Genomic DNA, 57,671 nt, shown 5'->3' with positions numbered 1-57,671 from the left:
GCGCCGCTCGACTTCTGGGTGGCGAAGTCGTAGTCCTGGTAGGGGATGTCCTGGGTCACGCAGAAGGGCCAGCCGTAGTTGGCGGGGCGGTCGATGACCATCCAGCGTCCCTGGCCGGCGGGGCCGCGGTCGGGGTTGGCGCTCTGGGCGTCGGGCGAGTAGTCGCCGACGTAGACCTCGCCGGTCTTGTCGTCGACGCCGAAGCGGAAGGGGTTGCGCAGACCCATGGCGTAGATCTCGGGGCGGGTCTTGGCGGTGCCCGGCGCGAAGAGGTTGCCGCGCGGTATCTGGTATCCGCCGCCGGGCTTGGCCTGGATGCGCAGGACCTTGCCGCGCAGGTCGTTGGTGTTGCCCGCGGTGCGCCGCGCGTCGTAGGCAGGGTTGCGGTCGGGGCGGTCGTCGAGCGGGGCGTAGCCGTCGGAGGAGAACGGGTTGGAGTCGTCGCCGGTCGACAGGAACAGGTTGCCCTTGCCGTCGAAGTCGATCTTGCCGCCGACATGGCAGCAGATGCCGCGGTCGGCCGGTACCTCGATGACCTTCTGTTCGGTGGCGAAGTCGAGCTTGTTGCCCACGAGTTTGAACCGCGACAGGCGGGTGACGCCCTTGTACTTGGCGAAGTCCGCGTCCGTGCCGAACTGCGGGGCGTCCCCTTCGTTGACTCCCGGGGTGGCCGGGTCGTCCATGGGGGTGGCGAGGCGGGGCGAGTAGTAGAGGTAGACCCAGTGGTTCTTGGCGAAGCCGGGGTCGACCGCGATGCCCTGTACGCCTTCTTCGTCGTGCTGGTAGAGCCCCGCGGGGCTCTTCTTCATGTCGGCGGCAAGGAAGTTCACGCCGCTCTTGGGGTCATGGACGCGGACCTCTCCCGTGCGTGCCGTGTGCAGCACCCGCCGGTCGGGAAGGACGGCGAGGGCCATGGGCTCGCCCGGACGGTCGTTGAGGGTGACCTTCTGGAAGTCCGACGAAGTCGGCGGTGCAGGGTCCGGTTTGGCGGCCTGCGCTGTGGAGAGGGGCAGGAGCCCGACGGCTCCTGCCAGCGCAGCCGCCCCCATGAGGGTGACGATCCGTCTGTTGCGCACTCAGAACTCCTTTGGTCTGGCCGGCGGGTGAAGAGCCAGGCGGAATGCGTGAGTTGGACGCTAGGGCGCCCACTTTCAACTCGTCAAGGACAAAGTTTCAATAATCTCAAGGAAAGTTTGTCCCGTTGTTTCCGGTCTTTTCGGGCATCACGGGGAGACCCGCCCGGCGCCAGGACGCCGGGCAGGCACCACGGGTGACACTCCGTCAGTGGCGGGCGCGCAGGGCCGCGAGATTGTCGTAGCCGATGCGGGCGAAGTCCAGGGACTGGCCGGGCACGGTCGTGCTGGGTGCGGTGTCCTGCTCGACCATCGGGTTGCGGTAGTTCTTCGCTCCCACCCGGGTGAAGAACCGCCGGTAGTCGATGTCACCGGTGCCGAACGGCACCATGTCGTAGCCCATGCCGCTCTGGGTGTTGACCACGCCGTCCTTGGCGTGGAACAGCGGGAACCGGGTGCTGTTGCGCTCGACGAGTGCGGCCGGGTCGAAGACGCGCTCGCGCTGGGAGCCGTCATGGGCGGTGTACGTGTGGAACTTGTACTGGGCCACGTGCGCCCAGAAGACGTCCAGCTCCAGGTAGACGCTCTTGCGGTCCGTCACCTTCAGGAAGTACTCCAGCTTGCGGATTCCGGAGCTGCGGGTGGGCCGCCCCTGTGCGTCGAGCGGGCCGCCGTCGAGCAGGAAGTCGTAGGCCGCGTCGTGGTTGTGGGTGTAGAGCTTGATGCCCGCGCGGCAGGCGAGGGAGCCCAGGGTGTTCCACTTCTGCGCGGCGACGTCCCAGTCGGCCCGGTAGGGGGTGTTGGTGGGGTCGGCGCCGGTGCCCATGTGCTCCATGCCGAGGATGTTGGCGATCTCCAGCCAGCGCTTGAAGGTGTCCCGGTCGGACGACGTCAGCGGCCAGGACGGCGGGATGTAGCCGTGGCTGCCCTGCGCCCGCAGCCCGTACTCGTCGAGCCAGGAGCGCAGCAGCTTCGCGCCCTGGACCGTGCCCAGATCGGCGCCGCCGGGTGCGTTGGCGTGCTGGCCGTAACCGGCGAACTCCACCTGGCGATAGCCGAAGCGCGACAGCTGCTTGAACACCTCACGGAAGCCGGAGGGCAGGTCGGAGGCCAGCGGGTCGCGGCCGACCGCGTCCCGGACGGTGTAGAGGATGATGCCGCGCTTGTGCGGCGGGACCAGGGCGGAACCGCCCCGGTCATGGCCGCCGGCTGCCGTTCTGTTCTGCGCCAGGGCGGGCGCGGCGCCGAAGACCGGGGCTGCGATCGCCGCCCCGGTGACGGCCGTGCAGGTGCTGAGGAAGCGGCGGCGGTTGACGCCGAGTGCGCGACGCAGGGCGTCGCCGGTGACGGCTTCGTCGTTGAACGCGGTCACAGTGGTTCTCTCTTTCGTCGTCGCGGTGCTGCGGGTGCCTTGCGGCGTGCGCCGCCAGCGAGGCCGGCATGCCGCAGCAGAAGGGACTTCACTTCGGTGGCCGCTCCACGGCCGGATACTGCGCGGGGGGGTGGATTTCAGGACGAGCGGACGGTCGTCGACGCTCGTGGGGAGGCAGCCGCGGCTGCCTCGAACAGGTGACGGGTCGAGGGGCCCGAGCGCCCTACGGCAACGCAGGCGGTCTTTCTCGCGGGCGGGCGCGGAAACCGCCCGGACCTTGAGGTGGGGGTCTGGCGGGACTGACAGCGGGTCGCCGGATCTGGCGTGCCCAGGTCGAGGTGCGGGTGGTCGAGCGTGAGTCCGACGCCGTCGTGGCCGAGGTCCGCGAGGAGGCCGAGGGCGTCGCCGGGAGGGAGCACGGTCACGCCGCCGGTACCGAGGCCGAGTCGCAGGTGGCCGCTCATGTCGGGCTCACCTTCCGTGCGAGCGCGCGGGCCACGGGTGCGAGCCCCAGCACGGCCACAGGGGTCACACGCGCACCGGACCTGGCGGCGAGCGCGGCCTGGAGCGGGATCATGGCGCGGATCCCGCCGCCGACGGCCCGCTGCGTGAGCGGCGCGGACGGGTTGAGGGCGGCGTGCAGGCAGGGAAGGGCGGCGGTACGGACGTAGGCGGCGGCCGTCAGCGCTGCGAGGGGCCCTTCTGTTGGGCGTGTACGTGCCAGCAGCAGGCCGAGCACGGTCGTCGCGCCGAGGGCGGCGAGGGGCGTGAGCGCGGAACCGCCGTACGCCTCATGCCTGGAGACGGCGGTCACGGCGTAGGTGTGGGCGGCCAGGGCGAGGGCGGGGGCCCCGACGCGGAGAGCGGTTCCGGGTGTGCCGGAAGCCCTCGCACCCGGGTCCTGACGTGGCATCAGGGACTTCGGATCCGGCCTCCCGGCCACCGGGCGGCTCGGCAGCGGACGGCTCGGCAGCAGGCTGCCGGCGGGCGGTGCCGTGCCGGCTGCCTTCTGCCCGGAGGGCGCCGCGCCCGGTCCCGGCATGGTGGCCGTCGCTCCGAGGACCAGGTCCAGGGCCCGGGCCGTGGCCATCGCCGCCGGGGCCGCGGGGGTGTGCTTCAGGCGGAGGTCGTACGCCCAGACGGTGGCGGTCAGCGCCGCTGCCACCGCGAGTGCGGGGCGGCCGGCGCGGGCGGCGAACGTGAGTCCGGCCGCGGTCAGCAGCCCGGCCGCGGTCAGCGCCGCCGCAGGAGAGATGCGGCCGGAGGGGATGGGCCGATGAGGGCGCTCGACGGCGTCCTCGTCGCGGTCGGCCCAGTCGTTGAGCGCCATGCCCGCCTCGTACAGGCAGAGCGAGGCGCCCGCCGCGTACGCCGTGCCCCGGCCGGGCCGCAGACCGGTGGCGGCGGCACCGGCGAGCGCGTCGCCGGGCACAGTGAACAGCGCGGAGACGCGCAGCAGTTCGGCCCAGTCTCGCAGCCGTGCCCGTCTCCCCCGCCCCGCGCGGGCACCCGCCGGGTTCTGGTCGCTGTCGGCGCGGGCGGACTTTCGGGTGCGCGCCGCTGCGGGTGGGGCGAAGGCGGCCAGGAGGGAGCGGATCATCGCGCCTCCCGCAGCCGGTCGGCGAACGACAACAGGGCGGTGTACTGCTCCGAGAGACCCGCCGGACCCGCGTCGGGGTCCTTGAAGTAGAAGCCCAGTTCCGTGAGCGGGCCGGACATGCCCGCCTCGTGGGCGCGGGCGACCAGGCGGGCCAGGTCCAGGACGAGCGGTGCGGCCAGGGCCGAGTCGCACCCCTGCCAGATGGTCTGCAGGATCATGCGCGAGCCGAGGAAGCCCTCGAAGGCGATGTGGTCCCAGGCGGTCTTCCAGTCGCCGAGCACGGGTACGTCGTCGATGTGCACCTCGCCCTGCGGTGTGTGCCCGAGGGTGTCGGCCAGGACGCGTTCCTTGCCGGCGTTCTTCGCCGCTGCCGCGCCCGGATCGGCGAGGGCCGCCCCGTCGCCGCCGCCCAGCAGATTGGTGCCGGACCAGGCGCGGACCTCGATGGCGCGCTGGACGAACATCGGGGCGAGCGCGGCGCGCAGCAGGGTCTGGCCGGTCTTGCCGTCCCGTCCCGCGTGGGGCAGTGCGCCAGCCGCGGCGGCGTCCGTGAGGGCCGGGATGCGCAGCCCGGTGGACGGCGTGAAGTTGACGTAGGGGCAGCCGGCTCGCACGGCGGCGGCCGCGTAGAGGGAGCTGGGTGGCAGTCGTACGGCGTCGGGCGCGGGCAGCGGCTCGGTGGAGGAGACGTTGACGACGACCACCCGCGCCAGTGCGTTGCGCACGCGGAACGAGGTGAGGTCGGCCGCGAAGTCCGCGATGAGTTCCTCGTCGCTTCGCGTGTCGTCCGGGAGCGGGCCGCCGAGTCGTATCTCCTCGTCCGCGGCCTGGAGTTCGGCGCGTACGGCGGGGGCGAGCCCGTGCGGCAGGACGCCCGCCTCGGTGAGGTGTTCGGCCCGCTTGGGCAGCGGGCAGTGGGCGGTGTCGTGGCCGCCGAAGACGAGTGCGGGCAAAGGCGGCAGGCCGGTGCCGTCGAAGGGTGCGGTCTCGGTCACCATGCCGGTCGGCGGCCGCAGCCCGGCGGTGACCGCCGCGCATCCGGCGACGGCTGTGGTGGCAACCGATCCGCGGGCTCCGACGAACCAGACACCGGTGCGTGCGGTCCGCCCGCCGGTCTGGGGCTCCGATGCGTTCCCGTCGTGGTTCACGGGCTGCCTCCCTGCCATGTCGATGTTCCGATGTGGTTGGAGGACGGTGGGCAGGGGCTCGAGGGCCTCCCGCCGACCGTCGGCATTGGGACGGCTTTGGCCGCGGGCCTGGAGGTCTGCTCCGTGATGCGCGCGGTTGCGGCGTGCGAGGGGGCGGCAATGGGCCGCCGCTGAGAGGTTCGCGGTGCCTGAGGATCCCTCGGCCCTGCGCTGTGCAGGGCCGTCCTCGGTTGGCCGGTCGGACGAGGGATACGCCCTACGGCCCTAACGCGTCGTCAGTTCCGAACCACTGTGTGGTTCCTGTGCACGAGGGGACCGTAGCCCCGTTCGTCCTTGGCCGGAACCCCTCGCGCAGGGAAACGGCGAACTTCTTCCAGGATCAGGACAAAGACGTAGACGGGCAGCCCGGACCAGCCAGGCTGCTTCCCCGTTACGGTTTGTCAGCCCCCGGCCGGTTTGCGCCTCCTGCTGCGGAGCGTCTAGTGGTCGCTGCCTCCAAAGGCAGCGTCGAAGGACGCCGACGGCGGGTCGAAATCGAATCGCTTCAGATGGGCGAGCGCTTCCGGCGCGCCCTGGAGGCGGTCCATGCCGGCGTCCTCCCACTCGACGGAGACGGGGCCCTGGTAGTCGATGGAGCGCAGCATGCGGAAGACGTCCTCCCAGGGCACGTCGCCGTGTCCGGCGGAGACGAAGTCCCAGCCGCGGCGCGGGTCGCCCCAGGGCAGATGGGAGCCGAGGCGGCCGTTGCGGCCGTCCAGGCGCATGCGGGCCTCCTTGCAGTCCACGTGGTAGATCCGCTCACGGAAGTCGTAGAGGAAGCCGACGGGGTCGAGGTCCTGCCACACGAAGTGGGAGGGGTCGAAGTTCAGGCCGAAGGCCGGGCGGTTGCCGACGGCCTCCAGAGCACGCCGGGTCGTCCAGTAGTCGTAGGCGATCTCGCTGGGGTGGACCTCGTGCGCGAACCGCACACCCTGCGCGTCGAAGATGTCCAGGATCGGGTTCCAGCGCTCGGCGAAGTCCTCGTAACCGCGGTCGATCATGGACTGGGGTGCCGGCGGGAACATGGCGAGCAGATGCCAGATGGCCGAGCCGGTGAAGCCGATGACGGTGTCGACGCCGAAGGCGCGTGCGGCCCGCGCGGTGTCCTTCATACGGTCCGCCGCACGACGCCGGACACCCTCCGGCTCTCCGTCGCCCCACACCTCGGCGGGCAGGATCGCCTGGTGGCGCTCGTCGATGATGGCGTCGCAGACGGCCTGGCCGACCAGATGGTTGGAGATCGCCCAGCACTTGAGTCCGTACTTGTCGAGCATCGCGTGCCGGGAGTCCAGGTAGGACGGGTCGGCGAGCGCCTTGTCGACCTCGAAGTGGTCGCCCCAACAGGCGAGTTCGAGTCCGTCGTAGCCGAAGTCACGCGCGAGACGACAGACTTCCTCAAGTGGGAGGTCGGCCCACTGACCGGTGAACAGGGTGAACGGGCGTGGCATGGTGCCTCCGAGCGGGTTCCTTGCCGGCTCTCTACCGGACTTCGGCCGCGACGGCCTGGACGGGGGTGTAGACGGAGTTCTTCTGCGCACTCTCCTCCACCGCGGCGAGTACACGCTGGACCTGCAGACCGTCGGCGAACGACGGCCTCGGGTCGGTGCCGGACGCGATGGCCTCGACGAGGTCGCGGGCCTGGTGGACGAAGGTGTGCTCGTAGCCGAGCACGTGGCCGGGCGGCCACCAGCCCTCAAGGTAGGGGTGCTCGGCCTCGGTGACGACGATCCTGCGGAACCCCGCCGTGGCGGCGGGCTCCCGATGGTCGTGGAAGGACAGCTCGTTGAGCCGCTCCAGGTCGAAGGCGAGCGAACCGGACTCACCGTTGATCTCCAGACGCAGGGCGTTCTTGCGCCCTGTCGCCATCCGGGTCGCCTCGAACGCGGCGAGCGCTCCCGAGGCGAGCCGGCCCGTGAAGACGGCCGCGTCGTCGACCGTCACCGGCCCGCGCCGGGGGCCGCCGGACGCGGTCAGTCCGTTGGAGGCGCCGTCGAGGAGGGGGCGTTCCTCGACGAAGGTCTCCATCTGGGCGGAGACGCCGACCAGGACCTCACCGGTCAGGTACTGGGCCAGGTCGACGATGTGCGCGCCGAGGTCGCCGAGCGCCCCCGATCCCGCGTGCTCCCGCTGCAGCCGCCAGGTCAGCGGGAAGTCGGGGTCGACCAGCCAGTCCTGGAGGTAGCTGACCCGTACGTGGCGCAGCGTGCCGAGCCTGCCGTCCGCGATGAGCCCGCGCGCGAAGGTGAGGGCGGGCACCCGCCGGTAGTTGAAGCCCACCATGGACAACTGGCCGCGTGAGCGGGCCGCTTCGGCGGCTGCGACCATGGCCTCGGCCTCGGCCACCGAGTTCGCCAGCGGTTTCTCGCACAGCACGTGCTTGCCCGCCTCCAGCGCTGCGATCGCGATCTCCGCATGGCTGTCGCCCGGTGTGCAGATGTCGACGAGCTGCACGTCGTCGCGGGCTATGAGGGCACGCCAGTCGGTCTCCGCCGCGGCCCAGCCGTGCTTGTCGGCCGCTGCCCGCACACCGTGCGCGTCGCGGCCGGCGATCGCGGCCAGGACCGGCCGCAGGGGCAGGTCGAACGCGTGCCCTACGGTGCGCCACCCTTGTGAGTGCGCGGCGCCCATGAACGCGTAGCCGACCATGCCCACGCCGAGTGTCGGCGGTGCGGTCCGACTGTCCCTCTGTTCCATACGGATTCCTCCTGGTCGGAGTGTCACTGACTCATCGTGGTGTGCGCGGGGCCTGCGGCCCGGTCCGGTCAGATGAAGCCGGTCGGCAGGTACTGGTCGACGTTGTCCTTGGTGACCACGGCCGAGTAGAGGGTCAGCGAGGACGGGATCTCGAACTCGGCGAGACCTCCGATGCCCTTGGCCTGCCCGAGCGCCCGGGCGAGGTCGATGGCGGAGGCGGCCATGGTCGGCGGGTACAGGACGGTCGCCTTCAGCACGCTGTCGCCGGCCTTGATGGCGTCCATCGCGGACTTGGCGCCGGCGCCGCCGACCATGAGGAAGTCGTCGCGTCCGGCCTGGTCGATGGCGCGCAGCGCGCCCACGCCCTGGTCGTCGTCGTGGTTCCACAGCGCGTCGAAGCCCGATTGGGCCTGCAGGAGTTGGGCCATCTTGGCCTGTCCGGACTCGACCGTGAAGTCGGCCGCCTGGCGGGCCACCTTGCGGATGTTGGGGTAGTTCTTCAGGGCGTCGTCGAAGCCCTTGGTGCGCTGCTGGGTCAGTTCGAGGTTGTCGAGGCCGGCGAGTTCGACGACCTTGGCGTTCTTCTTGCCCTTGAGCTGTTCGCCGATGTAGTGGCCGGCGTTGAGGCCCATGCCGTAGTTGTCGCCGCCGATCCAGCAGCGGTACGCCTGCGGGGAGGCGAACACGCGGTCCAGGTTGACGACGGGGATACCCGCCCTCATGGCCTGCAGGCCGACCTGGGTGAGTGCCTTGCCGTCGGCGGGCAGGATCACCAGGACGTCGACCTTCTTGTTGATCAGCGTCTGGACCTGGCCGATCTGCTGGGCGGTGTCGTTGGAGCCTTCGGTGATCTCCAGGGTGACGTCCGAGTACTTCTTCGCTCGCGACTTGGCGTTGGAGTTGATGGCGTTGAGCCAGCCGTGGTCGGCCTGGGGACCGGCGAACCCGATGGTGACGGCCTTGCCCGGCTTGTCGTCCGCGACCGGGGCGGCGTTGTCCGCGGCCTGCGCCCGGTCCTTGGACTCATTGCTGGTGCAGGCCGTCATCAGCGCACCGGCGGAGACGGCGGCGGTGCCGAACAGCAGTGCTCTGCGGCTGGTGGCGGGGGTTTTGGGCATGGCGGATCGACCCTTCGACTGGGCGGTGTGCGAGCGATGGAGTCCGGCCGGGTGGTGGGCGTCCGACGGAGTCCGACTGGCCGGTGCTGTGGGGTTCGACGGAGTCCAACTGGCGGGTGGTGGGCGTCCGATGGAGGAGGTGGGGTGCCGGACGGCGGTGTCAGGGGCCGCCGTCCGGCCTGTGCCGCACGGTGTCAGGTGTCGCCGTGCAGCGAGCGGCGCTGGACCAGGACGGCGGCGACGATGATGGCGCCCTTCGCGATCTGCTGGACAGCGGTCTCGAGGTTGTTCAGGGCGAAGATGTTGGTGATCGTGGTGAAGACCAGAACGCCGAGGACGGAGCCGATGATGGTGCCGCGGCCGCCGCTGAGCAGGGTGCCGCCGATGATCGCCGCAGCGATGGCGTCCAGCTCGTAGAGGTTGCCGTTGGTGTTCTGCCCCGAGCCGGCGAGCACGATCAGCATGAACGCGGCGATCCCGCAGCACAGCCCGGACAGCAGGTACAGGTACAGGCGCTGGCGGCGTACGTCGATACCGGCGAGGCGGGCCGCTTCCGCGTTGCCGCCGACCGCGACGGTGCGGCGGCCGAAGGTGGTGCGGTTGAGGACCAGCCAGCCGATGACGGTGACCGCGGCGAAGATCAGGACAAGGGGCGGGATGCCGAGGATGTAGGAGTCCCTGGCGCCCAGGTCGAGCACCGACGCGATGCTCACGATCTGCGTGCTGCCGTCCGTGATCTGCAGTGCGAGCCCCCGGGCGGAGGCGAGCATGGCCAGCGTCGCGATGAACGGCACCATCCTGCCGTAGGCGATCAGCAGACCGTTGACGAGACCACAGCCCACACCGACGATCACCGCGGTGAACAGAATGCCCGCGAAGCCGAACTCCTGGGTGGCCACGGTCGTCGCCCACACCGAGGCGAGCGCCACGATCGCGCCGACCGACAGGTCGATGCCGCCAGAGGTGATGACGAACGTCATGCCGACGGTGACGACACCGATCACGGAGGCCTGGGTGAGGACGAGCTGCAGATTGCTCGTCGCGAGGAACTCGTCCGGTGCGGTGATCCCACCGACCGCGACGAGGACGGCGAGGACTCCGAGCAAGGACAGGGTGCGCACGTCCCAGCGCGGACCCGATCGACGCGAACTCCCTTGCTCCCCCGCGGACTTGGCCGCGGGTGTCGGCGCATCCTCGTGCGCCGCGGTGGCCGGCTGCGTCATGGCGTCGGGCTCCCTTCCATCACAAGATCGAGTACTCGGTGCTCGTCGAGCTCCCGGGCGTCCGCCGTGTGCACGACGCTGCCTTCACGGAGCACCAGCACCCGGTCGGCGAGCCCCAGGACCTCGGGCACCTCACTGGACACGAGAAGTACGGCCAGGCCCTCGTCGGCCAGCCTGCGAATCACTGCGTAGAGCTCCGCCCGGGCGCCGATGTCGACACCCCTGGTGGGCTCGTCCAGCAACAGCACCTTGCAGCCGCGCAACAGCCAGCGTGCGAGCACGGCCTTCTGCTGGTTGCCGCCGGACAGGGTCCTGATCGCGGCGTCGGGATTGTCCGGCCGCAGGGACAGTTCCCGCACCGCCTGGTGCGTCGCGGCCCGTTCGGTACGGCGGTCGAGCCAGCCCGCGCGGGCGAACCGCGACAGCGTGGAGATCGAGACGTTGCTGCTGACGGACTCCAGCATCAGCAGGCCCTGCGCCTTGCGTTCCTCGGGCGCCAGACCGATACCGGCGCTGACGGCGGCGCGGACACTTCCGGGGCGCAGGGGCGTGCCGTCGACGAGGACACGGCCTTCGTCGGGCTTGCGAGCCCCGTAGATCGTCTCCAGGATCTCGCTGCGCCCTGAGCCGACGAGCCCGGCCAGGCCGACGATCTCCCCGGGCCGCAGCTCCAAATCGACAGGGGCGAACTCCCCTCGCCTGCTCAGCCCTTCGACCTTCAGCACCGGCTCCCGCTTCGCGGCGAACCCGGCCTCGGGCCGCTCGGGGAAGACGTACTCCACGTTCCGCCCGGTCATCAGGGTCACGACCTCATGGGTCGGTGTGGACTTGGCGGGCAGGCCGCCCGCGACCGAACGGCCCTCCTTCAGGACCGTGACCCGGTCGCCGATGCGGCGGATCTCCTCAAGGCGGTGGGAGATGTAGATGACGGCGACGCCGTCGGCCGTCAGATCGCCGACGATCCTGAACAGGTTGTCCACCTCTTCGGGGTCGAGCGCCGCCGACGGCTCGTCCATCACGATCAACCGCACCTCGTGGGACAGCGCGCGGGCCATCGAGACGATCTGCTGCTGCGCCGCGGACAGGTCACCGACCAGCCGCGTCGGATCGACCTCCGAGTGCCCCAGACGTTTCAGCAGCTCCGCGGTCGCCGTACGGGCTGCGGAACCGCGCACCACGAACCCGGCCGAGGTGGGTTCATGCCCGAGGAAGACGTTCTCCGCGACGGACAGCCCTTCGATCAGATCGAGTTCCTGGTAGATGGTGGCGATGCCCAGCCGCATGGCGGCGATCGGCGACCCCAGGGTCACGGGCTCACTTCGCCAGGTGATCTCACCACTGTCCGGCTGGTGAGCCCCGGCGAGCACTTTGATCAGAGTGGACTTGCCGGCCCCGTTCTGGCCGAGCAGGCAGTGGACCTCACCGGCGTGGACCTCGAGATCCACGCCGTCCAGGGCGCGAACGCCCGGGAACGACTTGGTGATGCCGGACATGGTGAGCAGGGGCGGTTGCGGTGCCATGAGGAATCCCCTCGGCGGATACGGGCCGTGAGTGGGCAGGGCTGGGCTGGATGTCTCGATTGCGTGGGCGGCGTGGGCGGCATGGAGCCCTGGCGTCGAGTGCGGTGTGCGCCGGGCCGGCGCGGCGGCCGGGAAGGGCAGGGCAGGCTTGATCGCCCGGCGACCTTCCAGAGGGTGGCGGCCGCCGACGCTTCATGGGCGGATACGGCGGTGCTGGGGCTGTTGCGGTGGCCCTACGGGTGCGCCGGTGGGCCTGCGGCTGTCGTGGTGGCGCTACGGGTGCGCTGCTGAGCCTGTTGATGCCGCCTGGGCGTCACGGGGTTGCCGCAGCGCGCCGGGTGGTGTGCAGGATCGCGCAGGAAGTGGCGCTGACGCTTGGTGGCAGCGCCTGGTTCGGTGGCGCCTGGTTCGGTGGGCGTCTCGTTGGGCGGTGATTGACTGGTTGGCGTTTGATTGGTTGGCGCCGCCGGGTTGCACCGGCGCGTGTGGTGATCCGCTGCCGACAGGGGTGGCCAGCGGTCAGGCCGGCGAGAAGACGTGGTCGCTGATGAGCCTGGCCGCGCCGATGGCTCCGGCAGCCGGCCCCAACTCCCCCAGCACGATCGGCAGGTTGCCCGTGGCCAGCGGCAACGACTGCCGGTACACCTGGGTCCGGACACTGGCCAGCAACGTGTGTCCGAGCCCGGTCACACCGCCACCGATCACCACCAGTCCCGGATTGAAGAAACTGACGAGCCCCGCGATGACCTGCCCCAGGCGTTTCCCACCCTCGCGGATCAGTTCCAGAGCGACCGGGTCCCCGGCAGCCGCGGCGGCCGACACATCCTCGGCCGTCAGACGTCCGGCTGTCTCCAGCCGGGCGGCGAGGTGTGCCGAGCGGCCCTCACGCGCGGCCTGCTCCGCGTCACCGGCCAGCGCGGCACCGCTGAAGTGGGCTTCCAGGCAACCCCGGTTGCCACACACGCACGCGCGGCCCTCCGGTTCCACCTGGATGTGCCCGATGTCGCCAGCGCTGCCGGTCACCCCGCGATGGACCTCCCCGCCTGCGACGATGCCGCAACCGATGCCGGTACCGATCTTGACGCAGAGGAAGTCGTCCACGGAGCGTGCGACACCGGCGTGCTGCTCCCCCATCGCCATCAGGTTCACGTCGTTGTCGACCATGACCGGGCAGCCGAGTTCCTGACTGAGCGCCTCCCGCACGGGGAAGCCGTCCCAGCCGGGCATGATCGGCGGAGCCACCGGGACACCCTCGGGAAAGCGGACCGGTCCCGGGACGCCGATGCCGGCGCCGTCGAACCCCTCCGCGAGCCCGGAGGCCCTCAACTTCGCTGCCATGGACAGGACTTGCTCGAAGACCGCGACCGGACCTTCCCGGACGTCCATCGGCTGGTTCAGATGCCCCAGGACCTCCAACTCCGCATTCGTCACGGCGACACCGATCGACGTGGCACCGATGTCGACGCCGAGGAAACGCAGCGTCGGCGCGAGACGGATGTTGTGCGACCGACGGCCGCCCCGGGAGGGGGCCAGGCCGTCCGCCACGACCAGCCCCGTCTCCAGCAGCCGGTCAACCTCGACCGCCAGCTTCGAACGGGACAGGTCCACCAGATCACCCAGCTGGGCACGGGAGTTGGAACCGTTGTCACGCAGCAGACGAAGCAACCGCGCCTGATGGGCGTTCTCAGGTCGAGCAGTCATCCGTCGCACGATCCCTCCCCTCACCCACGACCGGGTATCGGACGCCTGTCTGCACTGACTGCGTCGTCAGGCCGTCGGAGAGGAACGTAACAATGATTTTCCGGAGTGGGAAGTACTTACGCACGGGTAGGGCACTTCTTTATCCACCCACAGGACAAAGCTCATTGGTCGCCGAGAAGCCTGCGGGGACTGCCACGGCCGCCGACCTGCAGACCGTTCCTCGGAACCTGGAGCCGACAGGGCCGACGGGCCGCCCCGCCCCGGAATCGATCCTCACCTGTCAGGCGATCACCCCGCATCGCCCGATCAAGTGCAGTAGCGTCCTGCGGTGATCACTCTGGGGGAACCTGCGTTCTTCACCCGCCTGCGCGACGCGCAACGGGTACTCATCGCCGGTGCAGGCGGCGGCTTCGACGTGTACGCCGGACTCCCGCTCGCAATCGCGCTGCGGTCCGCAGGCAAGGAGGTGCACCTCGCGAACTTGTCCTTCGCCAACCTGTACGGCCTGGACCTCGACACATGGGTGGACGAGGATGTCGCGGCCATCGGTCCCGACACCCCATTGCGCGGCGACTACTTCCCCGAACGCACGCTCGCCCAGTGGCTGGTGACGCAGGATCTGCCGTCGACCGTGTACGCGTTCCCCAGCATCGGAGTTCGTCCGCTGCGGGCGGCCTACCGAACACTGATCACGCATCTCGGCGGTGTCGACGCGGTCGTGCTGGTGGACGGCGGCACCGACATCCTGATGCGCGGCGACGAACACGGTCTGGGCACCCCGGAGGAGGACATGGCGAGCCTGGCCGCCGTGAACGGGCTGGAGGAGGTCCCGCACCGGCTGGTGGCCTGCCTCGGCTTCGGAGTGGACGCCTATCACGGCGTGAACCACTCGCTCGTACTGGAGAACCTGGCCGCCCTGGACCGGGACGGCGCCTACCTCGGGGCGTTCTCGCTGCTCGGCGCGGCGCGGGAGGGCGCGCTGCTCTATCTCGACGCGGTCGCCCACGCACAGCGCCACACCATGAGCCACCCGAGCATCGTGAACGGATCCGTCGCCGCCGCAGTGCGCGGCGACTTCGGCGACGTCCGGTTCACGGAAAGGACCAAGAACAGCGAGTTGTTCATCAACCCGCTGATGGCACTGTACTTCTGCGTGGACCTGCCCGGACTGGCCCGCCGCAATCTCTACCTCGACCTGTTGGAACGGACCTCGCTGATGCGGCAGGTGAGTTCCGTGATCGAGGAGTTCCGCACCACGCTGCCCCGTCAGCGCCCGCCGCGGGCCTTCCCGCACTGAGCCGTCCTCCGGGGATCCGCCCCCTGAGGACGGCTGCCAGTACCCGTCGCCGTGGGGGTCGGACCGGCCTGGTGCAACCCCCGGCACGAGAGGCCCACCACGGACGGCCAGGTCTGCGTCCACGGCCGACCCGCGGCCCCAAGACGGCCACGGTCACAGCCCGCCCTACCCCTACCCGCGGCAGCCGCTCCCGCCTCACCTGCACCGAGTGGCTCGTTGATGAAACCGGTCCCTACCTGCGCTGCCCTTCCGGTTCGGACCACCGCTTGGTTCGCCGCCCACGGGTCACCGTCGAACGCGCGCTGACCGACAACGCCTGAGCCTGAACGAAGAACACCAGGCACGCGAACCGCCACGAAACGGCATCGGCCCGCGCTGGACACATCCCTGGCGGCCCCGACCAACGCAAAGGCCAACCGCTTCCACCGCCCGCCTGGTTGACCCGATCCAAGAGATGCCTGCGGAAGGTGTGGGGGTGGGCGGTCAGGCGTCAGGGTCGACTTCGGGGTGCGTGAACCCCACGGGCTTGCCCAGCGACCGCGCGTAGGCGATTTCGGCTCGGGTGCTGTCTCCGATGTAGTCGCCGACTACGAGCACCTCATCAGCGAGTCGGATCTTCGCCCGGTGCAGTTCGCCGAGTCGAACCTTCAGCGCCCCGGCCTCGGCAGGATCGGACCAGAGTTCGTGCGGCGCCTTCATGTCGAAACCCGGCTTGACAACGATCTTTCCGGCTTTGGTCTCCCGCAGATCGGCCTCCGTCATCTCGGTCATGAAACGGGTGGAGCCGCAGATCACGACAATGGGCGGGAGGCTCAACTCCTTCTTCGCGTCGGCGAGTTTCTCCTCGGGGGTGAGCGGTTGCGGGTATGACACCGGTTCCTCCTGGTGGTGTGGTCCAAGGGGTGCGCCTGAGGAGACGCGAAGCAGGTCTTCGAATCGATCAACGAGACCTTCATGGGACAGCTTGACCTCGATCGGCACCCAGGGCGCGCACCCGGAGGGGCCATGGCCCGCGTCATACCACGCACCGTCCCGCCGACCGCCGCGATCCGGCACAACGGCGCCACCGGACAAGCCGTCCTCCGCTCACTGATCGCCCACGAGCACTGTCCCCTTGCCGTCGGCGACGAGCACGTCGTGGACGGCCTGGACGTCGGTAGCGTGGAAAACGCCAGAAGCAGGCTCCCGAAAGGTCCCGAACGTCATGCGCTTCACCTCCCAGACGTCCTCCGACGCCATCGTGGAACAGCTCTTCCTCCTCGGTGACATCCCCGGCGTGCTCTGGTCTCCCCAAGGTGCCGACGGGACCCGCCCGCTGATCGCCATGGGCCACGGCGGCGGAGAGCACAAGAAGGCCCCTGACGTCACGGACCTTGCGCACCGCTTCGTGACCGAATGCGGTTTCGCCGTAGTGGCGATCGACGCGCCCAGCCACGGTGACCGGCCGGACCATGAGGAGTTCACCCGCATCGCGACCGAGTACGAGGCCCGGCTCGACGCCGCTGAGGAACTGGCTCCGTTGATCGCCGACTTCCAGGCACTCGTCGGGCGCCAGATCGTGCCGGAATGGCAGAGAGTCCTCACCGCGGTCCAGAAGCTCGGCCATGTCGGCACCGGCCCCATCGGCTACTGGGGCGTGTCATTGGGCTGTGTGATCGGCGTCCCGCTCACTGCCGCCGAACCCCGGATCCGGGCGGCGGTGCTGGGCCTGGGAGGTGCCGAGGTACCGTGCGAGGCCGCCGCGCGGATCACCGTCCCGGTGGAGTTCCTCATGCAGTGGGACGACGAGCGAGTACCGCGGGCCCAGAGCCTGGCACTGTTCGACGCCTTCGCCTCAACCGAGAAGACCCTGCACGCCAACCCCGGCAAGCATGGTGGGGTCCCGGCCTTCGAGACAGACAGCACTCTGCGGTTCTTCGAGCGACACCTCGGCTGATACGCCGCCGGCACTGTGTGACGCGCCAGGCGGGATCCGGTCACGATGGGGACGTTCGCGCACCGGCCACGGTGATTTCTCTCCCTGCTGGAGCCGGGAGAGAAGTCACCGCCGCGCCACCGGCGCCGTCCCCTCCGTCGCCACGCGAATCGTTGCCGCCCGCCGCCGCACCGGAATGCCCATCGTCGGGTTGGCGACGCCCCAGGCGGCGCCCTTGCAGATCAACTCCTTGTAGCGGGCGGCGAAGCGTCCGGTCAGGGCATGGTCCACGGCGCGGTCGTCGGCGGTGACGAATTGGATCAGGCCCGCCTGGCGGCCGAGGGAAATGCACTGGTTGAAGTAGCGCAGCGGAGCGTGCGGCAGCTTGCCGTCCGTCAGGCGGGCGGCGATGGAGTCGGCGGCCTGCCAGGCCATGGGGGTGCCCGAGGCGCAGGACATGCGCAGTGGCTTGTCGCCGGCGCCGAGGGCGTGGCCGGCGTCGCCGATCGCGTACACATCCGGGTGCGAGGTCGAACGCATCGTCGCGTCGACCACGATGCGGCCGGTGTCGGCGAGTTCGAGGCCGGTGCCTGCGGTCAGCGGGTGGACCGCGAAGCCTGTCGTCCAGACGGTGACAGCGGCCGGGAGGACCCGACCGTCCGCGGTCGTGACCTGGTCCGCCTCGACCGCGGTCACGGTGGCGTTCTCGTGCACGGTGATGCCGAGCCTGCCGATGACCTTGCGCAGGTAGGCGCGGCCTTTCGGAGAGAGCCAGTCGCCCGGTTCGGCGCGCGTGGCGAGCGTGACGTCGAGGTCGGGACGGGCCTCGGCCAGCTCCGTTGCGAACTCCAGGCCGGTCAGGCCGCCGCCCACGACGAGGACCGTCTCGCCCTCGGCCAGCCTGGACAGCCGCTCGCGCAGCCGGAGTGCGCCGGGGCGGCTCGCGATCTGGTGGGCGTGCTCGGTGACGCCCGGGACACCGTGGTCGTTCCCGGCGCTGCCGAGGGCGTAGACGAGGGTGTCGTACGGCAGTTCCGCCGTGCCCTCGGCGCTCTCCACCGCGACGGTCTTGAGGTCCACGTCGATCGACGTGACCTTTGCGAGCTTCAGCTCGACGCCCGTGTCGGTGAACATCTCGCGCAGCGGGCGCGGCCTGAGGTCCTGGCCGACGGCCAGCTGGTGCATCCGGACCCGCTCGACGAAGTCGGGCTCGGCGTTGACGAGGGTGATGGCGACGTCCTCACGCCGCAGCCGCTTGGCGAGACGGCCTGCCGCGATCGCTCCGCTGTATCCGGCCCCGAGGACGATGATCCGGTGCTGCATTCTGCTGCTCCTGTCTGTGCGGGTCCGGTGCCTGCTGGCCCGGTCACGCCCCTTGAACCGGGCAGGCCGCGGATTCCTGACAGGAGCAGCGAGTGGTCTGCGTCACACGACGGTTCAGAGGGCTTCGGCGAGAACTGGCGGACCGAAATCGCCCGCCGCCCACCGCTGTGTGGCGCGCTCCAGCTTGTCGGGGTTGACCTGACTGCGGATCGCGGCAATGCCCTCCTGCGTGCGCTCCAGGCACATGATGCCGAAGACCCGCCCGTCGACGACCGCCACGACCGCGGGGCCGCCGTTGACCGTAGTGGCGTAGAGGTCGGGTGATCCGCCCAACAGATCCCGTTTGGCCTGAGCCGGCTTGAACAGTCCGCGCAGGAACTTGGCCACCGCGCGTGCGCCCTCGAAGGCACTGGCCCGGGCCGGCACCTTGCCGCCGCCGTCGCCGACCGCGATGGCGTCCGAGGTGAGCAGCTTGATCAGCGGCTCGGTCCGACCGCTGGTTGCCGCGGCGAGAAACTCCTCCACGATCCGGCGCACGGCAGCCTCATCGATCTCGCTCCGCGCCCCGTCGGAAACACCGCCGAGGACAGCCTCCCCGGAACGGGCAGCACTGGCACCATCTGAGCCGGAAGCCAACAGCGGCTTGCCCTGCGCCACATGCTTCTTCGCCCGATGGAAGATCTGCTGGCTCGCCGCCTCGCTGAGGTCCAGGATCTCGGCGATCTCCCGGTGGGAGTACGCGAACGCCTCACGCAGAACGTACACCGCACGCTCGTTCGGCGTGAGCCGCTCCAACAGCACCATTACGGCGTACGACACCGACTCGCGCTGTTCGGCGGTCTCCGCAGGGCCCAACATCGGGTCCCCTTCGAGCAGCGGTTCGGGCAGCCACTGGCCGACGTAGGTCTCTCGGCGCGCACGGGCGGAGGTGAGCTGGTTCAGGCAGAGGTTGGTGAGCACCTTGGTCAGCCAGGCCTCGGGTACCTCGATACGCCCGACATCGGTGGCCTGCCAGCGAAGGTAGGTCTCCTGCACGGCGTCTTCCGCCTCGCTCGCCGAGCCGAGCATGCGGTAGGCGATGGCCTCAAGACGCGGCCTGGTCGCCTCGAACCGGTCCACGTCACTCAGAAACAGGGCCATGCCAGGATCCTAAACCGCCGCGGTGCGCCACAGCCGGTGTCCGTTCATCAGCCGGGCGGCAGCCCGCCGTGTGACGACTGCTTCGGACGCCGGCGTCCCCGAAGTCTGGTATGCAGCTCACCGGGTGCCGCCGCACGGGACGGTGGGTGTGCACGGCGGCACGGACCCTGAGCGGCGCGCGCCTGCCACCTGAAGCAGGTGCGTGCCGCCGATCCCTGCGGTACCCGCCACCGCGCGGCAAGGAGCAGAGCTCTTGGCCACCGCTTCCGCCTTGGACACTGCCTCGTGCGTTCTCACGGCGACGCCATGACGTCACGGCTACATCACCGTCGGGGCCCGTGCGCCGGCCGGCACGGTCATCAGAACGAAGTGGCCGGTGCGGTCAGGGGCCGGGTCACGGGACCAGGACGATCTTCCCCGTCGTATGCCCGGTCATGCTCTGCCGATGCGCCGCGGCGGCTTCGCGCAGCGGATGGCTTGCGGCGATCAGGACGCGCAGTCGCCCGGCCCCCGCGGCTTCGGTGAGCTGCAGGCGCGCGGCGGCGCGGACTGCTGTGCCGGGGTCCGCGCCGGGGCCGCCGCCCAGGAGCTTGATTCCGGCTCTGGCCCCGCGTTCGAACCCGGCGACGGTCGCGATGCGGGACCGGTCCGCCACCAGCTCCACCGAGACGTCCACCGCCTCGTCGCTGCCCACCAGGTCGGCGGCCGCGTGGACTCCCTGCGGTGCTGCCGCGCGCACCCGGTCCGCCAGACCCGGCCCGTACGCGATCGGAATCGCCCCCAGGTCGCGCAGTACGTCGTGCTTGGCCGGGCTCGCCGTCCCCAGCACCGTGGCTCCGCGCTCGACAGCCAGTTGCACGGCCAGCAGGCCGACGCCACCCGCGGCGCCGTGGATCAGCACCGAGTCGTTCTCGCGCAGGCCGATCGCTTCGAGGACGTGCACAGCGGTGACGCCCGTGACCATCAGTCCCCCGGCCTGCTCCCAGGAGAGAGCGGCGGGTTTGGGCACCACTGCGGACGCCGGGACGACGAGTTCGGCGGCGTACGCGCCGGGCGCTCGGTACGCGATCACCTCGTCGCCGATCCGGATCGGACCGGCGGGGCCGGTCGCGTCGGCACCGACAGCGGTCACCACACCGGCCGCTTCGGCACCGAGCCGCATCGGAAGGTTCGCCGGATCGGTTCCGAAGGCGCCGCTGTACATCTTGTGATCAAAAGGGTTGACGCCGGCGGCACGGACCTCGATGCGCACCTGACCCGGCCCGGGCTCCGCCACGGCGACATCGGTCACCGACAGCACCTCGGGACCACCATAGGCACGCGCTACTACTGCTTCGCTCATGTCGGTAGTCAACGCGGTGCCGGAGGGGCCGATTCCCCCTCGTGGGTAATTTTTTGAGCGGAGCGCTCCGCTCCGCTCGGATAGGTTGGAGACGAATCACGCCGACTCAGGAGGACACATGAACACCACGACCCAGCCGACGGCCCTGGTGACCGGCGGCAGTCGGGGAATCGGCGCTGCCACGTCGCGGGAACTGGCGGCTCGCGGCTACCGCGTGGCTGTCAACTACTTCTCGAACCGTGAGGCAGCCGACCAGGTGGTCAAGGGCATCAAGGCCGACGGCGGGGAAGCCTTCGCCGTACAGGCCGACGTGTACGACCCCACCCAGGCTGCCGAACTGCTGGAGCGCTCCGCGGTCGACGGGCGCTTGGACGTTCTTGTCTGCAACGCCGGCGCCCGCTTCATTCCCACCCCGGTTCGCGCCCTCGCCTGGGACGACTTCAGGACGAAGGTGACGGACGAGCTGGCATCCGTCTACACGCTCACCCAGGGGGCACTGGGGCTGATGGGCACCCAGGGCCAGGGCCGCATCGTGTATGTCTCCAGCGCCGTGGCCGACGGCCCGCCCGCCCCCGGCATGGCCGCCCATGGCACCGCCAAGGCCGCCCTCAACACCTTCGCGCGCTTCGTTGCCTACGAGGCCGGTCCGCTCGGCATCAACGTCAACGTCGTGGCGCCGGGTTTTGTCCGCACCGATAGCAGCGCGTGCATGCCGCAGGAGTTCCAGCGGCGGCTGGCGGAGAACACCCCCCTGGGCCGTGTCGCGGAGCCGCAGGACGTGGCTGGGCTCATCGCGATGCTCGTCGGCGAGGAGGCCGGCTTCGTCACCGGCGAGGTGCTCACCGTCGACGGTGGGTACGGCGTGGCACGCCGGTAGAGGAGAATGCCTGTCCATGGGTGACACGCAGACCGGCAGACCCCGCGGCCGTCGGCGGGAGGCAGACCGCAACGACGCCCGCCTCATGCAGGCTGCGCGCGAAGTCTTCGCCGAGCTCGGCTGGGACGCCCCCGTCTCGGAGATCGCCCGCCGGGCCGGCATCGGCATGGGCAGCCTCTACCGCCGCTATCCCAGCAAGGAACTGCTGGCCCAGCGGATGCGCGTCATGGGGATGGAGCAGCTCGTCGCCCAGGCCCGCACAGCCCTCGCCGAGGAGTCGGACCCCTGGGCGGCCTTCACCCGCTTCCTGCGGAACGCGCTTTCGGCCCAGGGTGCAGTCGGCCCGCTGCTCCCGCTGCTCGGCGGCCGGCTGCCGGCCACCGACGAGATCGCGGCCGCCTCACGCCTGCTCCGGGCCGCCCTCGACGACCTGGTGGACGGCGCCCACCGCGCAGGCGTACTGCGTGCCGACTTCACCTCCGCCGACGTCCCCTTGCTGCTCGAACACCTCACCGCGCGGATCCCCGTCACCGACGAACGCGCCACCACGCTCCACCTGCGGTACCTGGACCTGGTCCTCGCCGGACTGCGCACGTCGACCACTGACGGGCACACCGCGTTGCAGAGCCCGGCTCCGGACTGGGCGGAACTCAGCGACCTGTGGAACGCCTCCGAGGGCTGAGCCCTGCGCCCCGAAGTGACTACGGCACCCACACCCCATTCGCTGCCCTGCACTTTCGTCCATCACGCTGAGGGATCAACCGGATCCCCGGTCAAGGAGCTTCGGCGTAGTCGCAGGACGTCCGGTCCGTGATCGTGCGACGACACCGGAGCCCTGTCGCGTTCAAGTTGGGACCGGCTGCCGTTGATGAGTCGCATCGGGACCGGGACTTGACACGAGGTGACCGCCACACCTCGTGTGACCCGCTACTTGGCGGATCCAGGAGGGGTGCGGCATCCACGCTGATGATCCTCGGGTTCCACAGCGGCAGTCCCGGCAGACGGCAACGCGGCACGGTGCCGTTGCGGTGGAGGTTTGCTCCGTGGCCACTGATTCAGTTCGCTGTCGGGACCTCACCCGTCACGCCCCTCTTCGGGTTCGGCGGAGCCGGGGCGGCGGGGCGCAGGAAGCGGATCGCGGGGTGGCCGGGTTCGTGGGTGACCTCGGCGCGGACGCCGTAGACCCGCTCGATGAGGGCGGGTGTCAGGACCTCGGCCGGGGTGCCCTCCGCGATGGCGCGGCCCTCGCGCAGGACGAGCAGGCGGTCGCAGTACATCGCGGCGAGGTTGAGGTCGTGCAGGGCGATCACCGTGGTGACCGGCAGGCTCACGACGAGCGCCAGCAGGTCCAACTGGTGCTGGATGTCCAGGTGATTGGTGGGTTCGTCGAGGAGGAGTTCGCGGGGTTCCTGGGCGAGCGCGCGGGCGATCTGGGTGCGTTGGCGTTCACCGCCGGAGAGGGTGTGCCAGGACTGGGCGGCCCGGTCGGTCAGTCCGGTGCGGGCCAGTGCTTCAGTGACGGCCGCGGCGTCGGCCGCCGTCGGCGGGGTCCAGGCGCGGCGGTGCGGGATGCGGCCCAGGGCGACGACGTCCTGCACGGTCAGCTCGGTCTGGGTGTGGGCGTGCTGTTCAACGGTGGCGATACGGCGGGCGGTGGCCCGGCGGCCGACCTCGGCCAGCGGGCGCCCGTCCAGGGTCACCACTCCGGCCGTGGGCGCGAGGACCCCGGCCAGCAGTCTCAACAGAGTTGATTTTCCGGAGCCGTTGGGGCCGAGCAACCCGACGGTCTCGCCGGGGCGCAGGGTGAGGGTGACGTCGTCGACGACGACCTTGTCCGCGAGGTGCCGTACGACGCGGTCGGTGTGCAGGCTGATCATGCCGTTCTCCGTCCGCGGTAGAGCACGACGACGAACGCGGGGACGCCGATGAGGGACGTCACCACGCCCACCGGGACCTCCTGGGGGTCGAGGGCGGTACGGGCGAGGGTGTCGACCCACACCAGAAAGACGGCGCCGGTCAGCGCAGTCACCGGCAGCAGGCGAGCGTGGCCGGCACCGGTCAACACGCGGGTGGCGTGCGGCAGGACCAGGCCGACAAAGCCGATCGCGCCGGCGCAGCTCACCAGGGCGGCGGTGAGCAGCGCGGTTGCGCAGAGCAGGACCAGGCGGGTGCGGGTGACCCGGACGCCGAGTCCTGCTGCGGCCTCGTCGCCGAAGGCGAACGCGTCGAGTGTGCGGGCGTGCCCGAGGCAGACGGTCAGGACGACGGCGAGGACCGCCGTGCACAGCAGCACCTGTCCCCAGTCGGCACCGGTGAGCGAGCCCAGCAGCCAGAACAGCACGCCCCGGGTGGTCTCCGCGTCGGCCGAGGTCAGGACGATGAACGAGGTCAACGCGGAGAACAGCTGCATGGCAGCCACCCCGGACAGCACCACCCGGTCGGTGCCGGCGCCCAGGGTGTGGCTGAGCAGCAGCACCAGGGCAAAGGAGAGCAACGCACCGAGGAAGGCGCCCGCCGACAGGGACACCACTCCCCCGCCCACCCCCAGCACGACCACGGCGACCGCTCCCGTGGAGGCGCCGGAGGAGACTCCGAGTACGAAGGGATCAGCCAGGGGGTTGCGCAGCAGCGACTGCATCACCGCCCCGCACACGGCCAGCCCGGCTCCGCAGACGGCGGCGAGGAGCGTGCGTGGCATGCGCAGGTTCCACACGATGCCGTCCCGCAGCGGCGCCAACCTGCCCTCGCCGAGGCCGAGATGGGCCGCGACCGACGCCCAGACGTCTCCCGTGGAGATGTCCGCCGGGCCGATGGTCACGGCAACGGCGATCGACGCGAGCAGTGCGGCCAGCCCGGCGCCCGTCAACAGCGGTGTACGGACGCTCACTTGGCTCACTTGTCCAGTCCGAAGTCCCGCAGACCGGCCGCGACCTCCTCGATCCCCTCGATCGTTCGGATGGACGGGTTCATCGCCTGGCCGGACAGCAGGACGTATCGCTTCTTCTTCACAGCGGTCAGGTTGCGGGTGGCGGGGTTGGTCTCCAGGAAGCGGATCTTGGCCGCTGCGGTCTCCGCGGTCTGCTGCTTGCGGGTCAGGTCACCGATCACGATGACGTCGGGGTCACGGTCGGCGACGGTCTCCCAGCCGATCTGCGGCCATTCGTCGTGGGTGTCGGCGAAGGCGTTCCTCGCACCGACGGCACGGGTGATGGCGCCCGGCGCGCCGCAGCAGCCGGCCAGGTACGGGGACTGGGAGTTGGCGAACCAGTACATCAGGGAGACGTCCGAAGCGCGCAGTCCGGCGGTGGCCGTCCCCACCCGCTGCTTCAGCGAGGCGACGAGCTTCTCACCGCGCTCTCCTACTCCGAACGCCCGGGCCAGGTCCCGTATCTCGCCGTAAACGGCGTCGAGGGTGAGCGGCTCGCTGCGCGATCCGTCGCCGCCGCTGTCGTTGTCCTTGCCCGCGGAGCAGTCGGACGGCGAGACGTACGTGGGCACGCCGAGCTTCTCGAACTGCTCGCGGGTGGCGACCCCGCCCTTGCCCAGAGTGGAGACGAACGAGGCGGTCACGAAGTCGGGTTCGGCATCCAGGACCTTCTCGAACGAAGGCGCGTTGTCCGCGAGCCTCGGCACGGACGCGTTGGCCTTCCCAAGGCCCTTCATCACCGGATCGGTCCATGTCGCCGTACCCGCCATACGGCCGGCCAGGCCCAGGGAGAGCAGGATCTCGGTGGTGCCCTGGTTGAGGGAGACGGCCCGCTTCGGGGCCGACTTGAGGGTGACCTTCCGGCCACAGTCGTCGATGGTGACCGGGTAGCCGACGGCTGAGGTCTTCTGTGACTTCACGTCTCCGCCGCCGGAGGAGCCACAGGCGGTGAGCAGCAGGGCCGACGCCATCAGAAGCGCCGGAATACGGTGAACGGTGCGGAGCACGGGCATGCCTTTGGGGTCGGGGCTCGTACGCGGAGCCTGGCCTACGGACGTTCCTCCGCGCCGGGGCGCGGCGGTGCCAGCAGGTCTTCGGACTCGGGTTCGTCCGGCCGGGGCGCCTTCCCGGTCTCCCAGTGGCGTCGTGCCCCGCCCGTCCCCCTCACCGCTGCGCGTCAGTTCCGGGTTCGCACCGGATTCCCTGGCCTCGGTTGTGGCTCGACTGGCCCGATGAGGCTATCGCAGTAATCGCCGGGGCAAGTCGTGTGGCCGGTCACGGGATACGGCACGAACGTGCTGGTGTTCTGGTCGATCCGCAGCGGCTGACCGCATGGAAGCGCACGCGCTGGGGGCAGTCGAGGCGTTCGCAGACGCGGCGGCCCATGCCGATGGGGGTGGCGGCGGAGGCACTGGCGAGATCGAGGCCGTCGGAGCGGACGAGGTGGTGGGCGTAACGGATCTGGCAGCCGACGGCGGTGGCGGTGGCGGAAGTCTTGCCGGGTTCGCCCCAGCCGCAGCAGTGCAGGGTGATCCCGCGGGTCGCTGAGGAGCCTTGTCCGCGCTGCCCACCCTTGGCCCGTTTCACACCTGCTCACCCGCGTGTGCCTGCTCACCGTCCGAATGATGGAAGCAACCCTCCGGACTCAGAACCGTCCCCTTACGCTGGCTGGTGCAGCTGGTTCGCCCCGTCCGCCAGGCGGGATGCGTCGCAAGAGGGAACCCGGTGGGAATCCGGGACTGCCCCGCAGCGGTGAGTGGGAACGACCGCCGTCATACGCACTGGACCCGACGTACCGGGTCCGGGAAGCGACGGCCAGTAGATGTCCTCCGTACAGGAGGGCGTGCCCACGAGTCCGAAGACCTGCCAACTGCCCGTGTGCGGACAACTCCGGGCACGGACATCCCGGTGACCTCGTGGGCGGGTCGACGTGCATATCGAGCGGACGGCCGTGGGCCGTTTCCGTCCGGTTCGTCACACCTTCGCGCTCTCGTCCCGTCTCCGGGATCTCAGGGATTCATCTCGCGAAGGAGATCTCCGTGACCACCAAGACCGCAGCCGCGGCAGCACGCGCCACCGTGTACGGCCACCCCCGCCAGGGCGCGAACCGAGAACTGAAGAAGGCCGTCGAGGGCTACTGGAAGGGCCGCGTCACCGCCGGCACCCTCCGCGCGACCGCGGCCGACCTGCGCGCCGCCAACTGGCGCCGGCTCGCCGAGGCCGGCATCCACGAGGTGCCCACCGGTGACTTCTCGTACTACGACCACGTCCTGGACACCACTGTCATGGTCGGCGCGATCCCCGCCCGCCACCGGGTGGCGGTGGCCGTGGACGCCGACGCCCTCGACGGCTACTTCGCCATGGCCCGCGGCACCCAGGACACCGCCCCGTTGGAGATGACCAAGTGGTTCGACACCAACTACCACTACCTGGTACCCGAGTTGAGCCCTGACACGGCTTTCACCGCGAACTCCGCCAAGCAGGTCGCGGAGCTGAAGGAGGCCCTGGCCCTCGGTCTGTCCGCCCGGCCGGTCCTGGTCGGCCCCGTCACCTACCTCCTCCTGGCCAAGGCCGCACCGGGCGTGCCCGCGGACTTCGAGCCGCTCACCCTCCTGGACCGACTGCTCCCGGTGTACGCCGAGGTCCTCGCCGACCTGCGCGCGGCCGGTGCCGAGTGGGTGCAGCTGGACGAGCCCGCCCTGGTGCAGGACCGCACACCGGCCGAGCTGAACGCCGCCACCCGCGCCTACCGCGATCTCGGCGCCCTCACCAACCGCCCCAAGCTGCTGGTCGCCTCCTACTTCGACCGGCTCGGCGACGCCCTGCCGGTGCTGGCCAAGGCCCCGGTCGAGGGGCTGGCCATGGACTTCACCGAGGCGGCGGCAGCCAACCTGGACGCCCTGGCGGCCGTGGGCGGACTACCCGGCAAGCGCCTGGTCGCCGGCGTCGTCAACGGACGCAACATCTGGATCAACGACCTGTCGAAGTCCCTGTCCACCCTCGGCACCCTTCTCGGGCTCGCCGACCGGGTCGACGTGGCCGCCTCCTGTTCCCTTCTCCACGTCCCGCTGGACGCGAAGGCCGAGCGGGACACCGAGCCTCAGATCCTGCGCTGGCTGGCCTTCGCAAGGCAGAAGACCGCCGAGATCGTCACCCTCGCCAAGGGCCTGTCCCAGGGCACCGACACCATCAGCGCCGAATTGGCCGCCAACCGCGCAGACCTGGCCTCCCGCGCCAGTTCGCCGATCACCAACGACTCAACCGTCCGCGCCCGTGCCGAGGCAGTCACCGACACCGACGCCCGCCGCTCCCAGCCGTACGCCGCACGCGCCACCGCCCAGCGCGCCCATCTGGGGCTGCCGCTGCTGCCGACGACCACCATCGGGTCGTTCCCCCAGACCGGTGAACTCCGCGTCGCCCGCGCCGACTTGCGGGCAGGACGAATCGACACGGCCGGTTACGAGGAGCGCATCAAGGCGGAGATCCAGGATGTGGTCACCTTCCAGGAGAAGGCCGGCCTGGACGTCCTCGTACACGGCGAGCCTGAACGCAACGACATGGTCCAGTACTTCGCCGAACAGCTCACCGGCTATCTGGCCACCCAGCACGGCTGGGTCCAGTCCTACGGCACCCGCTACGTCCGCCCGCCGATCCTGGCCGGCGACATCTCGCGGCCCGGGCCGATGACGGTGCGCTGGACGACGTACGCACAGTCCCTCACCGACCGCCCGGTCAAGGGCATGCTCACCGGCCCGGTCACCATGCTCGCCTGGTCCTTCGTCCGCGACGACCAGCCCCTCGCCAAGACCGCACGGCAGGTCGCCCTCGCCCTGCGTGACGAGGTCAACGACCTTGAAACGGCAGGCACTTCGGTCATCCAGGTCGACGAGCCGGCCCTGCGCGAGACACTGCCGCTGCGGGCCGCCGACCACGCCGGGTATCTGGCGTGGGCAACCGAGGCGTTCAGGCTCAGCACCAGCGGAGTGCGGCCGGACACTCAGATCCACACGCACATGTGCTACGCCGAGTTCGGTGACATCATCCAGGCCATCGATGACCTCGACGCCGACGTGATCAGCCTGGAGGCCGCCCGCTCCCGCATGCAGGTGGCGCGTGAGCTCGCCGCACACGGCTATCCGCGGGAGGCCGGACCCGGTGTGTACGACATTCACTCCCCTCGCGTGCCGAGCGCGCAGGAAGCCGCCGAACTGCTGCGCACCGGCCTGAAGGCCATCCCCGCCGAGCGGCTGTGGGTCAACCCCGACTGCGGCCTGAAGACCCGCGGCTGGCCCGAGACCCGCGCCTGCCTGGAGAACCTTGTCACCGCCGCCCGCACGGTCCGCGCGGAACTCTCCACGTCCTGACCGAAAGCCCGGCCGGCCGGGGGAGGACGCGCCCGCCGCGCTCTCCCGGCCCCGGCCCCGGCTCGGGAGAAAGCACCCGCCCATGGCTCTTCGAGTTCATGTCGCCACGCACCACGGCGGCCGAAGCCGGTCTCCGGACCGTGATCCGCCGACTGGAGGCACTGATCCCCACGTTCGTCTCCACCACTACGCCGCCCAGGGCGTGCACAACGTTCTCGCCCTGCGCGGAGACCCGCTCGGTGATCCGCTCGGCCCCTGGCCGAGGCATCCGGACATCCGGACATCCGCAGGGGATCCGGTACGCCGCCGCCGAACCGGTCAGCATCGTCGGGGAGTCGGGAACCGCGGACTCGTTCTCCGACGGGAACCGCTTCCTGACCCCAGCTGTGGCGCACGCCCAACGGCTGCGCTCGGAGGGGGCTGACATCATCGAACTCGGGCCTGCCGCAAGCCATCCGGGAGCACAGCGGGTGCGCACCGACGAGGAGATGAGACGGTTGGACGGTGTCATCGACCAACTGGTCGGCGAGGGCGTCCACCCCAGCCGGAGGACTACGCGCCGTCGACCCCGACCGGCGTACGTCCGTGCCCTGTCCGGTGGAGAACCGCAACCCATGACACAGCCCGTAGGAGCACACTCGTGACCCACCGCGTCACCCTCGTCTCACCCGCGACGAACCCGTCCCTCCGCCAGGCCCGCTTCGACGACGGCACGACGTCCCTGGACAACTCCGGTGCCCTGCAAGCCCGTTCGGCAAGGGGTTCGCTGCCCTCGGGCGCCGGTCTCGTCACCTCGCCGAGCACGCGCTGCCGGGAGACCGCCGCCGCGCTCGGCCTCGCCGTGGAGACAGCCGATGCCGGACCGGCCGGTCTTGACGCGGGCCGCTGGCGGGGCCGTACGCTCGACGAAGTCGGCCGGGACGAACCGGAGGCGTTGACACAGTGGCTCGCCGACCCCGCCTCCGCACCCCACGGCGGCGAGTCGGTGCAGGACCTGTGCCTGCGAGTCGCCCGCTGGCTGGACACCGTGACGGAGTCCGACGGCCTCACCCTGGCCGTGGTGGAACCCGATGTCGTGCGAGCCGCGGTGGTACACGTACTGGGAGCGCCCGTGACGGCCTTCTGGCGTGCCGACGTTCGGCCGCTGACCGCCACCGAGATCAGCGGTCAGGGCGAGCGCTGGAATCTGCGGTTGGGGCACACCCTGCACCCATGAGCGCCACCGGCACTCCCGGCGGATCCGGTTCAGGCGGCCGTATCCCGGTGCCGGCGCAGCAGTTCCGCGATGGCGCACCGCAGGCAGTCGGCATCGAGGGCCCCGGCGACGCACACGGTCGGGCACTCCTCCGACCTCGCCGCACCTGCCGAGGCACCGCACCCCCCGTCCGAAGTCCCGACCAGAGTCTCCAGGTTCCGCAGGAGTTGCTCGGTCCGCTTGGCCTCCAGGGCGAGTACCCGCACACGGGCGCTCTGGCCGCCGATCTGCCGTCGGCTGGCGAGCAGTTGCTCGTACTCCTCGACGGTCAGGGCGACGGCCTCCCGGCCGCCCAGGGTGATATGGCGGGGCTGGGGTCGTCTGGCCACTCGGCTCCTCCGCTGCTCGCCTTCTCCGGCCTCGGCCAATCGGTCGGGCGGGCCTGTTGCGTCGGGCCGGGGTGGATAGGTCATGCCCGTGGTCCGGGCCCGTCGGGTGTCCGAAGAACACGAGAGGGCCCCCGGAACTCGCCTGGTTCCGCGGGCCCTCACTCATGGTCGGATCACGGTCAGCCGGGGGCGGCGACCGCCGAGGCCGGGGCCGCGGTGGCGGGCTTCGGATTCAGCAGCCGCTCGGCCAGTTCCCCGAAGACGAGGCCGAAGCCTCCCCACAGCGTGACCTGTATGGCCAGGGCGGAGAGCCGGAACCGCCACAGGACAGTGGCCGGGAAGTCGCTCGGCACCTCGTTGATGACCGGCAGGAACGCGTAGGCAAGCCCGATCACCAGGGTGAACGCGGCCAACGCGGTGACGGTCGCCCACCAGGTGCCCAGGCGCGGCGCGAGCCGCTTGCCCAGGATGACAGCGGCGATCGCGAGAAGCACACTGAGCAGCATCATCAGGAGGTACAGCGTGGTCCGCTTGCCGATGGTGTCGCCGTTGCCGACCGCCGGCGGGTTGGCCGGGTACTTCAGGAACGGCACGACATAGACCGCGAGGAGCGCGCAACCGGACAGCAACAGCGCGGTTGCTCGCGGGGTGAAGCGACCCACCCGGCCGAGCGCGAAGCAGTAGGCGAGGGCGGCGATGCCGCCGAACGCGACGCCGTAGATGAGGACGCCGGTGGCCAGGCCGGCGGTGGACTGCAGGCTGCGGGAGACGAGTTCGACCTCGTGCTCGTGCGCTGGAGCGTGGGCCCCCTCGAAGCCGATCGCCTTGTCCACGTTCGGTTCACCGAGAAAATAGGCGACGATCAGGGCGAGCACGCCGGCACCGAGGCCGGCGAGCATGCCCCGCACGAGAAGGTTTCTCACCGTTGCGGAGTTCATGGGTGTGCTGGTTTCCCCTCGGGTCAGTGGCAGGGGAAGCCGAGCAGGTGACGGGCGTCGTGCACCCACTCGTGGACGCCCTCGCCGGAGACCACGGACGTAGCCCCCTGCTCGGCGCCGACGAAGTACAGCAGGACCAGCATCAGGATGCCGAAGAAGACCGCCCACGGGGCGATCGCCCCGATCGGCAGTTTGGCGGGGAGAGCGGGGGTGGTGGCGATCGGCGGTGCGACATGCTGCGCCATGGCAGGGCCTCCTCTGGGAGCTCGCGTCCCATCTCGGTGGTGCACATGACGACGGCTACGGGTCTGACTCGCCGCCGCCTCATACGAGGTGGTGGCACACAGTGGCGCGACCGTTCCGGATTCCCACCGGCTTCCGTTTTGCCGTCATCGATATCCAGGTGACGATACCGCCTGACGGGAACATGGCCAATACCGCGCCACCTGGCGTGACCCTTGTCGCGCGGAGGACGTCACACCGCACCGGCCGGCTTCAGCGCAGGGCTGCCACGGCAATCTCGGCCGCGGCCAGGATGCGGTACAGAACGGGGACCGGGATCGCCGGGTTGGTGACCGCCGCGCATGCCGTGTCGCGGTCGTGGAGCAGCCCCGCCAGGACGCGGGCCGGCAGCCGCGGATTGCGTACCGCGGTGCCGCGGACGTAGGACTTCGGGTCGTTCAGCAGCCGCACCGCGTCGGCCGGTGACAGCCGGTGGTCCTCAGCCGCGCGGCGGCGCACCTCTGCCTCGGGATCCCGGGCCAGGCGTGCGACGTCGGCCGGTGTGGACTCCGGATCGTCCAGGGCCAGGCGGCGCATCCGCCCGCTGGGGTCGGCGGTATGACGCAGCAGGCCCGTACGGGGAAAGTTGGGGTGGCTGCGGGGCCCGTCGGGGTGGCTGAGACTGCCGTCCCACCAGCGCCAGACCTCCAGCAGCATGTCGGTCGGCGCGTCCTCGCACGATTCGGCGAGGAACAGACGGACCACCCGGTCCTCGTCCCGCGCCAGGAGCGCCACGACATCCGGCGGGAGGCGCCGGGCGCGGGCCACGCTACGACGGACCAGCGGGTGGGAGGACGCGGCGAGACGGCGCATCACGTCGGCGTCGCCGTGCAGGTCCTTGACCCAGGGAAGGGTGTGCGACATCAATGCCGGGTCGAAGTCGTGGCGCACCGCGGCACGTTGCTCCTCGGTGAGGTCGGGGCGCAGCGCCACCGTGGAGCGGATGTCGTCCTGCGGGTCCTCCGCCAGCACGGCGACGCCGTGCTCGCCCAGGCCCGGGTTGGCGGCCAGCGTCCGACGTACCTTCGCGTCGCCGTCCCGGACCAGCTCGGTCTCCAACTCGGGCGCGAGGCGGCACCGTTCGAGCGCCCGCAGCGGGTCGGGCAGCGCGGCGAAAACCTCGCGAGGCATGGGTACGCGGGTGTGATGGGCGAGCAGCGCAACCGTTCGCACCGCGTCGTCGGTGTCGGCCAGCAGCCGCTCCCGCAACGGTGCGGCGAGGTCCTCCCACCGGGCACAGGCCGCCGCCCGCACCCGGGGATCGGCGTCGGCCGCGAGGTCAGGCAGGTGTCGTGCGGGGAGCCCCGGGAGTTCGGCCGCCCCAGCGCGGGACGGGCCGGCGAGGAGGTCGTCGTACAGGTCCTCGGGGAGTTGGGCGCCCCAGCCGCAGGCGTGCTCCGCCCAGAGCACGCGTCGATCCGGCGACGGCTCTGCGCGCACCAGGCGTACCCACTGATCGGACGTGAGTTTGGGCCGGAAGGTGTCGGCGGGCCTTGACCGCACCCGCGGATCGGGGTGCGCCAAGGCGGCGTCGAGGACGGCGGACCGGTCGCATCCGTGCAGGAAGCCGTCCTCCACATCCAGCAGTCGGATCAGCAGTTCGTCCGTCGCGGCCGGGTTGGACCCGATCCCCGCCGCCCAGTGCAGAGGCCACGGGTCCCGGCCGGGCACCGCCGCCCACACCTCGGCGCGCTCGACCTCGGTCTCGCGCCCGGCGGCCTCGGCAGCCTCCTCCAAACGCTCCGGCAGTCGGTCGAGGGCCGTCACCCGAGGCCCGTCCGCGCCGGGCACCTCCGCCAGCAGTACCTGCCCGTCGAGGGAGAGCGCCACGAACCCAGGGGTGCCGGTCAACTGCGGACCGCCGCTCCCGGCATGCCGAACCCGGGTCCACAAGGAGTCGTTGCCGCCGATCCGGTGCCTCAGGACGGCCACCAGGAACTCCCCTTCGACATCGCAAAGACGGCGCCACCACGCGGCATCGAGCGCTTGGCGGGCCGCACCGTCCGGTGCCGCGATCCCCCGCGCGATCCGCCAGCCGGCCTCCGGCGGGAACAGGCTGCCCGAGGGCACGTCCTCGACGACCGTGAGTCCGGCGTGTGCAAGTAGTTCGTGGAGATTCTCTGGGTGTGGCACGCGGTCATGATCCACGTCGGCTCCCAGCGGGACAAGGCTCTCAGCCCGGGCCCTCGTTCAGGCGCGCGGACAGGTGGTCGGGGGTCGTGCACTTGGAAGCGAAGAGTGCGGGCGGCCTCGGCGGCCTACTCCGGACAGCGCAAAGGTCGTCCGGCCGGGCGAACGGCCCTGGAAGCCCTGTGCCTTGCAGGCAAGGTTCGACAGCGTGCAGAGAGTGACGGATCAGTGTGGGGAACCCGGCCGTCGCTGTGGAGAACCCTGCCGTCACTGCCCTGTTTCGCCGCCATGCGGCAGCAACTCCTCGAACCATCCGGCCTGTCGTCGTCGCGGACGCGCTCGGCGGCTGCCACGGCAACACCACCAGCCGTCTCATCAGAGAGACCGGCGGGGCATCGAACCGGCACGCCCCCGGAGATCAGGTAAGGTCACCGACAGGCTGGCTTCCTCAGGGAGCCAGCCACAGCCGGACACCCGCGCGCACCCGTAGCCGGCTACAGATCCCCAGTCCAGGGATGCCCCGGGTGCACGCGGTCGAGGAGCTCGGCCAAGGTTCCGCGCTGAGCCGGGGACATGTGCGGGACGGTCGCGTCGAAGTCCGACTGATCCTTTCGGCGGGCGTGCTTGGCCTTGAACAGCAGGACCAGTTCGGGCGCCAGATACGGGATACCGTCTTGGGTGCGGTGGATGATGTCGCTGTAGGGAAACCGGATCCTCTCGTCGCGTCGGCAGATCCAGGTGTCGCCGTCGTGCGGTTCACGGAACACGTCGAGCAGGTAGTTGCCGGTGGCCGGCTCGCGCAGCCACGTCTGATGTACGGCGGCCAGCACCTCCGGGGTGGCGTCCTCCCAGATCCGGCCACCGCCCGCCCCGTCGAAGACGTATCCGGGGAAGCGGTGGCGGACCTCGGAAAACCCCGCGGCCGGAATCGCGATCTCGATGTCCCCGTGAGCGCGCGTCTGCCTGCCGCGGAACAGGTCCAGCGCCCAGCCCGCGGCCACACACCAGGGCGTGCCGATCCCGGCCAACTGCTGCGCGACCTCACTCGGGGTCCAGCAGGAAGACCACCTGGTGTGGAGGGCTTCGATCTCGTCAGGTGTCAACTCGATGCCGCCGCTGGGCAGTTGCTCGCTCACCGCTGGAATCTATCAGCGGACTCGAAGGCCGCGGGCCGTGGTCGACGAAGGAGATCAGCGGGACCGCGAGCCGTACGCCGTCGGCGATCGCACAAGGTCACCAGCTGGTTGAACTCCTCTTCGAAACGCCGACAGTTGAACAGCCGAGAGCTGAACAGCCGCGTCCACCAGTACCAAGCCCGGTCGAGCGCCGGGCTGTCCTTCCGTGCTGCCCAGTGGTAGGCGTCAACTTGTGGGCTTCAGGGTGGTGTTGAGGGTGAGGCGGTTGTCGGTGGGGTGGTGGCCTTCGGGGCTGAAGGGCGGGACGGTCGAGGGGAGGCAGTCGGCGATGAACAGGCAGTCGTGGTGGCGGTCTTCGGCGGTGGCGGCGATCAGGGGTTCGCCGTCGGGGGCCCAGATACCGGAGTTGCCCTGGTACTGCCATGCTCCGGCGGGGACCTGTTCCCAGCCGCGGCGGTTGGCGTAGGCGACGAAGAGACGCCAGATACTGGCCATGGCGGGGATGATGTGGCGGGTGGCGTCCTGGTAGGGGACCTGGCTCATGGTGCCGTCGGCCAGGCGGAAGTGCCCGTCGGCGGCGGTGGGCCCGAGGACGACCTGGGCGCCGCGTTCGGCCAGGTACTGGTACAGCGGCGGGAACTCGCACTCGTAGCAGTTGAGCACGCCCACCGCGATGCCGTTCAGGCTGACCACGGGCGGCAGGTCCTGCCCGAAGGAATAGTTGCGCCGCTCGGCGGCCCCGTACAGGTGAGTCTTGCGGTAGTTCGCCTCCACCAGCCCGTCGGCCGTGATCACGCTGATCGAGTCGTAGAAGTCGGTTCCGTCGCGTTCGGGATAAGGCAGGACCACGGCCAGGCCGTTCTCCTTGGCCGCCAGCCGCGCACGCTCGATGGAGGGGCCCTCGCGGTGCTCGGCCAGCTCACGGCACTGCCCGGGGCCGATGGCGTAGCCGGTGGTGTACTTCTCCGGGAACACCACCACCTGGCAGTCGTAGTCCGCCGCCAGCGCGCTCACCTCGACCAGGCGCTCCAGGTTCTGCTCCACCGCCTGCCGGCTGCCGACCGGGCCCTGCCCCTGGTAGAGGGCCACCCGCAAGCCTTCACCGAGAGCGGGTGCCACGCGCGAAGCAGAACGGAAGACGACGCGGACAGGCTGGGTCATCAGCAGGGGATCCCTCCGTGAAGGACGGTCCTGGGTGGCCGCCACTGCGCCAAGAACGATTCACCCCGCCACCGGACACGAAGATCCTCGTCCGGCCCGGACCTCGGTCGACCGGGTGGACGTCCTGCCGTTGCACGAGTTCGGCGCCGTGAAGTACAAGGCCCCGGCATCCCGTTCCCCGCCCCCGACCTGATCGAACGCGTCCGCGTCCGCGCCCGGTTCCGGGCTCAGGGGTCGGCCGGGTACTGGTTACGTCTGCTCCCTGTCGCGGCACCACTCGTGATAGGAGACCACCGCCGTCGGCAGGGTCGGAAAGATCAGGTCCGCCCCGACGGAGTCGGCGAGGCCGTACGCCTTGAGGTCGTTCATGAGGTCCGTCTTGACTCGGGCCAGGGCGAACACGATCCCCCGGTCGGCGAGTTCGCGGCGCAGTTCGTCCACGGCGTCGAGCGCGGTGATGTCGACCTCGACGTTGGCCTCGGTGTTGAGGACGAACCAGTGGACAGGGCCGGTCTGTTCGTCGACGGCGGCCAGGGCACGGCGGTGGAAGTTCTCGGCGTTGGCGAAGAAGAGCGGGGAGTCGTAGCGGTAGACCAACAGGCCGGGGATGGTGCGGGCCGCCGGGTAGTCGTCGATGTCGTGCATGCCGGCGACCCCGGGTACGAGTCCCTCCACGGCGTCGTGCGGGCGGGCCACCCGGATCAGCAGCTCCGCCACCGACAGGCCTACCGCCACGAGGACGCCGTACAGGATGTCCAGGGCCAGCACTCCGGCCAGGCAGCCGAGGGCGAGCAGGAGTTCGCGGCGGCGGAAGGACGCCAGGCGGCGGAAGCCCGCGAGGTCGATCATGCGGACGGCCGCGTAGACGACGAGCGCACCGAGGACGGCGGAGGGCATGCGGGTGAGCAGCTGGCCGAGGAAGAGCAGGACGGCGAGCACGACGGCTCCGGCGACCAGGGAGTAGGCCTGGCTGCGGGCGCCCGCGGAGGAGGCGAGTGCCGTGCGGCTGGCACTGCTGCTGACGGGGAAGCCGTGCAGGAGGCCCGCGCCGAGGTTGGCCGCGCCCAGGGCCAGGAACTCCTGGTTGGCGTCGAGCCCGGGGCCCTCGGTGTTGAACGCCCGCGCGGTGAGGACGAAGTCCGTGTACGCGACCAGGAGTACGCCGAGGGCCGGCAGCACGAGTTCCGGTACCTCGCCGAACTCCGGCCACGCGAGGCCGGGCAGGCCGGAGGGAACGTCGCCGATCACCGGGACGCCGTACCGGCCGTCGAGGTCGAAGGCCGCCGCGGCGGCCGTGCCGAGGACCACGGCGAGCAGCGGGCCGGGAACGGCCCGGCCGTATCTCATGACGGTGAAGAGGAGGACGAGCACGGCGGCGGAGAAGACGACGGTGGCCGTGTGCGCGTCGGGCAGGTGCCGCAGGAAGGACCACAGCTGCGGGAAGAACTCGCTTCCCGTCGTCGCGACTCCCGTGAGTTTCGGCAGCTGGTCCACCATCATGATCAGCGCCACGCCCGTCATGTACCCGATCAGGACGGGCCGGGAGAGCAGGTCCGCGAGGAAGCCCAGACGTACGACTCGTGCGACCAGGCACAGCAGGCCGACCGTGACGGCGAGGGTGGCCGCCAGGGTGGCGTAGCGGCCGGGGTCGCCGACGGCGAGCGGGGCGACCACGGTGGCCGTCATCAGTGCGGTCGTGGACTCCGGGCCCACTGACAGGAGGCGCGCGGAGCCGAGCAGGGCGTACAGGGCGAGGGCGGGCAGGATCGCCCACAGCCCGGCTACCGGGGGCAGTCCGGCCACGCCCGCGTACGCCATGACCTGCGGGACGAGGTAGGCGGCCACGGTGAAGCCGGCCAGCAGGTCGCCCCGCAGCCAGGCACGCCGGTAGCCGAGGAGGACGGCCGCTCCGGGCGCCAGGTGACGCGCCCTCTCCACCCACCCGACCGTGCCGCGTGCCATGAGTCACCCTTCTTCCGTCAGGGCTCATGATCCACCGGCTGCTCCGCGTTGGCGAGAGGCAGCCCGTTCCAGGTGGGTCGCGGAGTGGCCGCCTGCCCGGCACCTCTGCGACGGCTCGCCGAGCACCACGTCGTGTGCGCCGTCCTCTGATCGCCCTGACCGCCACCTCCGGCGGCGACACCCTCGGCCTCGGCCGGCTGCGGGCGAAACTCCCGCTCGTCCGCGGCGGCCGCAGGCTGCGCTGACCGCGGGAGGAGCGGCGGGTCCTGAGCGGGCGCGGGTCCGCCGCCCCGAAGTTCCGGCCGATGGGGCCGGTCGGCCCTTGGCAGGGACCTGCGGCCCGTGCCAGGGGCCTCGTCCTTTGACGAGGCTCGTGTCGGAGCCCCCGATCCAAGAGGTGGAGATCATGACCCGCACCATCACCGTCGGCCTCGTCGGTTCGAGCGAGGGTCTGGCCGCCGCCGAGTGGGCGGCCCGCCTGCTGCTCAGAGGCTCGCCGCGTGGTCGGGGACGTAGGTCTGCAGATCACGCGGCGGACGCTGGTAGCCGGTCGACGGCGGGCGCACGGGCAGCTCCAGCACCGGTGGCGGGACGTCGTCGTAGGGCACCGAGCCGAGCAGGTGCGCGATCATGTTCAGACGGGCCCGTCGCTTGTCGTCACTCTCCACGACGTACCACGGCGCCTCCGAGATGTCCGTGTGCACCAGCATCTCGTCCTTGGCCCGGGAGTACGCCTCCCAGTGGCTGATCGACTCCAGATCCATCGGGGACAGCTTCCAGCGCCGCAGCGGATCCTCCAGGCGGCGCCTGAACCGCTCCTGCTGTTCGGTGTCGCTCACCGAGAACCAGTACTTGCGCAGCACGATCCCGGCCTCGACCAGCATCCGCTCGAAGAGCGGACACTGCCGGAGGAACAGCTGGTACTCCTCCTTGCTGCAGAAACCCATCACGTGCTCGACACCGGCCCGGTTGTACCAACTGCGGTCGAACAGCACGATCTCGCCCGCGGCCGGCAGATGCTCGACGTACCGCTGGAAGTACCACTGCGTGCGCTCACGCTCGGTGGGCTTCGCAAGCGCCGCGATCCGCGCGACACGCGGGTTGAGGTGCTCGGCGACCCGTTTGATCGTGCCGCCCTTGCCCGCCGCGTCCCGGCCCTCGAAGACCACGACCAGCCGGGTGCCCTCGGCCCGTACCCACTCCTGGAGTTTCACCAACTCCGTCTGCAGGCGCAGCAGTTCCTTCTCGTACGCCTTCCGCGGCAGCCTCGCCACGCCCTTCTCGGCCATGCCGCCTCCACCCTCCGACGACCCACTCAGGGAGCCACCCCATGGCGAAGGTCGAACGCCTGGACGACACCGTACTTTCCGACGACGAACTGCGCACCCTGGACGCCCACTGTCGGGCCGCCAACCACCTCGCCGCGGGCCAGATCTACCTCATGGTGAACCCGCTGCTGACCAAGCCCCTTGGGCCCGAGCACATCAAGCCGCGGCTGCTCGGGCACTGGGGCACCTCGCCCGGCCTCAACCTCGTGTACACCCACCTCAACCGGGTGATCAGGGCGCGGGCCCTGGACGCATTGTGCGTGTGGGGCCGGGGCACGGCGGCCCGTCGGTGCTCGCCAACTCCTGGCTGGAGGGCAGCTACAGCGAGACCTACCCGGACGTGCCGCGCGACGGGGAGGGGATGGCGCGGCTGTTCCGGCAGTTCTCCTTCCCCGGCGGGGTGCCCAGCCATGTCGCCCCGGAGACGCCCGGCTCCATCCACGAGGGCGGAGAGCTGGGATATTCGTTGTCCCACGCCTACGGCGCCGCCCTCGACAACCCCGACCTGCTGGTCGCCTGCGTGATCGGAGACGGCGAGGCCGAGACCGGACCGCTGGCCGCCTCCTGGCACTCCGACAAGTTCCTCGACCCCGTCCACGACGGCGCGGTCCTGCCCATCCTGCACCTCAACGGCTACAAGATCGCCAACCCGGCCGTCCTGTCCCGCCTCCCCGAGCACGAACTCGACGCCCTGCTGCGGGGCTACGGCCACGAGCCGATCCACGTCACCGGCGACGACCCGGCGACGGTCCACCGCGCCATGGCCGCCGCCCTGGACACCGCGCTGGACCGCATCACCGAGATGCAGGGCTCGGCCCGCGAGGACACAGCCGTCGATGCCTGCCTCGACACCGACCCCGACGTGCACACCCTGCTGACCGAGAAGCTGTTTCCGCAGTGGGCAGATGTCGTCGCCGTCGATGACTGGATCAAAGCCATCGCACCGCAATAGCCGGAGGCCGTCCGGACCCTCGTCTGCGGGGCAGGACGGCCTCGCCTCGTGCGGCGGGTCTGCTTTGGCAGTCGTACGACGTCATCCGCCCCGACCTGCCCGCGTTCTGCCTGGCAGGGCCCCGCGAGGTCCTCGACCACCGCACCCCCACCTCCGCCGGCCCGGTGGCGGACTTCGTGGCGACGCGGGGGGGTGCCGCACTACGCGGTGGCCGTCACCACCGTGCCCGTCACCGGACTCGGCGCGAGATCACCGCACTTCAACTACCACGAGATCGTGGCGGCACCCCTCGTCCAGCGGCCCCGCTACGCCGACACGGCAGACGAACGCTGGGACGGGAACGCCCAGTTCATCGCCTCCGCCCGCCAGAGGGTCCCCCGCCTCATCGACGAAACCAGACGCCTACGCACACAGCTCGACGCGTCTCACCCGAGGACGACCGAGGAGCCATAAGGCCGCACGATCCGCCGGAGTTGGCGATGACTCCGACGGTCGCCGTCGGCGCGGGGGTTGGAGGAAGCGGTCATCGCCGGCGGCGCCGACTGATACGGAAGGCGACCATACTGGCCACGGTGACGGCCAGGCCGACGCCGGTGACGAGATTGTCCGCGCCGGGGGCGGCACCGGTCAGGTGCCAGATCCCGGCTCCGATGAGGGTCACGGCTCCGCCGAAGAACGCGAACGCGATGCCGAGGCGGAACCGGGTGAGCCCGTCGATGCGGGTCCCAGCCGGTGCGGCTGCGGCCTCCGGTGTCCGCCAGAGCGCGATGTAGTCGTTCGCCCCGGCGGTGACGGCGGTGATTGCGGACGGCTGATTGCCCGGGGCACAGACGAAGCAGGTCGGCGTCCCGGCCTCGACATCGGCAGTCATCGAGGCGCTGGAACACCAAGCGATCGTCAATCGCAGCTGGTGGCTGCTTGCGGGGACCTCAAGGTGCAGGGTCTGCCCGCGACGGATCTTGCCCACCGGGACTTCGTCGATCAGCACGGCGTAACTGCGGAGGAAGTCCCGGTATCCGTCCTGGACCCTTGTCAGTTCGATGGTTCCCTGGCTCGCTGCCACGGGTGGGATCCCCTTGCTGTCCGGTGTGGGCACGGGGTCATTCTCGTTGTCGATCTGCACGTCGGGCCCTCGGGTTTCTCAGCGGTTGCTGGTGCGCGAGACCCTACGCGGGCACTGGCGGGTGAGGAGCCCGGGGTGATGTGGACAGGCCTCGCTGGGTCCGAGACGCCCCGACACCAGCGCCCGGTCCACAAGAATTGACGGTTCCTCCGGGAGTGCCGCCGGTCGACGGCGAGTTGGCGGGCGAGTCTCGGTCGGGTGCAGACGGCGAGGATCGACCGAGGCCGGCGCACGGATGCGAGCCGCCACGCCACCGAGGCGCCAACGGTGTGCCGTTTTACGGCGAAGAGTGCCGGAGTATCGATTCGGCGAACGCTCACCCGAGTTGTGTAGGAAATGCGTGGAAGGCGTGATTGAATTGCGTACTACTCGGCCAAGTGGCTTGAACTTACCGACCGGATCCCCATGGCCCGTTTCAGGCGGGCAGGACTGCCGTGCACTCCGTTCATGCCCCCGGGCCGAGCCTCAGCGCACGCACGACATCAGCAGGAAGGCCCTGTCCGGAAACGTCCGCCCATACAGCCGGGCGAGGCGTGCGCCGCAACACCGTGCCGGCACACCGCACATGTGGTTCCGCCCGCCGTCACACATGCGAAAGGGCCCCTATGACCGTCAACGTCTCCAACTTCTACTACGGCGCCGTGACCCCCGTCGCCGCCTATCTGATGGCCTGCCTCGGTGCCGGCCTCGGGCTGCGCTGCACGACGCGTTCCCTTCGCCGTCCGCACCGAAGAGCCGGGTGGCTTGCACTGGGCGCCATATCGATCGGGTGCGGCATCTGGACCATGCACTTCATCGCCATGATCGGCTTCAGCGTCCAGGGCGCACTGGTCGACTACGACGCGACGAAGACGCTGCTCAGCCTCGTCGTCGCGATCGCCGTCGTCGCCGTCGGCGTGTTCCTCGTCGGTTACCGGGGCGGCTCCCCGACGACCCTGGCGACGGCCGGCACGGTCACCGGACTCGGGGTTGCCGCCATGCACTACCTCGGGATGGCCGCCATCCACACCAACGGCGCCCTCCGGTACGACACACCCACGGTGGTGCTGTCCGTCGCCATCGCCATCGCGGCCGCCACGGCCGCTCTGTGGGCAGCGGTCTCCATCCACGCCCTGTGGGCCAGCCTCGGCGCCAGCCTGGTGATGGGCGTGGCCGTGACCGGGATGCACTACACCGGCATGGCCGCCGTATCCGTCCACCTCACGGGCCAGTCCGCCGTCGCCCAGTCCTCCACCAGCCTGCTCTCGTTCCTTCTCCTCATGCTGGCCGGCCCTCTCTCCGTCCTCCTCGTCGCCGCCGTGATCGTCATGTTCGACCCCGACCTGATGCTCGGCGACGACAACTGGGACCAGGCCACTCCCGCACGGTCCATGGCCGACGCCCCCTCCCCCGCGCGGTAGCAGCCGTCCTTGGTTCCGCTGTGCGTGCGAGCCGGACATCGGCGCGCCACCGCACTCGGCGGAGCCGACGAGGCCGGCCGGCGGTGGACACGGCCCTGTTCGACCTGGCCTCCAAGATCGAGGGCAAGCCGCTGTACCGGTACCTTCCGAGCGCTACGGCGACGGGCAGCCCGACGACTCCGTCTTCGTCCACACCGCAGCGGCTACTACTCCCCCGGCAGGACCCTCCCCGACCTTCAGGACGAAGAGCGCGGCTTCCTCGACCCGGGCTACGACGTCGTCAAGATGCAGATCGGCGGCGCCGACCTGGCGGATGACCTGCGCCGTATCGAGGCAGTCATCGACGTCCTGGAAGGCGACGGCTCCCAGCCGGCCGTCGACATCAACGGCCGCTTCGACCTCAACACGGCCCTGGAGCACGGCGGGCGATCGAGCCCCACGGGCTGTTCCGGTACGAGGAGATCGGCGACCCGCTCGACGACCACCTCAACGCCACCGTCGCCGAGCATTGCACCGGCTCCATCGCCACGGGCGAGAACCTCCTCTCCCTCCAGGACGCCCGCAACCTGATCCGCTACGGCGGCCTGCGCTCCGACCGCGACACCGTCAAGGTCGACCCCGCGCTCTCCCACAGCCTGGTGGAGTACCTGCGCATCCAGGACTTGCTCCGTCAGCACGGCCGGTCATCGAGGCGCTGCATCCCGCACGGCGGGCACCAGTTCTCCCTGCACATCGCGTCCGCCCTCAAGCTCGGCGACAACGAGTGCTGCCCGGCCGAGTTCCAGCCCACCCGCGGCTTCACCGACGTCGCCGTCGCCGTCGTCGTCGAGAAGAGCCGCGTCGGCCTGACCGACACCCCCGGCATCGGCTTCGAGAGCAAGGCCGCCTTCCACAAGGTGGTGCACGCCCTGCACAGCCGACTGCCACCCCATCGCCGGACGCGCCCACCGCCGGGCGCCCGCAGCGGTCACGGCTGAGCCCGCCGACAAGCCTCGCGGGCATGAGGGCCCACGCCGGGTTCCCCGTGGTCAGGCGGTCTTTCCGTCAGCTCAGGCGGAGGAACTCTCGCAGGTGAATCGCAGGAGGTCGACCCGTCCCGGTAATTGACAGGGTACGAACGTACCTTTTAACGTACCCACATCCGAGGCGATGCCGTCAGCTCAACGAGGAGCACGATGCAGCACCTGTATGAGATAGACGTCCGGGTTCCGATGCGCGACAGCGTGGCCCTCGCCGCCAACGTGTGGCATCCGACGGAGGGGAAGGCACCGACGCTGCTCGTGCGTCTGCCGTACGGCAAGGACGCCATGATGGGCGTCGGCCACGCGCTCATGCCCGACATTCAGGCCCTGCTGGAGGCCGGGTACGCGTTGGTGGTGCAGGACTGCCGGGGCACCCACCGCTCGGAGGGCGAGTTCGTTCCGCACATGGCCGACCGCAACGATGGCGAGGACACCGTCGCCTGGATCGCCGAGCAGCCCTGGTCCGACGGCACGGTGGGCATGTACGGAGGCTCCTACCTCGGGATGGTCCAGTGGGAGACCGCCGTGACCGGTGCCCCGGGCCTCAAGGCGATCGCACCGGCCGTCACCTCGATCGACAACTATGAGGCGCCCTGGTACGGCCCGGGTGGTGCGCTCTCACTGAGCCTGGTCACACTGTGGAACGCCATAATGTACGCGGCCGACGCGCAGCGGTCCCTGGCGACGAGTGAGGACACCTTGTCGCAGGTGCAGGAGCTGGGGCAGGCGCTGCTGTCCCCCGAGGCTCTCAACGAGGTGCTGCCGACGGCGGACGTTCCGGTCCTCAGGGAGTACGGGAAGTGGTGGGACGAGTGGATGGCCCACCCGTCCCACGACGGGTACTGGGATGCCATGGAGCTCACGTCCGAGCTCAAGAACGTCACCGTCCCGGCGCTCAACATCGGCGGCTGGTACGACCTCTACATCGGCCAGACCTTGCGCACCTACACCACCGCCCGCCAGAAGGCGGGCACCGCCCAGGCGCGCGAGGGGCAGCGCCTGATCATCGGGCCGTGGGACCACGGAGCCGCCGGGGACGGCGTCTACCGCGACCGGTCCTTCGGCCCGCTGGCCAGCGCCCGGTTGATGGGCCTGTCCGACCTGCATGTGAAGTTCTTCGACCGCTGGCTGCGCGGTGACACCACCGCGCTGGACGGCGTGGCACCGGTGAAGATCTTCGTGATGGGCATCGACCAGTGGCGCGACGAGCAGGAGTGGCCGCTGCCCGACACGCGGTGGGCCGACTTCCACCTCGCGAGCACCGGGCACGCCAACACCGCTGACGGCGACGGCGTGTTGACCACCCAGGCGCCGACCGATGCCGGGCACGAGACCTACCTCTACGACCCGCGCCGCCCGGTTCCCTCGGCCGGCGGGGCCTCGATGCCGACGACGCCGGGGTTCTGCGGCCCGGTCGACCAGCGCACAGTCGCCGCCCGCGAGGACGTGCTGTGCTTCGCCACGCCCGTACTGGAGGAGGCGGTCGAAGTGACGGGCCCGGTCAGCCTGACGCTGTTCGTGTCCTCGTCGGCGGTGGACACCGACTTCACCGCCAAGCTCGTCGACGTCTTCCCCGACGGCAAGGCGATCAACCTGTGCGACGGCATCCTGCGCACCCGCTACCGGAACGGCCTCGCCACGCAAGAGCTGATGGAGCCGGGCACGGTCTACGAAATCACCGTCGACATGACAGGCACCTCCAACGTGTTCCTGCCCGGTCACCGCATCCGCGTGGACGTGTCCAGCAGCAACTTCCCCCGCTACGACCGCAACACCAACACCGGCGGCGTCATCGCCCACGAGAGCGAGGAGCAGATGATCCCCGCGATCAACCACATCCACCACGGGCCGAACCACCCCAGCCGTCTGGTCCTGCCGGTCATCGACCGCAAGGACCAGGCATGAGCGCCGACGACCGGGTCGCCGAACTGACCGCGAGATTCACGGCTCCCTCACTGAATGCGGCCTGGTTGCTGTGCGACCAACACCCCGCTGATCGAACCGCGTTCACTGTCGTAGACGGAGCCGGTGGGGCTTCCACGCTCACCTACGGAGAGCTCGCCGCGGACTCGCACCGGTATGCCCGGGCGTTGCAGGGGCTTGGGGTCGGTCCGAGTGACCGGGTGGCGACCCTGATGGGCAAGAGCACCGACCTGGTCACCGTGATCCTGGCGATCTGGCGGCTGGGTGCCGTCTACGTCCCGCTGTTCACCGCGTTCGCGCCCCAGGCCATCGCCCTGCGCCTGGAGGGCTCGGGTGCGCATGTCGTGCTCGTCGACCCGGACCAGCGCCACAAACTCGACCCTGGCCCCGACATGCCGGACGACCCCCAGCGCCGTGTCGTCGTCACCGGAACCGCCGCCTCCCCCGGTGACACCTCGCTGGCCGGCCACGTCGCGGCCGCGTCACCGGAGCCGGTGCCCGCCGTCACCACGAGCGGGGACGGACCGCTGGTGCACATGTTCACCTCCGGCACCACGGGCAAGCCCAAGGGCGTCATCCACCCTGTCTCCTACATCGCCGGATGGCAGATCTACCTCGAGTACGGCCTCGGCATCCCCCAGGAGGGCAGCAGTTACTGGTGCGCCGCCGACCCCGGCTGGGCCTACGGCCTGTACGCGGCCATCGTCGCCCCGCTGGCCGCCGGCATCCCCAGCCTGCTGCTGTCCGGCGGGTTCTCCCCGGAGACGACCTGGCGCACCCTCGCCGACCACCAGGTCACCGACTTCACCGCCGCCCCCACCGTGTACCGGGGCCTGCGCTCCTCGACCGTGCCAGTGCCGACCGGGCTGCGCCTGCAGCGCGCGTCCAGCGCGGGTGAGCCGCTGACTCCCGAGGTCAACGAGTGGGCCGGCGCTGTACTGGGCCTGGCCGTGCACGATCACTTCGGCCAGACCGAGGTCGGCATGCCGTTGGCCAACCACCACCACCCGGAACTCGCCCGCCCCCTCAAGACCGGATCGATGGGCCGGCCGCTGCCCGGCTGGAGCCTCACCGTCCTGGCCGACGACAAGGACGAACCCGCCGGACCAGGCGTGCTCGGCCGGGTCGCGATCGACGTATCGGCAAGCCCGCTGATGACCTTCCGCGACTACCAGACAGCAGGCCAGAGTTACGGCAAGTTCACCCCCGACGGCCGCTACTACCTCACCGGCGACGCCGGACGTATCGACGACGACGGTGACTTCTTCTTCTCCTCCCGCGACGACGACGTCATCATCATGGCCGGCTACCGGATCGGCCCGTTCGAGATCGAGAGCGTCCTGGCCCAGCATCCCGCCGTCGCCGAGTGCAGTGTCATCGGCGCACCCGACGAGGTGCGCGGCGAGGTCATCGAGGCCTACATCGTCCCGCGCGACGGCCACGACGCCTCACCGGAACTGGCCACCGAACTCCAGCAGTTGGTCAAAACCCGCTACGCCGCCCACGCCTACCCGCGCACCATCCACTTCATCGACGCACTGCCCAAAACCCCCAGCGGCAAGACCCAGCGCTACCTGCTGCGCAACCGCCGACGCACCGAACTCACCACCCGAAAGACACCGTGACCGACACCGAATCCCTCCCCCTCATCGTCGAACAACGCGGCCCTGTCCGATGGCTGCGGCTCAACCGCCCCCAGCGACGCAACGCCCTCGACATCCCCCTCATAGAAGCCCTGGACAAACAGATCACCAGCGCCGACGCCGACCCCAACACAGCGGTGATCGTCGTGGCAGGCAACGGGCCGAGCTTCTGCGCCGGCGGAGACTTCCACCAATTTCTGGAGCTGGACGACAACGGCGTCCACCCGGTCGGATTCCTGGCCGACGTGTCCGCCTGCTTCACCCGTATCGCGGCCAGCCCGAAACCATGGGTCGCCGTCCTGCACGGCCACGCCGTCGCCGGCGGCCTCGAACTCGCCCTGGCCTGCGATGTCGTCGTCGCCGCCGACACCACCCTCATCGGCGACGGCCACGTCACGCGGCGGCTCGTACCGGCCGGCGGATCCAGTGTCCGCCTCCCCGGCGCGGTCGGACGCGGCCTGTCGCGCTGGCTCCTGCTCACCGGCGAACTGCTGCCCGCCACCGCGTTCGCGCACACCGGCTGGATCCAGGAGATCGTGCCCGAACCGGACCTCGACGCCACCGCCACCCGCATCAGCCGGCAACTGGCCGACCGCCACAGCCCCGCCCAGCACCACCTCAAAACGCTGCTGCACCGCATCGACGGCACCACCCCCGAACAAGCCCTGCGGGAGGAACTCGCCACCTTCGCCGACAACTGGCAAGCCAGCTCGGTCGCCGACGCCCTGCGCGCCTTCCTCACACCCCACACCACGAAAGCAGACACCACGTGAATCGCTACCAGGGACGCGTCGTCGCCATCACCGGGGCCGGACAAGGTCTCGGCCTCGCCATGGCGACCCGGTTCGCCTCGGAGGGCGCCACCGTCGCCCTGGCCGACGTCAACGAACAGGCCCTCACCGACGCCGCCGGGACCATCACCACCGCCCACGACGCGAAGCTGCGCACCGACGTGGTGGACGTGACCGACTCGGCCCAGGTCAACGCCTGGATCACCGGCGTCACCACGGATCTCGGCCGCCTCGACGTACTGGTCAACAACGCCGGCATCATCCGCGACAACCGCGTCGAGGACATCACCGACGACGACTGGCACGCCGTCATCGACGTCAGCCTCACCGGCGGCTTCCACTGCGCCCGCGCCGCGTTCGCCCCCATGAAACGCCAGGGCTACGGACGTATCGTCAGCTTCTCCTCCATGTCATGGCGCGGGAACTTCGGCCAGACCAACTACGTCGCCGCCAAGGCCGGCATCGTCGGCATGACCCGCACCCTCGCACTCGAAGGCGCCCGGCACGGCATCACCGCCAACGCCATCGCCCCCGGCCTCATCGAGACCCCCATGCTCGCCTCGATGAACGGCCCCGCACGCGACAAGCTCACCAACAAGATCCCCATGCGCCACACCGGCCGACCCGAGGACATCGCCGAAGCCGCCGCCTTCCTCGCCGGCGAAGCCGCCGGCTACATCACCGGCATCGTCCTCGACGTGGACGGCGGCATCTCCATCGGATCCTCGATCCGGTAGCCACGAACCCGGCGGACGACCAGGTGACCGGACGCCGCATCAGGGTGTCGCTACCCGCGCGCTGTCGCCGGCCTGTCCATCACACAGTGACGGCAGGCTCGCCGTCGGTCAGGATCGGCCTCCCGGACCGGACGACCACCGCGCCGCTTCCGGCAGGGACGCCATGGGAGAATGCTGCGGTGACGGCCCAAACTGACTCGCGTGACCGCCGCCCGCGCCGAACGGCCCGCAGGCGGGTCGTCGACACACGCCGACGGGACGAACTGCTGCTCCAGGCCGAGGCGATCATCCTGACCGAAGGCTTCACCGCGGTGACCATGGATGAGCTCGCGCAGCGACTGGAGTGCTCCAAGGCAACGCTGTACAGCCTCGCCTCCACGAAGGAACAGCTGGTCCTGGCGGTCACCCGCACCTTCTTCCGGGACGCGACCGCCGAGATCGAGCAGGCTGTGCAGGCCGAACCGGACCCAAGGCAGCGGATCAGGGTCTATCTCGCCGGCGTCGGCACCGCCATGCGCCGGCACTCCCACGCCTTCTACGACGACATGGTCGGTTACGAACCGACCGCGCAGATCTACCGCAAGAACTCCGCCGCCGCGGCGCACCGGGTCCATGAACTGATCGAGGAGGGCGTCCAGAGCGGCGTTTTCCGCGCCCTCAACGGCCACTTCGCCTCCCAGGTCGTGGCAGTCACCATCGACGCGGTCCAGTCTGGGGTCCTCCTGGAGAGCACCGGCCTGACCGCCGGCGACGCCTTCTCCGAACTCGGGGATCTCCTGCTGGACGGGCTCAGTTCGGGGCAGGGCGCGGCGCCCCGGAATGGTTCAGGCTGAACCGGATGACACTGCGGGCCCTGCTGCACGATCAACCATGCCGGCGAGAAGTTCGAGCTGGATGCCGTGGTCGCGCAGGTACCCGGTGGTCCCATGACCCAGGCGTTTCATCTCGCGCTCGATAAAGATGACCGGTTGCCCTATGCGCCGAACGATGATCGTCAGGTTTGCACCTCACACCGATCCGGGCCGCCGGTGATGCGTGCCGGCCACGATCCAGGACGCCGGAGGACGTCAGAAGACGTCTGAGGTCGATGAGTTCGTCTGAGGTCGTCGGGAATCGGCAGGACGGCACCGCGTCCACCCGCCTCCGCACGGCTTTTGCCGACAGAACACCACGAGGTCAGCTTCGCCGGCGCCACCACTGGTCAGGCCGACCTCGTCGCCACCGTCACCACTTCGAGCACGAGCGAGCTCTACACATACCTCAGCGAAAGGATCGGCGGCCTCGACGGCGTGCAGACCGTGGAGACTGCCCTGACCCTGCGGCACGTCAAACAGCTCACCTACGAACCGAACCGCTGACCGCCGAACCCCTTCGTCTCGCCGAGGCGGGTACAGGGCAGGGTAGGCGGCCCGACAGCTCGCGTTGCTTCCAGCAGCCCTACGACCCCTTTCTCGACTCTGGAGCCGGCCGGGGTGCGCGCTGGTGGCGCGGTTCTGCGACGGATCCGCTTTTGCCCAGCACGGAGTGTGATCCCAGCCACCGGGTTCTCCCACCGGCGGCTCGCTGGGCCTGCTCTGAGGGCGCTGACCAGGCAGTTGCGTCTTCCACTGTTCAGCCAGGGACCGCCGATCCTTGGATGAACCGTCCTCTCCCGCTCCTGCGCGGGCGCCCCTACGGTCGAGGCTGCGGGCGCTCACCGGCCCGCCGTACCGAAGGAGCACCACCCTCATGAAGATCACCGGCAACACGATCCTGATCACCGGCGGAACCTCAGGCATCGGCCTCGGTCTGGCCCTGCGCCTGCACGAGGCCGGCAACAAGGTGATCGTCGCCGGCCGGCGCAAGGAACTCCTTGACGAGATCACGGCCGAGCACCCGGGCATCGACGCGCTCGTCCTCGACGTCGCCGACCGCGACTCGATCGCCCGGGCCCGTGAGACCGTGGCGGCGAGCCACCCGGGGCTGAACGTCCTGGTCAACAACGCGGGCATCATGCAACTGGAGAGTGTCCTCGACCCGGCCGGACTTCAGGTCGCCGAGGATCACATCACGACCAATCTGCTCGGCACGATCCGGATGACGTATGCCTTCCTGCCGCTGCTCGCGGGCAAGGACGACGCGGTCGTCGTGAACGTCACCTCCGCGCTGGCGTTCGTGCCGTATCAGAGCACCCCGACCTACAGCGCGACCAAGGCCGCGCTGCACTCCTTCTCCGAGAGCCTGCGCATCCAGCTCACCGGTGCCGACGCAGGCATCCAGGTGATCGAGGTGGTCCCGCCGGGCGTGCGCACGACCCTGCTGGGCCAGGAGGACAGCGAATACGCCATGCCCTTGGACGACTTCCTCACCGAGACCCTGGACCTGCTGCGCGAGAAGCCCGACGCGAAGGAGATCGTCGTCGAGCGCGCCAGGTTCATCCGCGACGCGGTGGCCACCGGCTCCTACGACGACGTCCTCACCATGATCAGCGGCAGCTGACCGGCGCGGAACAGTAGGGAAGCGTCCTCGGGCTTCGCCCCGGCCCCGGTCATCGCACTGGAAGCGACCTGCTCCGTCCTGAGCGTCGACGGGCACGCGAGCGCCCGTCGCACGACGAACATCGTCACATCGGCCAGGCCGGGCGGCCAGGCCCGGGGCCGGTACGAAGCGTCGGGCGTCCTCGACGGGAGACCGTCGCCTCAGGCCGCTTTCCCTACCGGCGGGCGGCGATTACCCAGCGGTTCGTGCAGCCCAAGGAACCATTGACCGTCTTGCTGCGAGCGTCCTCGGCGCGGCCGCAGGGGCGCCTGCGCAGACGTGGGAGATGACTGCCCAGCCATGGATCGGCAGTCTCTGGATAGCCCCGCGGGATGCGGCGATGATGGGGACATGGACAAAAAGGAACTGGCGGAATTCCTGCGCCACCGGCGTGAGACCTTGCGCCCCCGCGATGTCGGGCTGGTCGACGGGCCGCGCAGGCGTACCCAGGGCCTGCGCCGCGAGGAGGTCGCGCAGCTCGCCGGCATGTCCACCGACTACTACGCCCGGCTGGAACAGCAGCGCGCCCCGCAGCCCTCCGTCGAGATCACCTCGGCTCTTGCCCGGGCACTGCGGCTGACCCTCGACGAACGCGACCACCTCTTCGTCCTCATCGGCCACAACGCCCCGGCCCGCTTCCACCGCTCCGAACACGTCAGCCCGACGCTGCTGCGGGTCCTGGACCGCCTGGACGACTCCCCGGCGATGGTGCAGACCGATCTGTTCGACACTCTCGCGATGAACCCCTTGGCCGTCGCCCTGCTCGGCGACCAGATGCGTCACACCGGTCTGGCCCGCAGCGGCTACTACCGCTGGTTCATGGACCCCGCCGAACGTCTGATGGTTCCCGAGGAATCCCACGAACGCCACGGCCGCGCCCAGGCAGCACGCCTGCGGGCCGCCCTGACGGCCGGCAGCGACACTCCCCGAGCCGCCCGGATCCTCGCCGAACTCCAGGCGCACAGCCCCGAGTTCGTCCGCATGTGGGAACTTCAAGAAGTCGCACAGAGCTACGACGACTGCAAGACCGTCCTCCATCCCGAACTCGGCCGCATCGACGTCGACGCCCAACTCCTGTACACCGAGAACCGCGCCCAGACCGTGGTGGTGCTGACCACCCGCCCCGGCACGGAGAGCCACAGCAAACTCGAACTGCTCTCTGTCATAGGGCACCAGCAGCTCACCCCCTGACGTCCTGGCCGCCGCGCGGGGCTCTTCATGGTCGGCACCGGAAGTCCTCCGCGATTGCCTTTGGAGCCGCTGCCGTGTGTGGCGGTGCGTCAGATCGCAGGCATGTCGAGGTGGTGGTCGTAGGTGTCTCCCAGGGCGCCCTCGGGACGGCCGACAGGGGAAGGCAGAGGGCGTCAACGCATGCCTCCGGAAACGGAGATGACATCCCCGGTGATCCAGCGCATGTCGCCGAAAGCCAGGAAGGTCACAAACGGGCCGTAGTCGTCGGGGGTACCCGTACGGCCCAGGGGGCAGCGATCGACTGTGCCTCCAGCGAACAGGTCGCAGTTGTCCCGGACTTGCAGCAGGTTCCAGGCTGCCGGCCGCAGGTCGCAGTCGCTGGCTGCCGGTCGCCGACCAGCTCTACGTCCAGGACAGCGGCACCAGGATTCCCGGCAACGAAGGCGCGAGTCGGGTCGCCCTCGCGCTATCCCACCGTCGCGTTGTCGCTTCCCCGGGTTGCGGCGGGAACGGCGTTGTCGATAAGTACCGCGGCGATGGCGGCGGCGGCGGGGAAGGCGTCTGCGTTGAGGACCCGGGTGCGGGCCGAGGCACCGTCGAGGAGCAGGGCCAGTTGTTCGCCGAGCTGGTCGGGGTCGGTGGCGCCGGCTTCGCGGGCGGTGTCGGTGAGCCGGGCGGCGATGGCTTGCTTGTAGTCGTGCGCATATTGGCGTGCGGGGTGTTCGGGGTCGCTGATTTCGATGGAGGCCGCGATGTACGGGCACATGGGCGTGAGGTTGTGCGGCCCGGTCTTGGGCACGTCGAACGCCGCCAGGAGCCGTTCCCGCGGTGTGAGGTCCGTGCGGTCGAAGACTCCGGGCATGACGTCGGGATCGAAGTGGCGCAGGTACTCGGTGACGAGTTCGTCCTTGCCGGTGAAGTGCTGGTAGGCCGTGCGCTTCGATACCTGGGCCACCGTGCACAGCTGGTCCATGCCGGTGTGGTTGATGCCTTGATCACGGAACAACTTTTGTGACGCGAGCATGATGCGCTCGCGTGCGCCTCTGCCGCGGCGCAGGCCCTGGGGTCCCTTCTCCATCTCCGTCATACCTGCAGCTTAACCCACGCAGGTAACGCCCGGTGTACTTAGCTTGCATCCAGGTCGACCGCCGCGTACGTTAAGTACACAGTCCGGTGTACATAACATTCCGGCTGTTCCGAATACCCGCATTTCAATGGAGTGATCATGGGAAAGCTCGATGGCAAGGTGGCGGTGATCACCGGTGCGTCAACCGGCATGGCGCTGGCCGGAGCCCAGCTGTTCGTGGACGAAGGAGCCCACGTCTTCATCCTGGGCCGGCGGCAGGAAACGCTGGACGAAGCCGTCAAGCTGATCGGCCGCAACGTCACCGCCGTACGCGGCGACGCAGCCGAACTGGACGACCTGGACCGTCTGTACGAGACCGTCAAGAAGGAAAAGGGCACGATCGACGTCCTGTGGGCCAGCGCCGGCATGGGCGAGCAGGGCAAGCTCGGCGAAATCACCGAGGAACAGTTCGACCGCGCCTTCTGGCTCAACGCACGCGGCACCCTGTTCACCGTGCAGAAGGCACTGCCACTGCTCAACGACGGCGCCTCGGTCTTCATGACCGGGTCCAACGCCTCCCTGCGCGGCTTCCCCGGCTGGAGCGTCTACGCCGGCAGCAAGGCCGTACAGCAGGCGTGGGCCCGCGTGTGGCTCAACGAGCTCAAGGACCGCCGGATCCGCGTCAACGTGCTCACCCCGGGCCAGGTCGCCACGGCCAAGCAGGAAGAGGTGTTCGACGAGGCCACCAAGGAAGCCTTCGAATCCCTGATCCCCCGGGGAAAGATGGGCCGCCCCGAGGAGATCGCCTCCGTCGCGCTCTTCCTCGCCTCCGACGACTCAACCTACGTCAACGGACTGGAACTGATCGCCGACGGCGGCACCACCGTCATCTGACCTGACCTGCCTGCAGCCGGCCGGACCCCCTGGGGTCCAGCGGTGCCCGTGCCGCCGGGCGCGCCCTGCGGGACCGCAGTCGCGGGTGGGCGCGCCGACCACGTCTCACACACAACGACAGGTCTCCTACCGACGAGAAGCAGCTACGGCCACGTTCGCCCCGCACATCGCCACCATCGAGTCCGCCATCGACTGCATGCACGGCGGCGCCGGCAAAGACGGCATCACCTGTGCACTCGCCACGAACGCGGAACCGGTCGGCCCGCTCGGTGATGAGCCACTCATCGACCGCGAGGTCGTCACAGCGGGCATCCAGGCCGTCAGCACGGTGGCGGCCTCACCTGCACCGAGGTGCTCAGCGGCAGGACCCACCGCGCCGCGTTCTCCTGGCCGCAGATCGAGACATCGCGGTCGACGGCACGGACTGCGTCCAGCGCGGCGAAGACGGCAAGACCTCCGAGGTGACCAACTACGGGCGCCCGCTGCCGTCGGCCGACGTCATGCAGTGGCACCTTGCGCAGCTACTCGGTATGCAGCCCACGGAACCACGGGCGGAGCGTCACGAAGCCCTCGCGACCACGCACACGACGAAGCGAAAGCTCGACAGCAAGGAAGAGAGCACACCCCATGAGCAGTATCAGCATCATCGGCACCGGGAACATGGCCCGCACCATCGGCACGCTCGCGGTGGCGGGCGGCAACACCGTCGAGGTCATGGGCCGCGACCAGTCCAAGGCCGCCGACCTGGCCAAGGCTCTCGGCGGCGGCGCCACCGCGGGACAGTGGGGCGCCGTGCCGGCCGGGGACATCGTCATCGTGGCACTGTTGTTCGACAGTGTCGTTCCGACCGTCACCCAGTATGGAGACGCCCTCGCGGGCAAGGTCATCGTCGACATCAGCAACCCCTTCAACGCCGACTTCGACGGGCTGGCCCACCACGGCGAGACCTCGATCGCGCAGGAAGTCGCCAAGGTGGCCCCGGCCGACTCCAGCGTGGTGAAGGCGTTCAACACCGTCTTCCGCAACGTCCTGGAGAACGGCCGGCCCGACGTCTTCATGGCAGGCGACAGTGCGCAGGCCAAGGCCGGTGTGGCGACGTTCGTCAAGAGCCTCGGGCTGCGCCCGCTGGATGTCGGCGCGCTGAAGATGGCGCACTGGCTGGAAGGAGCAGGCCTGCTCACAGTGGGCCTCGCCCGCCACGGGACGGGGCACTGGGACTTCGCCCTCGGCGCCACCGAATTTCTCGGCTGAGCCGGACCGCCCCCGAGCCACGCCCTGTGCAACGGCACGCCCACGTCAGAAGTCACCATCGGCGGACGATGGTCTGCCGCAAGGAAGCCTCGCAATGAAGCTTGGGTGCGGATCCCCTTGAGGGACACTCGGGTGGCGCCTCGTTCACAGAGTCCGGCGCCCCCGGGGTGATAGCTGGCCCACCCGCGCCGAGGGTGGGTGCAGCTCTTCCTGAGTGAGATCGCCGCTCAGGCCAGGAGTTCGTAGACGTGCTGGGCCAGGGCGGGGATGGAGCCGCTTTCGTCGCTTCGGTGTGCGGAGTGCGGTGTGCGGTGCGCGGAGGACGGAAGATCCAGTCCGGGCGCCCCGTGAGGGTCATGGAATGCGGGGTGCCTTGCGGTTCGTGGACGCATCCCGTCGTCTGGCCGGCGGGTTCGGTGCCGTGGTGTGTGCGGGCGCGGGCGACATCTGCACGTCCTGTGATGAGGTCCGCAGACCGCCGAGCGACAGGACTGTCATAGCCACCCCGGCCGCCACCGCCACACCGAAACCGGCGTGCGCATCGCCCGCGTCCACCACCCGCCCCACGATGGCCGCTGCACCTGCTATTCCTGCCGCGCTTGCGGAGTTGCCCCAGGTGAACGCCTGGGTGAGGACGGCGCGCGGGACCGACGACTCGGTGAGAACGGTGGTGAGGATCAGGAGGACCGGCACGGCGAGTCCGGTCAGGGCAAGCGTGGCACCGATCGCGAGGGGCGCGTCGAGGAAGGTCAGCGGGAGGCTCGCGAGGGTGAGGCAGGCGGCTGCTGTGACCTGGTGGCGCCGGAGCGAGCCGCCGTGGCGCCGTGCCCCGTAGGCCCAACCACCCACCACGTTGGTGCAGTTGGCGGCGAAATAGAGCAGTGCAGCCGCGTCCGGCGTGCCGCGTCCGACGGCGTACGCGGCGACGGACACCTGCGTCGCGCCGAAGAACACCCCGAGCGCGAGGACGAGCGCGACCTGCCGCAGGAAGGCGGAACGGAACAGGGCGCGTCCGGCGTGCCGGCGTTCGGCACGGCCGGTCAGGGGCGGCATGGTGCGGCGCTGCGCAGCGAGGGCGAGCCCACCGCCGACGACGAGCGCAGCGGCGAGCAGCACCCCGGCGCCCGGGCGGCCCGCCGCACCGAGGACGCTCACCAGGGCCGGGCCGGCCAGGTAGGACACGCCGTTGGCGAGAGCCTCCAGAGCGAAGGCGGTGGGCAGCGCCGCAGCCCGTTCGCCCAACAGCAGAGCGGACCAGCGAGCAGCGGACAGGGCGCCGAGCTGGGGCAGCGTTGCCCCGACGAGTGCTCCGGCGACAAGGTCCGGAACGGCGCCGACCAGTAGCAGTGCCACGGCTCCGGCATGTGCGACCAGCGCGCAGTAAAGCACCCTCGCCTGCCCGAACCGGTCGACGAGGCGCCCGATCTGGGGCCCGGCGACGGCGTCCGCGACAGCGAAGGCGCCGGTGACGAGACCCGCGGCGGCATACGACCCGGTGCGCGCGTGCACCAGCCAGACGATGCCGATCCCCGTCATGGCGATGCCCAGACGCCCTACTACGGCCGGAAGGAAAAAGGCCGCGGCACCCGAAGTGCGCAGCAGCGTGCGGTAGTTCGCCGAAGCCGAAGGCACGACGCATCCCTTTCGCCGCCCGGCGGGACGCGCCACACGAGGTCGTCGGCGTCCGGATGTGCCGACCCGTGGCTGCGCCTGAAGCCGTCCAGTGGTGGCGTGGAGCGGGGACGCGCACCCCACGCCGACTACGTCACCGGGCAGATGCCATGCGGTAGTTGATGACCTCCTTGAGCGTAGAGGAACCGCGCGCGGAATCGAACGGATCCGGCCTTTCTCCTTACGGTGCGGGGTGCGCGTCCCGCCGGTCACGACCGTTCGGGCCACGAAGCGGCGGGCCTGACGCCGTCGGTCTCCGGCTGGGCCGTACCGGCGCGCAGCGCATCCCCGGAGGCC

At 70.1% G+C, this 57,671-nt stretch carries 48 protein-coding genes, 4 pseudogenes and 3 riboswitches (1 of these 55 only partly in view); of the genes and pseudogenes, 21 read left to right on the top strand and 31 right to left on the bottom strand.

Translation table 11 applies throughout. The annotated features are described in order from the left end of the window. From OHT57_RS45305 to OHT57_RS45255, 11 genes and pseudogenes are all read right to left on the bottom strand, one after another. Positions 1-1,076: the 5' portion of a PQQ-dependent sugar dehydrogenase gene (locus tag OHT57_RS45305; protein WP_328752821.1), read on the bottom strand. It extends 1,045 nt beyond the left edge of the window; the window shows 1,076 of its 2,121 coding nt (coding positions 1-1,076); it begins with the start codon at positions 1,074-1,076; its stop codon lies off the left edge, out of view. A 205-nt stretch (positions 1,077-1,281) separates the two neighbouring features. Continuing rightward, complete coding sequence (locus OHT57_RS45300) at positions 1,282-2,445, bottom strand: sugar phosphate isomerase/epimerase family protein (RefSeq protein WP_328752820.1); 1,164 nt, start codon at positions 2,443-2,445, stop codon at positions 1,282-1,284. Positions 2,446-2,750: 305 nt separating this feature from the next. Further along, positions 2,751-2,909 (bottom strand): annotated as a pseudogene (locus OHT57_RS47590) (sugar phosphate isomerase/epimerase); the annotation flags it as partial. Continuing rightward, positions 2,906-4,045, bottom strand: a complete 1,140-nt coding sequence (locus OHT57_RS45290) for an SCO3242 family prenyltransferase (RefSeq protein WP_328752818.1) — start codon at positions 4,043-4,045, stop codon at positions 2,906-2,908. The pseudogene OHT57_RS47590 and the gene OHT57_RS45290, both read right to left, overlap by 4 nt. Next, positions 4,042-5,193: an inositol-3-phosphate synthase gene (locus OHT57_RS45285; protein WP_328752817.1), complete on the bottom strand. Its 1,152-nt coding sequence runs from the start codon at positions 5,191-5,193 to the stop codon at positions 4,042-4,044. Before OHT57_RS45285 ends, OHT57_RS45290 begins: the two co-directional genes overlap by 4 nt. Positions 5,194-5,672: 479 nt before the next feature. Then, complete coding sequence (locus OHT57_RS45280) at positions 5,673-6,680, bottom strand: sugar phosphate isomerase/epimerase family protein (RefSeq protein ID WP_328752816.1); 1,008 nt, start codon at positions 6,678-6,680, stop codon at positions 5,673-5,675. Between the two features lie 31 nt (positions 6,681-6,711). Further along, a complete protein-coding gene (locus OHT57_RS45275) occupies positions 6,712-7,926 on the bottom strand; it encodes a Gfo/Idh/MocA family protein (protein ID WP_328752815.1) in 1,215 nt (404 codons plus the stop codon). A gap of 68 nt (positions 7,927-7,994) precedes the next feature. After that, positions 7,995-9,044 carry a substrate-binding domain-containing protein gene (locus OHT57_RS45270; protein WP_328752814.1) on the bottom strand — a complete coding sequence of 350 codons (1,050 nt, stop codon included), beginning with the start codon at positions 9,042-9,044 and terminating at the stop codon, positions 7,995-7,997. 194 nt (positions 9,045-9,238) lie between these two features. Next, a complete protein-coding gene (locus tag OHT57_RS45265) occupies positions 9,239-10,267 on the bottom strand; it encodes an ABC transporter permease (RefSeq protein WP_328752813.1) in 1,029 nt (342 codons plus the stop codon). Further along, the gene (locus tag OHT57_RS45260) at positions 10,264-11,787 is read right to left on the bottom strand and encodes a sugar ABC transporter ATP-binding protein (protein WP_328752812.1); all 1,524 of its coding nucleotides are present in this window, start codon (positions 11,785-11,787) and stop codon (positions 10,264-10,266) included. Before OHT57_RS45260 ends, OHT57_RS45265 begins: the two co-directional genes overlap by 4 nt. A gap of 519 nt (positions 11,788-12,306) precedes the next feature. Further along, complete coding sequence (locus OHT57_RS45255) at positions 12,307-13,488, bottom strand: ROK family transcriptional regulator (protein ID WP_328752811.1); 1,182 nt, start codon at positions 13,486-13,488, stop codon at positions 12,307-12,309. Between the two features lie 328 nt (positions 13,489-13,816). Between OHT57_RS45255 and OHT57_RS45250 the strand changes: the two genes are divergently transcribed. After that, positions 13,817-14,785, top strand: coding sequence for a DUF1152 domain-containing protein (locus OHT57_RS45250; protein WP_328752810.1), 969 nt, complete (start codon positions 13,817-13,819; stop codon positions 14,783-14,785). Positions 14,786-15,268: 483 nt separating this feature from the next. Here the strand turns inward: OHT57_RS45250 and OHT57_RS45245 are convergent, their stop codons facing one another. After that, positions 15,269-15,658 carry a hypothetical protein gene (locus OHT57_RS45245; RefSeq protein WP_328753515.1) on the bottom strand — a complete coding sequence of 130 codons (390 nt, stop codon included), beginning with the start codon at positions 15,656-15,658 and terminating at the stop codon, positions 15,269-15,271. 331 nt (positions 15,659-15,989) lie between these two features. Here OHT57_RS45245 and OHT57_RS45240 point away from each other — a divergent pair, with 331 nt between their 5' ends. Next, complete coding sequence (locus OHT57_RS45240; protein ID WP_328752809.1) at positions 15,990-16,721, top strand: dienelactone hydrolase family protein; 732 nt, start codon at positions 15,990-15,992, stop codon at positions 16,719-16,721. Between the two features lie 105 nt (positions 16,722-16,826). On the opposite strand, the gene OHT57_RS45235 is transcribed toward OHT57_RS45240, so the two are convergent. The 3 genes from OHT57_RS45235 to OHT57_RS45225 all read right to left on the bottom strand — a co-directional run bounded on the left by OHT57_RS45235 (position 16,827) and on the right by OHT57_RS45225 (position 20,505). Further along, the gene (locus tag OHT57_RS45235; RefSeq protein WP_328752808.1) at positions 16,827-18,023 is read right to left on the bottom strand and encodes an NAD(P)/FAD-dependent oxidoreductase; all 1,197 of its coding nucleotides are present in this window, start codon (positions 18,021-18,023) and stop codon (positions 16,827-16,829) included. 114 nt (positions 18,024-18,137) lie between these two features. After that, positions 18,138-19,163 (bottom strand): sigma-70 family RNA polymerase sigma factor, encoded by a 1,026-nt coding sequence (locus OHT57_RS45230; protein WP_328752807.1) that lies wholly within the window; start codon positions 19,161-19,163, stop codon positions 18,138-18,140. A 394-nt stretch (positions 19,164-19,557) separates the two neighbouring features. Then, positions 19,558-20,505: a quinone oxidoreductase family protein gene (locus tag OHT57_RS45225; protein WP_328752806.1), complete on the bottom strand. Its 948-nt coding sequence runs from the start codon at positions 20,503-20,505 to the stop codon at positions 19,558-19,560. A 118-nt stretch (positions 20,506-20,623) separates the two neighbouring features. On the opposite strand from OHT57_RS45225, the gene OHT57_RS45220 reads away from it, so the two are divergent. Continuing rightward, positions 20,624-21,382: an SDR family oxidoreductase gene (locus OHT57_RS45220; protein WP_328752805.1), complete on the top strand. Its 759-nt coding sequence runs from the start codon at positions 20,624-20,626 to the stop codon at positions 21,380-21,382. 16 nt (positions 21,383-21,398) lie between these two features. Beyond that, complete coding sequence (locus tag OHT57_RS45215; protein WP_328752804.1) at positions 21,399-22,064, top strand: TetR/AcrR family transcriptional regulator; 666 nt, start codon at positions 21,399-21,401, stop codon at positions 22,062-22,064. Positions 22,065-22,437: 373 nt separating this feature from the next. On the opposite strand, the gene OHT57_RS45210 is transcribed toward OHT57_RS45215, so the two are convergent. The 4 genes and pseudogenes from OHT57_RS45210 to OHT57_RS45195 all read right to left on the bottom strand — a co-directional run. Continuing rightward, positions 22,438-23,259 (bottom strand): ABC transporter ATP-binding protein, encoded by an 822-nt coding sequence (locus tag OHT57_RS45210; RefSeq protein ID WP_328752803.1) that lies wholly within the window; start codon positions 23,257-23,259, stop codon positions 22,438-22,440. Next, positions 23,256-24,269 (bottom strand): iron chelate uptake ABC transporter family permease subunit, encoded by a 1,014-nt coding sequence (locus tag OHT57_RS45205; RefSeq protein ID WP_328752802.1) that lies wholly within the window; start codon positions 24,267-24,269, stop codon positions 23,256-23,258. The genes OHT57_RS45210 and OHT57_RS45205 overlap by 4 nt, the downstream gene beginning before the upstream one ends. Positions 24,270-24,274: 5 nt before the next feature. Next, positions 24,275-25,321 carry an ABC transporter substrate-binding protein gene (locus tag OHT57_RS45200; protein ID WP_328752801.1) on the bottom strand — a complete coding sequence of 349 codons (1,047 nt, stop codon included), beginning with the start codon at positions 25,319-25,321 and terminating at the stop codon, positions 24,275-24,277. Between the two features lie 75 nt (positions 25,322-25,396). Continuing rightward, positions 25,397-25,513, bottom strand: a riboswitch (cobalamin riboswitch). Further along, positions 25,486-25,847, bottom strand: a pseudogene (locus OHT57_RS45195) (short-chain fatty acyl-CoA regulator family protein); the annotation flags it as partial. Its footprint overlaps the riboswitch before it by 28 nt. A gap of 122 nt (positions 25,848-25,969) precedes the next feature. Continuing rightward, positions 25,970-26,193, top strand: a riboswitch (cobalamin riboswitch). A gap of 154 nt (positions 26,194-26,347) precedes the next feature. Between OHT57_RS45195 and metE the strand changes: the two are divergent. The 3 genes from metE (at position 26,348) to OHT57_RS45180 (ending at position 29,888) form a co-directional block, all read left to right on the top strand. After that, positions 26,348-28,672 carry a 5-methyltetrahydropteroyltriglutamate--homocysteine S-methyltransferase gene (gene metE, locus OHT57_RS45190; protein ID WP_328752800.1) on the top strand — a complete coding sequence of 775 codons (2,325 nt, stop codon included), beginning with the start codon at positions 26,348-26,350 and terminating at the stop codon, positions 28,670-28,672. A gap of 98 nt (positions 28,673-28,770) precedes the next feature. Further along, entirely contained in the window at positions 28,771-29,316 is a 546-nt protein-coding gene (locus OHT57_RS45185) for a dihydropteroate synthase (RefSeq protein ID WP_328752799.1), read from the top strand. Further along, positions 29,313-29,888 (top strand): histidine phosphatase family protein, encoded by a 576-nt coding sequence (locus OHT57_RS45180; protein ID WP_328752798.1) that lies wholly within the window; start codon positions 29,313-29,315, stop codon positions 29,886-29,888. Before OHT57_RS45185 ends, OHT57_RS45180 begins: the two co-directional genes overlap by 4 nt. 29 nt (positions 29,889-29,917) lie before the next feature. Here OHT57_RS45180 and OHT57_RS45175 read toward each other — a convergent pair whose 3' ends face one another. From OHT57_RS45175 to ppk2, 8 genes are all read right to left on the bottom strand, one after another. Then, positions 29,918-30,256 carry a hypothetical protein gene (locus OHT57_RS45175; RefSeq protein WP_328752797.1) on the bottom strand — a complete coding sequence of 113 codons (339 nt, stop codon included), beginning with the start codon at positions 30,254-30,256 and terminating at the stop codon, positions 29,918-29,920. Positions 30,257-30,435: 179 nt separating this feature from the next. Next, positions 30,436-31,194 (bottom strand): CbtA family protein, encoded by a 759-nt coding sequence (locus OHT57_RS45170; protein ID WP_328752796.1) that lies wholly within the window; start codon positions 31,192-31,194, stop codon positions 30,436-30,438. Between the two features lie 23 nt (positions 31,195-31,217). After that, on the bottom strand, positions 31,218-31,439 hold the full coding sequence (locus tag OHT57_RS45165; RefSeq protein ID WP_328752795.1) for a CbtB domain-containing protein: 222 nt from the start codon (positions 31,437-31,439) through the stop codon (positions 31,218-31,220). A gap of 36 nt (positions 31,440-31,475) precedes the next feature. After that, positions 31,476-31,626: riboswitch (cobalamin riboswitch) on the bottom strand. 63 nt (positions 31,627-31,689) lie between these two features. Beyond that, positions 31,690-33,609 carry a hypothetical protein gene (locus tag OHT57_RS45160; protein WP_328752794.1) on the bottom strand — a complete coding sequence of 640 codons (1,920 nt, stop codon included), beginning with the start codon at positions 33,607-33,609 and terminating at the stop codon, positions 31,690-31,692. A gap of 491 nt (positions 33,610-34,100) precedes the next feature. Next, complete coding sequence (locus OHT57_RS45155; RefSeq protein WP_328752793.1) at positions 34,101-34,742, bottom strand: nucleotidyltransferase domain-containing protein; 642 nt, start codon at positions 34,740-34,742, stop codon at positions 34,101-34,103. Positions 34,743-34,967: 225 nt separating this feature from the next. Next, positions 34,968-35,903 (bottom strand): nitrilase-related carbon-nitrogen hydrolase, encoded by a 936-nt coding sequence (locus OHT57_RS45150; protein WP_328752792.1) that lies wholly within the window; start codon positions 35,901-35,903, stop codon positions 34,968-34,970. Between the two features lie 249 nt (positions 35,904-36,152). Further along, complete coding sequence (locus tag OHT57_RS45145; protein ID WP_328752791.1) at positions 36,153-37,865, bottom strand: SulP family inorganic anion transporter; 1,713 nt, start codon at positions 37,863-37,865, stop codon at positions 36,153-36,155. Positions 37,866-38,350: 485 nt separating this feature from the next. After that, complete coding sequence (gene ppk2, locus OHT57_RS45140) at positions 38,351-39,154, bottom strand: polyphosphate kinase 2 (protein WP_328752790.1); 804 nt, start codon at positions 39,152-39,154, stop codon at positions 38,351-38,353. 41 nt (positions 39,155-39,195) lie between these two features. Between ppk2 and OHT57_RS45135 the strand changes: the two are divergent. Both OHT57_RS45135 and OHT57_RS45130 read left to right on the top strand, forming a co-directional pair. Next, positions 39,196-40,145 (top strand): annotated as a pseudogene (locus OHT57_RS45135) (hypothetical protein). A 192-nt stretch (positions 40,146-40,337) separates the two neighbouring features. Continuing rightward, positions 40,338-40,598, top strand: a complete 261-nt coding sequence (locus OHT57_RS45130; protein WP_328752789.1) for a hypothetical protein — start codon at positions 40,338-40,340, stop codon at positions 40,596-40,598. Between the two features lie 70 nt (positions 40,599-40,668). On the opposite strand, the gene OHT57_RS45125 is transcribed toward OHT57_RS45130, so the two are convergent. Continuing rightward, positions 40,669-41,208 (bottom strand): hypothetical protein, encoded by a 540-nt coding sequence (locus OHT57_RS45125; RefSeq protein ID WP_328752788.1) that lies wholly within the window; start codon positions 41,206-41,208, stop codon positions 40,669-40,671. Between the two features lie 665 nt (positions 41,209-41,873). Here OHT57_RS45125 and OHT57_RS45120 point away from each other — a divergent pair. Continuing rightward, complete coding sequence (locus OHT57_RS45120; RefSeq protein ID WP_328752787.1) at positions 41,874-42,668, top strand: MHYT domain-containing protein; 795 nt, start codon at positions 41,874-41,876, stop codon at positions 42,666-42,668. Positions 42,669-42,821: 153 nt separating this feature from the next. Here OHT57_RS45120 and OHT57_RS45115 read toward each other — a convergent pair whose 3' ends face one another. Further along, positions 42,822-43,088: a hypothetical protein gene (locus OHT57_RS45115; protein ID WP_328752786.1), complete on the bottom strand. Its 267-nt coding sequence runs from the start codon at positions 43,086-43,088 to the stop codon at positions 42,822-42,824. Between OHT57_RS45115 and OHT57_RS45110 the strand changes: the two are divergent. From OHT57_RS45110 to OHT57_RS45070, 9 genes and pseudogenes are all read left to right on the top strand, one after another. Then, positions 42,975-43,645 (top strand): annotated as a pseudogene (locus OHT57_RS45110) (enolase C-terminal domain-like protein). The gene OHT57_RS45115 and the pseudogene OHT57_RS45110 sit on opposite strands and share 114 nt — an antisense overlap. A gap of 198 nt (positions 43,646-43,843) precedes the next feature. Further along, a complete protein-coding gene (locus OHT57_RS45105) occupies positions 43,844-45,595 on the top strand; it encodes a CocE/NonD family hydrolase (RefSeq protein ID WP_328752785.1) in 1,752 nt (583 codons plus the stop codon). Further along, positions 45,592-47,238: an AMP-binding protein gene (locus tag OHT57_RS45100; protein ID WP_328752784.1), complete on the top strand. Its 1,647-nt coding sequence runs from the start codon at positions 45,592-45,594 to the stop codon at positions 47,236-47,238. The genes OHT57_RS45105 and OHT57_RS45100 overlap by 4 nt, the downstream gene beginning before the upstream one ends. Further along, complete coding sequence (locus tag OHT57_RS45095) at positions 47,235-48,029, top strand: enoyl-CoA hydratase/isomerase family protein (protein WP_328752783.1); 795 nt, start codon at positions 47,235-47,237, stop codon at positions 48,027-48,029. The genes OHT57_RS45100 and OHT57_RS45095 overlap by 4 nt, the downstream gene beginning before the upstream one ends. Then, entirely contained in the window at positions 48,026-48,784 is a 759-nt protein-coding gene (locus OHT57_RS45090) for an SDR family oxidoreductase (RefSeq protein ID WP_328752782.1), read from the top strand. The genes OHT57_RS45095 and OHT57_RS45090 overlap by 4 nt, the downstream gene beginning before the upstream one ends. 179 nt (positions 48,785-48,963) lie before the next feature. Further along, positions 48,964-49,617: a TetR/AcrR family transcriptional regulator gene (locus tag OHT57_RS45085; RefSeq protein WP_328752781.1), complete on the top strand. Its 654-nt coding sequence runs from the start codon at positions 48,964-48,966 to the stop codon at positions 49,615-49,617. A 321-nt stretch (positions 49,618-49,938) separates the two neighbouring features. Beyond that, entirely contained in the window at positions 49,939-50,142 is a 204-nt protein-coding gene (locus OHT57_RS45080; protein ID WP_328752780.1) for an Lrp/AsnC ligand binding domain-containing protein, read from the top strand. A 370-nt stretch (positions 50,143-50,512) separates the two neighbouring features. Beyond that, positions 50,513-51,262 carry an SDR family oxidoreductase gene (locus tag OHT57_RS45075; protein WP_328752779.1) on the top strand — a complete coding sequence of 250 codons (750 nt, stop codon included), beginning with the start codon at positions 50,513-50,515 and terminating at the stop codon, positions 51,260-51,262. A 390-nt stretch (positions 51,263-51,652) separates the two neighbouring features. After that, positions 51,653-52,492 carry a helix-turn-helix transcriptional regulator gene (locus OHT57_RS45070; RefSeq protein ID WP_328752778.1) on the top strand — a complete coding sequence of 280 codons (840 nt, stop codon included), beginning with the start codon at positions 51,653-51,655 and terminating at the stop codon, positions 52,490-52,492. Between the two features lie 466 nt (positions 52,493-52,958). Here the strand turns inward: OHT57_RS45070 and OHT57_RS45065 are convergent, their stop codons facing one another. Beyond that, positions 52,959-53,579 carry a TetR/AcrR family transcriptional regulator gene (locus tag OHT57_RS45065; RefSeq protein WP_328752777.1) on the bottom strand — a complete coding sequence of 207 codons (621 nt, stop codon included), beginning with the start codon at positions 53,577-53,579 and terminating at the stop codon, positions 52,959-52,961. Between the two features lie 138 nt (positions 53,580-53,717). On the opposite strand from OHT57_RS45065, the gene OHT57_RS45060 reads away from it, so the two are divergent. Both OHT57_RS45060 and OHT57_RS45055 read left to right on the top strand, forming a co-directional pair. Beyond that, positions 53,718-54,452 carry an SDR family NAD(P)-dependent oxidoreductase gene (locus OHT57_RS45060; RefSeq protein WP_328752776.1) on the top strand — a complete coding sequence of 245 codons (735 nt, stop codon included), beginning with the start codon at positions 53,718-53,720 and terminating at the stop codon, positions 54,450-54,452. Between the two features lie 627 nt (positions 54,453-55,079). Further along, complete coding sequence (locus OHT57_RS45055; protein WP_328752775.1) at positions 55,080-55,703, top strand: NADPH-dependent F420 reductase; 624 nt, start codon at positions 55,080-55,082, stop codon at positions 55,701-55,703. Positions 55,704-56,057: 354 nt separating this feature from the next. Here the strand turns inward: OHT57_RS45055 and OHT57_RS45050 are convergent, their stop codons facing one another. Then, positions 56,058-57,335 (bottom strand): MFS transporter, encoded by a 1,278-nt coding sequence (locus tag OHT57_RS45050; RefSeq protein ID WP_328752774.1) that lies wholly within the window; start codon positions 57,333-57,335, stop codon positions 56,058-56,060. Positions 57,336-57,671 lie beyond the last annotated feature (336 nt).

It is taken from the genome of Streptomyces sp. NBC_00285 (assembly GCF_036174265.1).
Taxonomy (GTDB): domain Bacteria; phylum Actinomycetota; class Actinomycetes; order Streptomycetales; family Streptomycetaceae; genus Streptomyces.
The sequence above is the reverse complement of the archived record's forward strand: the minus strand, read 5'-3'. Positions and strand labels throughout refer to the sequence as shown.

Excerpts from the sequence above, each read along its gene's own strand:
- OHT57_RS45290 (WP_328752818.1), bottom strand. The coding sequence starts at position 4,045 with ATGATCCGCTCCCTCCTGGCCGCCTTCGCCCCACCCGCAGCGGCGCGC.
- OHT57_RS45280 (WP_328752816.1), bottom strand. The coding sequence starts at position 6,680 with ATGCCACGCCCGTTCACCCTGTTCACCGGTCAGTGGGCCGACCTCCCA.
- OHT57_RS45275 (WP_328752815.1), bottom strand. The coding sequence starts at position 7,926 with ATGGAACAGAGGGACAGTCGGACCGCACCGCCGACACTCGGCGTGGGC.
- OHT57_RS45270 (WP_328752814.1), bottom strand. The coding sequence starts at position 9,044 with ATGCCCAAAACCCCCGCCACCAGCCGCAGAGCACTGCTGTTCGGCACC.
- OHT57_RS45265 (WP_328752813.1), bottom strand. The coding sequence starts at position 10,267 with ATGACGCAGCCGGCCACCGCGGCGCACGAGGATGCGCCGACACCCGCG.
- OHT57_RS45260 (WP_328752812.1), bottom strand. The coding sequence starts at position 11,787 with ATGGCACCGCAACCGCCCCTGCTCACCATGTCCGGCATCACCAAGTCG.
- OHT57_RS45255 (WP_328752811.1), bottom strand. The coding sequence starts at position 13,488 with ATGACTGCTCGACCTGAGAACGCCCATCAGGCGCGGTTGCTTCGTCTG.
- OHT57_RS45240 (WP_328752809.1), top strand. The coding sequence starts at position 15,990 with ATGCGCTTCACCTCCCAGACGTCCTCCGACGCCATCGTGGAACAGCTC.
- OHT57_RS45235 (WP_328752808.1), bottom strand. The coding sequence starts at position 18,023 with ATGCAGCACCGGATCATCGTCCTCGGGGCCGGATACAGCGGAGCGATC.
- OHT57_RS45230 (WP_328752807.1), bottom strand. The coding sequence starts at position 19,163 with ATGGCCCTGTTTCTGAGTGACGTGGACCGGTTCGAGGCGACCAGGCCG.
- OHT57_RS45225 (WP_328752806.1), bottom strand. The coding sequence starts at position 20,505 with ATGAGCGAAGCAGTAGTAGCGCGTGCCTATGGTGGTCCCGAGGTGCTG.
- OHT57_RS45220 (WP_328752805.1), top strand. The coding sequence starts at position 20,624 with ATGAACACCACGACCCAGCCGACGGCCCTGGTGACCGGCGGCAGTCGG.
- OHT57_RS45215 (WP_328752804.1), top strand. The coding sequence starts at position 21,399 with ATGGGTGACACGCAGACCGGCAGACCCCGCGGCCGTCGGCGGGAGGCA.
- OHT57_RS45210 (WP_328752803.1), bottom strand. The coding sequence starts at position 23,259 with ATGATCAGCCTGCACACCGACCGCGTCGTACGGCACCTCGCGGACAAG.
- OHT57_RS45200 (WP_328752801.1), bottom strand. The coding sequence starts at position 25,321 with ATGCCCGTGCTCCGCACCGTTCACCGTATTCCGGCGCTTCTGATGGCG.
- OHT57_RS45185 (WP_328752799.1), top strand. The coding sequence starts at position 28,771 with ATGTCGCCACGCACCACGGCGGCCGAAGCCGGTCTCCGGACCGTGATC.
- OHT57_RS45170 (WP_328752796.1), bottom strand. The coding sequence starts at position 31,194 with ATGAACTCCGCAACGGTGAGAAACCTTCTCGTGCGGGGCATGCTCGCC.
- OHT57_RS45165 (WP_328752795.1), bottom strand. The coding sequence starts at position 31,439 with ATGGCGCAGCATGTCGCACCGCCGATCGCCACCACCCCCGCTCTCCCC.
- OHT57_RS45150 (WP_328752792.1), bottom strand. The coding sequence starts at position 35,903 with ATGACCCAGCCTGTCCGCGTCGTCTTCCGTTCTGCTTCGCGCGTGGCA.
- OHT57_RS45145 (WP_328752791.1), bottom strand. The coding sequence starts at position 37,865 with ATGGCACGCGGCACGGTCGGGTGGGTGGAGAGGGCGCGTCACCTGGCG.
- ppk2 (WP_328752790.1), bottom strand. The coding sequence starts at position 39,154 with ATGGCCGAGAAGGGCGTGGCGAGGCTGCCGCGGAAGGCGTACGAGAAG.
- OHT57_RS45120 (WP_328752787.1), top strand. The coding sequence starts at position 41,874 with ATGACCGTCAACGTCTCCAACTTCTACTACGGCGCCGTGACCCCCGTC.
- OHT57_RS45105 (WP_328752785.1), top strand. The coding sequence starts at position 43,844 with ATGCAGCACCTGTATGAGATAGACGTCCGGGTTCCGATGCGCGACAGC.
- OHT57_RS45100 (WP_328752784.1), top strand. The coding sequence starts at position 45,592 with ATGAGCGCCGACGACCGGGTCGCCGAACTGACCGCGAGATTCACGGCT.
- OHT57_RS45075 (WP_328752779.1), top strand. The coding sequence starts at position 50,513 with ATGAAGATCACCGGCAACACGATCCTGATCACCGGCGGAACCTCAGGC.
- OHT57_RS45070 (WP_328752778.1), top strand. The coding sequence starts at position 51,653 with ATGGACAAAAAGGAACTGGCGGAATTCCTGCGCCACCGGCGTGAGACC.
- OHT57_RS45065 (WP_328752777.1), bottom strand. The coding sequence starts at position 53,579 with ATGACGGAGATGGAGAAGGGACCCCAGGGCCTGCGCCGCGGCAGAGGC.
- OHT57_RS45060 (WP_328752776.1), top strand. The coding sequence starts at position 53,718 with ATGGGAAAGCTCGATGGCAAGGTGGCGGTGATCACCGGTGCGTCAACC.
- OHT57_RS45055 (WP_328752775.1), top strand. The coding sequence starts at position 55,080 with ATGAGCAGTATCAGCATCATCGGCACCGGGAACATGGCCCGCACCATC.